This is a genomic window from Lysinibacillus sp., from assembly GCF_032093475.1.
Lineage (GTDB): Bacteria > Bacillota > Bacilli > Bacillales_A > Planococcaceae > Lysinibacillus > Lysinibacillus irui.
Genome location: NZ_DAMDAY010000020.1, coordinates 1 through 43,508 on the forward strand (window position 1 = coordinate 1; position 43,508 = coordinate 43,508).

Annotated in this window: 41 protein-coding genes and 1 pseudogene; 7 read left to right on the forward strand and 35 right to left on the reverse strand. The window is 35.4% G+C overall.

Features of this window, described 5'->3' with window-relative positions; translation table 11 throughout:
• Positions 1-318: 318 nt before the first annotated feature.
• The 32 genes from fliS to RT445_RS06885 form a co-directional block, all read right to left on the reverse strand.
• Positions 319-729 carry a flagellar export chaperone FliS gene (gene fliS, locus RT445_RS06730; RefSeq protein ID WP_312504873.1) on the reverse strand — a complete coding sequence of 137 codons (411 nt, stop codon included), beginning with the start codon at positions 727-729 and terminating at the stop codon, positions 319-321.
• Positions 730-940: 211 nt separating this feature from the next.
• Entirely contained in the window at positions 941-1,300 is a 360-nt protein-coding gene (gene fliT / locus RT445_RS06735; RefSeq protein ID WP_312504874.1) for a flagellar protein FliT, read from the reverse strand.
• Positions 1,301-1,342: 42 nt separating this feature from the next.
• Positions 1,343-3,604: a flagellar filament capping protein FliD gene (fliD, locus tag RT445_RS06740; RefSeq protein WP_312504875.1), complete on the reverse strand. Its 2,262-nt coding sequence runs from the start codon at positions 3,602-3,604 to the stop codon at positions 1,343-1,345.
• A gap of 21 nt (positions 3,605-3,625) precedes the next feature.
• On the reverse strand, positions 3,626-4,000 hold the full coding sequence (locus RT445_RS06745; protein ID WP_312504877.1) for a flagellar protein FlaG: 375 nt from the start codon (positions 3,998-4,000) through the stop codon (positions 3,626-3,628).
• Between the two features lie 911 nt (positions 4,001-4,911).
• Positions 4,912-5,907: a motility associated factor glycosyltransferase family protein gene (locus tag RT445_RS06750; protein ID WP_312504878.1), complete on the reverse strand. Its 996-nt coding sequence runs from the start codon at positions 5,905-5,907 to the stop codon at positions 4,912-4,914.
• A gap of 262 nt (positions 5,908-6,169) precedes the next feature.
• Complete coding sequence (locus tag RT445_RS06755; protein WP_312504880.1) at positions 6,170-6,988, reverse strand: SDR family oxidoreductase; 819 nt, start codon at positions 6,986-6,988, stop codon at positions 6,170-6,172.
• A complete protein-coding gene (locus RT445_RS06760; protein ID WP_312504881.1) occupies positions 6,985-7,692 on the reverse strand; it encodes an acylneuraminate cytidylyltransferase family protein in 708 nt (235 codons plus the stop codon). Before RT445_RS06760 ends, RT445_RS06755 begins: the two co-directional genes overlap by 4 nt.
• Positions 7,685-8,596 (reverse strand): Gfo/Idh/MocA family protein, encoded by a 912-nt coding sequence (locus tag RT445_RS06765; RefSeq protein ID WP_312504883.1) that lies wholly within the window; start codon positions 8,594-8,596, stop codon positions 7,685-7,687. Before RT445_RS06765 ends, RT445_RS06760 begins: the two co-directional genes overlap by 8 nt.
• Positions 8,593-9,657 carry a nucleotidyltransferase family protein gene (locus RT445_RS06770; RefSeq protein ID WP_312504884.1) on the reverse strand — a complete coding sequence of 355 codons (1,065 nt, stop codon included), beginning with the start codon at positions 9,655-9,657 and terminating at the stop codon, positions 8,593-8,595. Before RT445_RS06770 ends, RT445_RS06765 begins: the two co-directional genes overlap by 4 nt.
• A gap of 5 nt (positions 9,658-9,662) precedes the next feature.
• Positions 9,663-10,286: an acetyltransferase gene (locus RT445_RS06775; RefSeq protein ID WP_312504885.1), complete on the reverse strand. Its 624-nt coding sequence runs from the start codon at positions 10,284-10,286 to the stop codon at positions 9,663-9,665.
• Positions 10,279-11,355 (reverse strand): N-acetylneuraminate synthase, encoded by a 1,077-nt coding sequence (gene neuB / locus RT445_RS06780; RefSeq protein WP_312504886.1) that lies wholly within the window; start codon positions 11,353-11,355, stop codon positions 10,279-10,281. The genes RT445_RS06775 and neuB overlap by 8 nt, the downstream gene beginning before the upstream one ends.
• Complete coding sequence (gene neuC, locus RT445_RS06785; RefSeq protein ID WP_312504888.1) at positions 11,352-12,479, reverse strand: UDP-N-acetylglucosamine 2-epimerase; 1,128 nt, start codon at positions 12,477-12,479, stop codon at positions 11,352-11,354. Before neuC ends, neuB begins: the two co-directional genes overlap by 4 nt.
• 3 nt (positions 12,480-12,482) lie before the next feature.
• On the reverse strand, positions 12,483-13,637 hold the full coding sequence (locus tag RT445_RS06790; protein ID WP_312504889.1) for a LegC family aminotransferase: 1,155 nt from the start codon (positions 13,635-13,637) through the stop codon (positions 12,483-12,485).
• On the reverse strand, positions 13,634-14,629 hold the full coding sequence (locus RT445_RS06795; RefSeq protein ID WP_312504890.1) for an NAD-dependent 4,6-dehydratase LegB: 996 nt from the start codon (positions 14,627-14,629) through the stop codon (positions 13,634-13,636). Before RT445_RS06795 ends, RT445_RS06790 begins: the two co-directional genes overlap by 4 nt.
• Positions 14,630-14,644: 15 nt before the next feature.
• On the reverse strand, positions 14,645-16,444 hold the full coding sequence (locus RT445_RS06800) for a motility associated factor glycosyltransferase family protein (RefSeq protein ID WP_312504891.1): 1,800 nt from the start codon (positions 16,442-16,444) through the stop codon (positions 14,645-14,647).
• Positions 16,445-16,659: 215 nt separating this feature from the next.
• On the reverse strand, positions 16,660-16,998 hold the full coding sequence (locus tag RT445_RS06805; protein ID WP_312504892.1) for a DUF8042 domain-containing protein: 339 nt from the start codon (positions 16,996-16,998) through the stop codon (positions 16,660-16,662).
• Positions 16,979-18,712, reverse strand: a complete 1,734-nt coding sequence (locus RT445_RS06810) for a motility associated factor glycosyltransferase family protein (RefSeq protein ID WP_312504893.1) — start codon at positions 18,710-18,712, stop codon at positions 16,979-16,981. The genes RT445_RS06805 and RT445_RS06810 overlap by 20 nt, the downstream gene beginning before the upstream one ends.
• 175 nt (positions 18,713-18,887) lie before the next feature.
• Entirely contained in the window at positions 18,888-19,802 is a 915-nt protein-coding gene (gene hag / locus RT445_RS06815) for a flagellin Hag (RefSeq protein WP_312504895.1), read from the reverse strand.
• Between the two features lie 194 nt (positions 19,803-19,996).
• On the reverse strand, positions 19,997-20,215 hold the full coding sequence (csrA, locus tag RT445_RS06820) for a carbon storage regulator CsrA (protein ID WP_312504897.1): 219 nt from the start codon (positions 20,213-20,215) through the stop codon (positions 19,997-19,999).
• Complete coding sequence (gene fliW, locus RT445_RS06825; RefSeq protein WP_312504900.1) at positions 20,215-20,658, reverse strand: flagellar assembly protein FliW; 444 nt, start codon at positions 20,656-20,658, stop codon at positions 20,215-20,217. The genes csrA and fliW overlap by 1 nt, the downstream gene beginning before the upstream one ends.
• Positions 20,659-20,672: 14 nt before the next feature.
• Positions 20,673-21,236, reverse strand: a complete 564-nt coding sequence (locus RT445_RS06830; RefSeq protein WP_312504901.1) for a DUF6470 family protein — start codon at positions 21,234-21,236, stop codon at positions 20,673-20,675.
• An 85-nt stretch (positions 21,237-21,321) separates the two neighbouring features.
• On the reverse strand, positions 21,322-22,239 hold the full coding sequence (flgL, locus tag RT445_RS06835) for a flagellar hook-associated protein FlgL (RefSeq protein WP_312504902.1): 918 nt from the start codon (positions 22,237-22,239) through the stop codon (positions 21,322-21,324).
• Between the two features lie 27 nt (positions 22,240-22,266).
• A complete protein-coding gene (gene flgK, locus RT445_RS06840; RefSeq protein ID WP_312504903.1) occupies positions 22,267-23,844 on the reverse strand; it encodes a flagellar hook-associated protein FlgK in 1,578 nt (525 codons plus the stop codon).
• A 16-nt stretch (positions 23,845-23,860) separates the two neighbouring features.
• Positions 23,861-24,361: a flagellar protein FlgN gene (locus tag RT445_RS06845; RefSeq protein ID WP_312504905.1), complete on the reverse strand. Its 501-nt coding sequence runs from the start codon at positions 24,359-24,361 to the stop codon at positions 23,861-23,863.
• 27 nt (positions 24,362-24,388) lie between these two features.
• Entirely contained in the window at positions 24,389-24,649 is a 261-nt protein-coding gene (flgM, locus tag RT445_RS06850) for a flagellar biosynthesis anti-sigma factor FlgM (protein ID WP_274795619.1), read from the reverse strand.
• A gap of 123 nt (positions 24,650-24,772) precedes the next feature.
• Entirely contained in the window at positions 24,773-25,186 is a 414-nt protein-coding gene (locus tag RT445_RS06855) for a TIGR03826 family flagellar region protein (RefSeq protein ID WP_274795618.1), read from the reverse strand.
• Between the two features lie 69 nt (positions 25,187-25,255).
• On the reverse strand, positions 25,256-25,678 hold the full coding sequence (locus RT445_RS06860; RefSeq protein WP_312504908.1) for a ComF family protein: 423 nt from the start codon (positions 25,676-25,678) through the stop codon (positions 25,256-25,258).
• A gap of 160 nt (positions 25,679-25,838) precedes the next feature.
• Positions 25,839-27,227: an ATP-dependent helicase ComFA gene (locus RT445_RS06865; RefSeq protein WP_312504910.1), complete on the reverse strand. Its 1,389-nt coding sequence runs from the start codon at positions 27,225-27,227 to the stop codon at positions 25,839-25,841.
• Positions 27,228-27,272: 45 nt separating this feature from the next.
• Positions 27,273-28,115 carry a DegV family protein gene (locus tag RT445_RS06870; protein ID WP_312504912.1) on the reverse strand — a complete coding sequence of 281 codons (843 nt, stop codon included), beginning with the start codon at positions 28,113-28,115 and terminating at the stop codon, positions 27,273-27,275.
• Between the two features lie 228 nt (positions 28,116-28,343).
• A complete protein-coding gene (locus RT445_RS06875) occupies positions 28,344-28,889 on the reverse strand; it encodes a nuclear transport factor 2 family protein (RefSeq protein WP_312504913.1) in 546 nt (181 codons plus the stop codon).
• 284 nt (positions 28,890-29,173) lie between these two features.
• On the reverse strand, positions 29,174-29,848 hold the full coding sequence (locus RT445_RS06880) for a response regulator transcription factor (protein ID WP_274795611.1): 675 nt from the start codon (positions 29,846-29,848) through the stop codon (positions 29,174-29,176).
• A 35-nt stretch (positions 29,849-29,883) separates the two neighbouring features.
• Positions 29,884-31,032, reverse strand: coding sequence for a sensor histidine kinase (locus RT445_RS06885; RefSeq protein WP_274795610.1), 1,149 nt, complete (start codon positions 31,030-31,032; stop codon positions 29,884-29,886).
• A 165-nt stretch (positions 31,033-31,197) separates the two neighbouring features.
• Between RT445_RS06885 and RT445_RS06890 the strand changes: the two genes are divergently transcribed.
• Together RT445_RS06890 and RT445_RS06895 are read left to right on the forward strand one after the other, a co-directional pair.
• A complete protein-coding gene (locus RT445_RS06890; RefSeq protein ID WP_274795609.1) occupies positions 31,198-31,833 on the forward strand; it encodes a YigZ family protein in 636 nt (211 codons plus the stop codon).
• 148 nt (positions 31,834-31,981) lie between these two features.
• Positions 31,982-33,034: an LCP family protein gene (locus RT445_RS06895; protein WP_312504914.1), complete on the forward strand. Its 1,053-nt coding sequence runs from the start codon at positions 31,982-31,984 to the stop codon at positions 33,032-33,034.
• A gap of 416 nt (positions 33,035-33,450) precedes the next feature.
• On the opposite strand, the gene RT445_RS06900 is transcribed toward RT445_RS06895, so the two are convergent.
• A complete protein-coding gene (locus tag RT445_RS06900; protein ID WP_312504916.1) occupies positions 33,451-34,518 on the reverse strand; it encodes a glycosyltransferase family 4 protein in 1,068 nt (355 codons plus the stop codon).
• A gap of 227 nt (positions 34,519-34,745) precedes the next feature.
• Here RT445_RS06900 and secA2 point away from each other — a divergent pair, with 227 nt between their 5' ends.
• Together secA2 and RT445_RS06910 are read left to right on the forward strand one after the other, a co-directional pair.
• Positions 34,746-37,109, forward strand: coding sequence for an accessory Sec system translocase SecA2 (secA2, locus tag RT445_RS06905; RefSeq protein ID WP_313470199.1), 2,364 nt, complete (start codon positions 34,746-34,748; stop codon positions 37,107-37,109).
• Positions 37,109-38,005 carry an accessory Sec system S-layer assembly protein gene (locus RT445_RS06910; RefSeq protein WP_274795605.1) on the forward strand — a complete coding sequence of 299 codons (897 nt, stop codon included), beginning with the start codon at positions 37,109-37,111 and terminating at the stop codon, positions 38,003-38,005. The genes secA2 and RT445_RS06910 overlap by 1 nt, the downstream gene beginning before the upstream one ends.
• Positions 38,006-38,101: 96 nt before the next feature.
• Here RT445_RS06910 and RT445_RS06915 read toward each other — a convergent pair whose 3' ends face one another.
• Positions 38,102-38,995 (reverse strand): C40 family peptidase, encoded by an 894-nt coding sequence (locus RT445_RS06915; protein ID WP_274795604.1) that lies wholly within the window; start codon positions 38,993-38,995, stop codon positions 38,102-38,104.
• A gap of 250 nt (positions 38,996-39,245) precedes the next feature.
• Between RT445_RS06915 and brnQ the strand changes: the two genes are divergently transcribed.
• Together brnQ and RT445_RS06925 are read left to right on the forward strand one after the other, a co-directional pair.
• Positions 39,246-40,565, forward strand: coding sequence for a branched-chain amino acid transport system II carrier protein (brnQ, locus tag RT445_RS06920; RefSeq protein ID WP_313470202.1), 1,320 nt, complete (start codon positions 39,246-39,248; stop codon positions 40,563-40,565).
• 179 nt (positions 40,566-40,744) lie between these two features.
• Positions 40,745-42,118 (forward strand): S41 family peptidase, encoded by a 1,374-nt coding sequence (locus RT445_RS06925; RefSeq protein WP_274795602.1) that lies wholly within the window; start codon positions 40,745-40,747, stop codon positions 42,116-42,118.
• 42 nt (positions 42,119-42,160) lie between these two features.
• On the opposite strand, the gene RT445_RS06930 is transcribed toward RT445_RS06925, so the two are convergent.
• The gene (locus RT445_RS06930) at positions 42,161-42,760 is read right to left on the reverse strand and encodes a TetR/AcrR family transcriptional regulator (protein WP_313470204.1); all 600 of its coding nucleotides are present in this window, start codon (positions 42,758-42,760) and stop codon (positions 42,161-42,163) included.
• Positions 42,761-43,308: 548 nt separating this feature from the next.
• Here RT445_RS06930 and RT445_RS06935 point away from each other — a divergent pair.
• Positions 43,309-43,508: pseudogene (locus tag RT445_RS06935) on the forward strand (proline dehydrogenase family protein); the annotation flags it as partial.

The following is a 43,508-nucleotide window of genomic DNA, read 5'->3' on the forward strand; positions in this document are numbered from 1 at the left end:
TATCCAGCAAGTCTGCCATGGCTGTCTGTCCATGATTGACCTTTCCATTCTCATACATAGCAAAAGTTATTTGAATAGGCTCCTCGAATTTAAAGCGGAAGCCTTCTTGACGCTTAAAGATCATATTCCCACCCCAGTACTATATTAAACATTGATATTGCTTTGATTATGACACGCTGCCCTACTTACAACCAGAGGGAATAAGTAACATATTTTACCGTTGAATAGCCTAATTTATGACTATTTAGTGATAATTTTTAGTTGATGATTCTTGCCATAAAAAAGAGACCACCCATTGAAGATGGCCACTCGTTGTGTCTAAATTTGTCCGCTGTTTCCTTGACCAAACTGCTGTTGTCGATTAATGCGAATAACTTCCTTCCACGTATCGCGGAATTCCGTCACCAATCCTTCTACTTCTTCAATAATGGCTACATCATTTTGAATGTTCGCTTCGACTAAACGATGATTCATATATTCATAAAGAGGAAGCATTTGTTTCGAAATTTCAATATCCATATTGAGTGTAGACATTAGCTCGGCAATAATTGCCTGGGCCTTTACAAGATTTGTATTTTTTTCTTCTATTTCTTTCTCTTGTATTGCTAGTTTAGCCTTGTGCATAAACTTCAAGCATCCATTATAAAGCATTAACGTCAGTTCACCAGGGGAAGCAGTGGTTACACTATTTTGTTTGTACGCATTTTGTGCTGTTAAATTTGCTGCCAATAAAGGACAACTCCTTTGAAAGGTTACTTATTTACTAGTTTAAACCATTTTCCGAAGAAAAGCTATTTGATCAATTACGCCTCGGCGTAATTGTGTCTGGATTTTGAATTACGCGATCACAATTCACTCCTTTTAAAATCCATGACATCCGCCGGGGCTTTATCTTCCATTCAGCGGGCGACTTCCACCACGCTGAATTTAAGGTATAATATTAATTCTTTTTGTCATAATACATGCCATCCATCACACGAACATTCGAATAAGGATTGAAATATTGCTCTTCGCTTTTTTTCGATTTTTGTAGATTTGCCATGTCTTGCTTCACAGCGCTCATGATAGCAGACAATCTTTCTTTAATTCCATTATCTAATTCGAGCAATGTACTATGAATGCGGTTTTGTTCATCGAAATGAAAGCCCTCTTTCATTAAGTCTTCAATAATCGTCCCACGCTTGTCCAGCATGTTGTTAATTGTATCGATATATTCATCGCGGTCTTCGCCTTTAGGAATTTCACCCAAATGCTTAAATAAATTAGCTGACGCCTGCAATAGTTGATCTATTAGCTGCATTTTATTCCCCTACCTTGCTATGTTAGAAGCCACTCCGAAACTTTAGCCCTGCATGAACATACTAGACTGTGAATTTGCCTTGTTAATTGCTTGTTCCATAGCGGTAAATTGTTGCCAATAACGTTGTTCTACACTTACCAATCGTTTTTGCATTCTACCGATACGAGTTTCTATGTCAATCATATTTTTACCAATATTATATTGACTGTCAGTCATTGTAGATCGCCCAGCTTTTTTCTCAATTTGTAATTTAAAACTGTCAATTGAATCTCTCAAACGTTTTGCTATTCCACGTGTATCAACAGTTTTGGATTGTCCAGTCACGGGATCAATGACCGTATCTTCTGCTTTCCCCATTTGGGTAAACATCTTCGCGACTTGATCAGGATCTTTTTCTAAAGCTGCACGTAATTTAGCCTCATTAATTTCTAATGTACCTCCATCACTAACTTTAGAGGATGTTGTTATCCCAATTTCGGATAATGAGTCTATTGTTCTATCACTTAATCCTCCTATCTCTCCAGAAAAGTTTGCTCGCATTTTAGATAATCCATCTCTTAAAATAGAATCATTTCTTAATAGACCACTTCTAGCTTTCTCTTCCCATAACTTGATATCACTTTCCGACATTCCTTCCCTTTGCTCACCTGTTAGGGGGGCATAATCACGATATTTAGTTTCTTTTAAAGAGTTATTAAGATCAGTAACTAACCCATTGTAAGTTGTCACAAACTCTTTGATTTTTGTCATCATCGCATCAGTATCCTGAGAAGCCGAAACCGAAACCCCGTCTGTAAGAGAGCTATAATCAGTATTAAAAGTACCAGTTAACTTTATAGAATATCCTTGGATATTTATTGTGTTGGTTTGACTTTCCATCTCTAAATCATTAATTTTATATTTTGCATTTGTTCCTTTACCAGAGATGTTAACTGTTGCTTCTCCAGATGGGTTAGCATCTGTGTTACTAACAAATCCAAGTTTATTAAATAAGTCAAACCCAGAATTATCAATCGTTTCAGATTGATCTTCATTTACTGTTTTAACACTTTTCAATTGAATATCAGCAGATACATTCTCTTTATTAGTTCCTGTATTATTTGCTGAGATAGACATTTGGCCATTAGAAAATAAAGCTGTTACACCTGCACCAGAAGAATTAATTCGTTTAATAAGTGAATCCACCGTATCTGTTGCCTTAAATTCAATAATAGTATCTTTCATTTTACCATCAGCTTGCACTGCGCTTATTTTAAATTTACCATCATTTAATAACCCTAAATGTTGTAGTGAAGTACTTGCTGAAGGAATCTCAGAAGTTCCCCCATGTGTAGCAATCTCTACTTGAGAAAAGGCTTTTGAAGAGCCCCCTATAGTTTGTAACACACCAAGTTTAGCAAGATCCCCTTGGTTCCCATCATCAAATTGTAATGTTTTCCCTTCTTTTGTCTTAATATTTAATTTCCCTGTCTTGGCATCAAATGAAGCATCCAAGCCTTCGGCTTTTAAATCAGTAACCAATTCCCCTATTGTTTTATTAGGATCTAAGTTTACTGTTTTGGATGCCTCACCACCAATAGAAAAAGTTAAACTAGATCCTAATATCCCCAATTCGCCGAGGGTAGTAGAAGTTTTTGCTAAAATTTCCTTATTCGCATCATTAGGATCCTGTATTTTTATTGCAGTGGACGCATAAGATGTTGTAAAACCTAACTGGTCTCTTAAAAATGTTGCACTACTCTCATCAGCTATTTCTACCTTTTTTCCACCGAAAGAAAACCTACCTGTATTCTTATCATATGTAAAGCCCTCAGAAACAAGGTCAGATACTTTAGTATTTGGACCAATAGTTATGGTTTTATCTATCCCATCTATATTAAGGTTAATACTCCCTTGAGCTATTCCTAAATCTACAACATTATCAGTGTCTGTAGCGTTTCTAAATGTAGTCTGTTCTACTGTTTTTGCACCTGATGTCGCTGCAGTAGCAAGTTCTTTGACTCCTTGAATATTTAAAGAACTTGATGCACCTGTTCCAGCAGTAATCGATACTTTATCCGCATTTGCACCAGATATCGTAGTAGATTTTTTCACAAAGTTACTAGACAATAAAAAATTATCAAATAAATATTTACTAAATGTATCTATTTTTGTATTTACGCTACGATAAGCATCTCGTTGCCATTCATATTTTGTCTTTTGTTGTTGTAATTTGTATAGTGGTGCTCGTTCAGCAGACATTAACTTTGCAACAATACTATCAATGTCCATCCCCGAAGCTAAACCGCCAATTCTAGTTACCATTTTATTTCCTCCTATATTTTTTTATATTTTTTCGTCTACTATCATTCCTACCATTTTCTGCATTTCATAGAAAGCATCAAGCAATTTTTTTGGTGGAATCTCTTTAACTATTTCATCAGTATCTTGATTCACTACAGTTACATAATACTGTCCTAGGTCTTCATGATAAACAAACTTGGAAGAACTATAATTAACATTTAGAAAATCATTAATCGCATCAACTGCTTGTTGCAGCTTTTCTGGTGAAATATCTCTTTCTTCTCCAACAGTAGTTCCGATTTGTGGTATAGATTCAGTTGTACGAATAAGCTCTGTATTCTCCTGTATAGTCACTGTTTTTGCATTATTTGTAGCACTCACTGTATCAATTGATTGCCCTTGAGTAACAATACGCATTATCTATAACCTCCTAAACATTTGAATTTCTTATATGTATTATCGGAAGTATTTTATGAAGTTTCACGTTTTTGGTTAAACAAAAATGGGCATCTATTTTTTCTATATATTAGTATGTTTTTCCGCTCTAAAAGACGTTAAATTATTTTAGTTGCATTAACCTTCAAAAAAATGGCTATTCGATGCTTGTTCAAAGTCAGAAAAGAATTCATCTAGTAGAAAATTGAAAAGTAATGATTTTCCACTATTATTGATTATCTACTTCACTCAATGGAAATTTAAATAAAAAGAAAGATCCCGATGTAAAATGTTGGTCACTATACAAACAATTACAAAATAAGGAATCCCTCTTAAACCAGAATAACAAGTTATTAAAGTTAGTTTCGCTCACTCAAAACTTTCTTACTAAGGTAAAATGGCAATTGGTCTTATGTGAGCTCGATAATATCCACGAAAAGGTACGGTTCCAACGCTCATCCCTATTTTGGTTGGTAGCTGCCACGATGCGGATGTGGGTCCGATTAACTACCTTGTATCGTTGAATCATTCTTCGCTTTCTAATTTGGGAAGCCATGCAACTCGTCGTTAGTTGAACATGCCAAAAACGTTATTAGCCATTAATTCAATCACAATTATAGTGGGCAAAAAATATTTACCTTAGGAGTCCGTCACGGCGAACGTTCTAAAATCAAATTACATGTTAGTATGTTAGTTTTACTTATGAAACCGCGATGCACTTGTAGAAACTATCAACTTAAACATAATGGTCCCATTTGCGAATCCCTTGTAGATAACTGGTTTATCCGCGATTGTGACAGACATACTTTTTTCACTTGAACATTTCCGAATTTAGTACCTCATTTTATTCAAAAACTCTATGTTATCTTTTGTTTTTATAAATTAATTGGTTCTTACTTGCTCTCTTTAACAAGCATATCAAATTCATATTCACTAATAAATGGAACACCTTCTATTTTAGCTCCGTCAAAAGCGGTATTATAAAACTGTAAATTTGAATGTTTGGCTTTATGTACAAACCACTTTAAATACATATATAAATTCCTTTGTGTATAAATGTCCTTGCCGCTATTAGAACGAATTGTTAACAAATTTTTCGTTTTATTATATACAATTCCCGAGGTTGAACCAGAAACATGTGATTGATTCCCTTTAAACCCAAAATCTTGTCCAAATAAGACGATTCGTTTATATGTAAGCACTTCCAACAAGCTGATTGCTGTAGTAGCCACTGAACCACCTGTATCTAGTAATGGATGTTGTAATTTATTAGCTATCCGTTCCGCTTCATGATATCCTTTTTGAAATAATATATAACGCTTTCCATCTAGCATCCTTGTCGTGTCCTTATAGGCAGTACTTAGATAAAATAAAGGACCGTTATAATTAACATTTTGAAATTGCCGCATAGTTATTCTATTGGAATCTGTTACAATCACTGCATCAGGAATAACGCCAAAGTTTAGTAGAGCATTCAAAGCAGATCCTACACAAAGAATATATAACTTGTTTCGATGTTTTACTAAATAAGGATAGGTTTTTTGTAAAGAAGGGCCACTTGATACTAAACAGGCTATTTTTGAGGAATCAATAGATGTCTTATACAAAAGCATATCAAATTCCTCATGTGCTACGTTAGCTTTGAAATTATCGTACATAATTTCTTGAAGCTCTTTAAAGCTTCTTTGTTTCATTTTAATGTCTACTAAAAATAAATAAAGTGGGTGATTACGATCCATTGCATTAACCCATGCTTGAGGAAGAATCAATTGAGTATCCTCATCTATGTACAAATCCTCAATACGCCATACAATTTGAATGCGGGAATCATTTTGTAGATCCATATATATAGGGGAGTTTTCATAAAGGCTAACTTCATATTCATCCAATGCATACACCGTAATTAATGTATCATTCGACGATTTTATACATTCAGTTAATGCCTTTAAATGATACCCGAATCCTAGCCCTAATAAAAAATATTTCCTAATTGGTTTATCTACCTCTTTATAGATTAGCTTTTTAGCATCTTCATATGGTCTATACATACCATATATACTATATCCGTTTATCTTTAAAGTTGGGCTCCCGTCTTTTGCAATTAGTGTTTCGTATTTAATGATTATCCCTCGTCTTTCATATTAAATGATTTTACCAAGCACTTAACCCGCCATCAATTAAAATATTTTGCCCTGTCACATAACTGGAAGCATCTGAAGCTAAATAAATTAATGCGCCGACCATTTCCTCTGCTTGTGCCATTCTTCCTAATGGGACACGATTTCCGTAATTTTGCTTAAACATTTCATTTTGCCCACTTTCTACTCCTCCTGGGGTAATTGTATTTACACGAATACCATCTTTTGCCCAGTAAGTAGCTAGATACTTTGTAAGTGCCACAACACCACCTTTAGAAGCTGAGTAAATCGCTGGTGTGTTGATTTGACGCTCTAGATAATATGAGCCATCATAAATCCGATTATCTGGACCCATAACACCATATATAGAAGCAGTTTGAATGATTGCCCCTCCTGTACATTGCTGTTTCATTACTTTTCCAACATGCTTTGCCACAAGGAACATACTATCTAAATTTGTACTCATAATTTCTTTCCATTGATCTAACTCATATTCTTCAAAAGGGGCAAAAAAATCATTCAAGTTGCTAGATTTTCCAGCTGCATTGTTATGAAGAATGTCTATTGAACCAAACTTAGCAACAACAGCCTCAACCATCTTTTTTACAGATTGCTCAGAAGTTAAATCACAATATACTGAGCTTGCTATGACATCATAGTTTTGCTCTATTTCTCTTGCGACTATTGTTGCATTTTCAATATTCATATCTACTATTGCTACATTGGCACCTGCATCAGCTAATCCCTTGCAAAAGTGACTGCCTAAAATACCTGCTCCTCCTGTTACGATTGCTGTTTTTCCTCTCAAAGAGAACTTATCAACATATGTCATATTAAACTTCCTCTTTTCTCTGCAAGAAATTGAACAATATCAAAATCTAATTCTGAATCAATATCATAAGAACGCTCTTCTGGCATAACATACAAAATTGTATTATTTGAAAATATAGATTGTCCTTCAAAAAAAGCTTCCCGTTTCCAAATATAGATTGAGGCATTCATATCGTATGTTTTTGGTGCATCTTGACGACGTACAATGGATGTTTCTAGTGACTTTGACAGTCGAACATAACCATCATCATGTTCCTCAACTAAGTTAAAGTAAGGATTTCTTCGTGCTAGTGCTCCCGTAATTAGATTTGAAGCACTGTTATGATTCTCAAGCATTACAACAGCATTTTTCAAATCTTCAACTGTACGCAGTGGTGAAGTAGCATCAATATCAACCAGTGTGTCAAATTTCAAACCACTAAGTTGTTCTGTTTGTTCAACACAATGCTGAATTACAGGTAGTTTTGCAGCTGTATCTGTTGCTAATTCTTCTGGACGTTTAATGGTATAATCTGCTCCATATTGCTTTGCTACTTTTAAAATTTCATCACTATCGCTACTAACAGTGATTATGTCAAAAAGATTACTTTTTTTTGCCTGTAAAATACTATGAGCAATTAGGGGTTTACCTAATAGCTCACGCAAATTTTTGTTTTTCACACCTTTTGAACCACCACGTGCACAAATTGTACAAATTCTAGTCATTATACACCCACTCCTTCAAAAGCGACGATTTTTCCACTGCTTCAATCATTTTTACAACATTAAGTCCCTCACTAAAAGTGCAACAACCTTCCGAATTATTCAATATAGCTTCATGTTGTTTAATATATGTATAATCTCTATCAATTTTGGTCAGTCGCTGAATCTCGCCATTACAGTTTATAGTATTTTCAATAAAATCAATTTTAATTGTCTTCTCATTTGTTTGTACAATAACAAACCGTTGGGTAATACGATCTAAATAATTCAATTCTAATGCTATATGCACTTGCTGATTTGTCTTATAAGAAATATGTACATAATCTTCTGATTGAATATTCAACTTGCTTATCTTGTTAGTTTTAGCAATTAGTAAATGCCATTCACCAAATAGTTCCATTAAATAATCTAATTCATGACTTAAATCTCTCAGAACGCCACCGCCTTGTTCAGAAGAGGCAGAATATCCTTTTGTATAATCTTCATTCGGTCTCCAACTAGGTAAATATTGACCTGCGTAGGTATTTACACTAACAACTTCCTCATCCTTTAAGAGCTCTTTCAATCTCTGAATTAATGGATGAAATCTCAAGTTATATGCAACAAATGTGTTACTATTATCAAAATAAACAGGTTCCATTTTTGCAAATAGTGGTTTCTCAATAAGAATTTTCCCTTTAAATTGATTATCTATAATTTCTCTCAAAGTTTTGAGATGAGCTACAGTTTCATTTGCAATTACTATGTACTCAAAATGATTTGTTTTAAAGGCACATTCTATTCTTTGATAAAAATCTAAATCTTGTTTAGCTCTTCTAGAAACAATTGAAACATCTATGCCCATCTCTCTTAAAATTCGTACATGTCTTTGTCCAATCGAGCCATATCCAATTACTAAAGCTTTCATTTTAAAATTTCTTCTTTCATAAATATTTTTGTATATTCATTATCTGCTCGTTTAAATTCATCGACTTGTCCAATATCTAACCAATACTCGTGGATAGGAAAAGCAGATGTTTTCTTTCCTTGTTCTATAAATTGATTGAAAAGTGTCGGCATATCATAAAACCTATCTACAGGTATATAATCAAAAGCTTCTGGACTCAGTACATAAATACCAGCATTAATAAAGCTACGATTAATTGGTTTTTCTTTTATCTTGATTAAATCCGTACTACTTGTTTCAATAACACCATAAGGAATTTGGTATTCATACTCTCTTACACACATTGTCGCAATTGACTGATGCTCTATATGAAATTGCATAAGCTGGTCAAAATTGATTTGTGTAAGCAAATCCCCATTCATCACAAAAAATGGCTCTTTTGGCCTTTGCTTTAGTAAGGAAAGAGCACCTGCCGTTCCCATTCGTTTATCTTCTTCCACATACTCAATCGTTACATCAAAGTCTTCACCATTCTGAAAATATTCTTGAATGACTTCTTTTTTATAATTGACTGAAAAAATGAAGTTCGTATATCCGTATTGCTTAAACCCTTCAATGATTGTTTCTAAAATAGGTTTATTTCCTACTTTCAACATTGGTTTCGGTATATCATTTGTAAGAGGTCGAAGTCTTGTACCTAATCCACCAAGCATTAAAACAACGGTATTTTTATTTGTAGAGTGGTCAAATTTATCCATAAACAAAATATTAACAATTCTATTCGCTCCATCTACTATCGGCAGTTGTTTTAACTGTTTAGAATGCATCAATTGTTTATATTTGTAATGCTTTTGTCCACTTTTAGCACTTGTTGGCGTAGAGTTCATAATGGCTGCAATAGGTACATCTAAACCTTCTCCTCGCAAAATACCTCTACGAATATCACCATCAGTAACAGTACCAAGTAAATGTCGGTCTTCATCTACAACAACTGCAAATTGCAAAGAGGATTCATCTATAATTCTCATAGTATCTAATAGCGTTTGCTTACTAGTCACCAAAATTTTTTCCCATTGCTTCACTTTATTTACACTTCCTTTGCAGGTACACCAAATGCTGTCATACCATCAGCAATATTTTTCACAACAACAGATCCTGCCCCAATTAAACAATTTGAACCAATTTCCATTCCTTGTATAATCGTTGCCCCAGTTCCAATATGGGCTCCTTGTCGTACATAGACAGTGCCTGATAACTTTGTTCCTGGAGCAATATGTACATGTTGTTCAATTTGACAGTCATGATCAATTAGTGCACCTGTATTTATAATATTATTATCGGCAATTGTCGTATTCGTTTGAATAATAACCCCAGCCATGATTTGAACACCTTGTCCTAACTTAACTGAAGGGGCAATAATAGCTGAAGGATGTATAATTGATTTGAAGTGATAGCCTTTATTATAGAAATTATGAAATATTTTTTCACGTAATGATGAAGGCCGTGTCATTCCTATACCAAGAACTAGCTCAACATCTGATGCTGAATAATTAAATATCACTTCATCATTTCCCAAGTAAGGTATCGAAAAACTATTTTTCTCTATTGTAGGAGCAGTAAAACCTAATATTCTCTCCCTCTGAGATACTAATATTTCTGTCAATACTGATGCATGCCCACCGTTTCCAATAATTATAATCGGCTTACTCATCTATAAGTTCATCCTCTTCATATGATTTTGAAGCAACTTTTCCGATGTAAGACCAATACTTTGAAGGTTCAACACCGTTTCCAGGTCTTTTTACAGTTAAATTGCTAGGTGAAAATACTTCACCAAGCCGAATTGCTTTTTTAGCAACTAGGCTTTTCCGTACTGGAATTCGATTTTGAAGCTCCGTAAATGTCGGTTTTTTAATTCCATCTCCCAATGCCTGCTCTATTTCTCTTATGCCAAAAATCATTGCTTTTAACTCATCAGGATTTAAAGAGGCTATATGATCAGGTCCTTCTAATGCCTTATCCAATGTAAAATGTTTTTCTATCACTGTTGCTCCCATACTAACGGCCGTAATTGGTATATGTATTCCCTCAGAATGATCAGATAAGCCTATCGGTAATCGGAAAATCCTATTCATTTCTTCCATTGCACTTAAATTGATTGAAGAGGCTGGAGCTGGGTATTGCGTTGTACAATGTAGAAGTGTTACGTATTGTTGTAATACCTGCTTTGCTTCTTTTGTACCGTAAAATTCTTGAACAGATTCTACTGTAACTGTTTCTAAGGGCTTTACTAAACCATATGCGATAAACGCTAATGCCTCGTGAATTTCCTCAATCGTCGCCATACCTGTTGATAAAATAATTGGTTTACGCTTTGTAGCCATATAATGAATAAAAGGTGCATTAGTTAACTCACCAGAGGGGATCTTCACTGTTTCAATGCTTAGTTTGTCTATTAAAAAATCGACACTTTCAAAATCGAAAGGCGTCGATAAAAATTCAATTTGCTCTATTTGACAAAATACTTGTAACTCTACAAACTCCTCATATGTTAACTCTAACTTTTTTAACATTACCAACTGAGAAGTAGCTTCACCTAAATTTTCGACTTGGTATTCTGCCTGCTTAGCTTGTTTTGTAACTAAATTTTCTGCTTTAAAGGTTTGAAACTTGACTGCATCAGCACCCGCCTCTTTCGCAACCTTTACAAGCTCCTTCGCCATTTTAAGTGAACCATTATGATTAACTCCTGCTTCTGCGATGATATAAGTCTTGTTCATAGGTCATAGAACTCCTTTTTTATAGAAAATGACGGTAACCCTTGTAAAAAGGTAATAATTTTTTCTGATACTTGACCATCTCCAAAAATCCGGTCATATTCATGGTTAAACTTTTTAGCTTTTTCAATAGTTCGACAAATCGCTTCTGTATCAAGTACTGTATTAAACACAGAGTTTGGTTGTTCACGCCCCTCTTGTCTCATTCCACAATTAACTGTCGGGGTTGCTAAATAAGGAACTTCAATCAATCCACTTGATGAATTACCTATTACAACTTCTGCATGTTTTACTGCACTTAAATATTTTAGCTGCCCTAATGAATCATATATTTTTGCATTGCGATATTGTAATGTGAATTGTTGGATTGCTTCATTAATCCTACGTCCACCATTATCCGCATTTGACTTCGTAAAGAGCAGGTTGACATTTGAATAATTTTCTAGAGCTTTCAATAATTTAAAAATGCCATCTGTTTCACCATTTGTTTCGGGATGATATGTAATTAAAAACATTGGTAATTGTTTATCTAGTTGGAGTTGCTCAAATAGTATATCCTTCGTCATCAACTTCAAATTCATAATATTTTCTATCCCGATAGCACCGACATTAAATACACGCTCTGGAGATTCGCCTAATTGTATAACACGTTTACGATGTGATTCAGTACTAGTAAAATGCCACGTAGCCATTTTACTAATAGAGTGGCGAATTGCATCATCGTATGCACCAAAAGTGCATTCGCCACCATGAATATGAGCGATTGGAATTTGCATAATAAGAGCAGCTTGAGCAGCAGCTAACATTTCAAAACGATCGCCTAAAAGAATAATTAAATCTGGCTGCAAACGGGCAAGTGCATCAGCAAACCCAATGGTAGCAAGTCCCATAGATTTTACTACACTTGTAGCAGTGTCTGCTGATAATAATATCTCTACTTTTTCATCTATTATAAATCCATCATACTCAATTTGTTTAAAGGTATTGCCGAACTCAGGTGATAAATGCATACCTGTAGCAAGTATCTGCAACTGAAATAACTCTTCTTGTCGAATTTTTTTTAAGAGAGGAAATAATAACCCATACTCTGCCCGTGTCCCTGTAACAGCACAAATCTTCCGTTTCACTCTTTATACCTCGCTTATAGGTGTACTTGGGATATTAATAATATTTTTTTTTAACTTTTCAGTTACTAACAAATCCATCTTTGGACATTGTTGAAACATCTTAAGTTCATGCATTGGTGTCCAAATAGGGCGACTCATTACACCCTGCTTATTAAAAAAATCTAATACTTCATCCCGATTATAACTCTCATCTAACAAAACTGTTTGTAACCAGTAATTACTTTGTGTATATGCAGGTTCCTTAAATAATTGTACCCCTTCTATATTTTCAAACATTTTCTCATAAGATCTCACTAAATTACGCTTTCGGGTAATAAACTCCTGCATTTTATCAAGCTGAGCACATCCTAAAGCGGCATTAATATTTGGCATACGATAATTAAAGCCAATTTCATCATGTATAAATTCCCATCGGTGAGGAACTTTTGCTGTAGTTGTTAAATGTTTAACATTATCAGCAAGTGTCTCATCATCTGTTAAAATTGCACCACCACCACCCGTAGTAACAATTTTATTACCATTAAAACTCATTGCACTAACTTTACCAAATGTTCCAGTATGCTTACCTTTATAAAAGCTACCTAATGATTCTGCTGCATCTTCCACAAGTACAAGCTTATATTTATCACATAAAACAACAAGCTCATCCATCATGCAAGGATGACCAAATGTGTGCATTGGAACTAATGCCTTGATACGACGATTCGTCTGCTTATTGTATAACTCACCTTGTCGTAGTTCTGCTACTTCTTCCAAATATGTTTCAAGTTCCATTGGATTAACACCTAATGTTTCCATATTTACATCAATGAAATGTGGGATTGCTTGTAAATAAGAAACCGCATTAGCTGTAGCAATAAAGGTCAGCGATGGCATAAGCACCTCGTCATTTGCTTCTACCCCTGCAACCTTTAAAGCAATATGTAGAGCAGCTGTGCCATTAACAACCGCCACAGCACGTTTCACACCCACAAATTTTGCTAAACTCTCTTCAAAACGGGTAACATATGAGCCTACTGAAGATACCCAACCAGTTTTTACACAATCAGTTACGTACTCCACTTCTTTTTCATTAAACGTTGGCTCGTGTAAAGCTACGAAATCTTTGCCATATAGCTGCTTAATACTTTCTACAAGTTCCATCCATTGTTTATTCATATATTATAAACATCTGCCTTATATTGAGATAAATTATTAGGATTTGTGAACCATTCAATCGTTTCTTCTAAACCTTTTCGGAAACCATCTTTTCCGCCATAACGTGGTTCCCAACCAAGTAGCTCTCTTGCTTTTTTATTCTCTGCCCATAAACGCTCTACTTCACTCTTTTCTGGGCGAATACGTTGTTCATCTGTCTCAATCGTTAAATTAACACCCATAATATCTGCAATCATTTCAGCCGTTTCACCAATTGAAACCTCATAATTAGATCCAATATTAATTACTTCACCAATTGATTTTTCTGAATTCATAACGGAAATAAAACCTTGAACGGTATCTTTTACATAGTTAAAATCACGTGTTGGACTTACAGCACCTAGCTTTATTGTTGTTCGACCACTTGCAAGCTGACTAATAATCGTTGGTATAACAGCACGTGCTGATTGACGCGGCCCATATGTATTAAATGGTCGAATAATTGATACTGGTGTATCAAAAGAGCGATAAAATGATAATGCCATCTGGTCTGCACCAATTTTTGACGCAGAGTACGGTGATTGTCCTTGCAATGGATGTTCTTCATTAATTGGTACATATAATGCCGTACCGTATACTTCGCTTGTAGATGTATGTACAACTTTTTCTACCCCTAGTTCTTTCGCAGCCTGTATAATATTCAATGTTCCAGTAACATTTGTATCTACATATGTTGCTGGCGAGTGATATGAATATGGAATCGCAATTAATGCAGCTAAATTTAATACATGTGTGCAGCCTTTCATTGCTTCTTTTACACCATATGGATCACGAATATCTCCTGAAAAAACATCTAGTTGTGATTTAACCTCTAAAGTAGATTGGTCAAGCCATCCCCACGAATTAAATGAATTATAATAGACAAAGGCACGTACATCAAAGCCTTGTCGAACTAACGATTCTGTTAAATGAGAGCCGATGAAACCATCAGCTCCTGTAACTAAAATTTTCATTTTGCACCTTCTTACTTAAATATTAACCTTTTTTATTTTTTGAGTTTTTAAAATAGCCAAAATTCTATTAATCACTTCAATAATTGTTGTGAGTAATTTTTGCTGTTCAAATATCTCCTGTTTCACATATTCTTGATCCATTATTTGTAGTCGACCATTATAAGCCCAATAGTATTGAAGAACAACACTTTGCAAATTATGTAAAAGCAAGGGTTGACTCACTACGCCATTGAGAAAAATTTGGAAATCCTCACTTAACTTCAATAAATTATTTACATCTTTACTCGGTTTTATTGCATTTAATATTTTTTGATAATGGATACTTTTATTTTTAATTTCTTCGTATAAATTTATTTCTTCTATTAAGTTAGCAAAATATTGTTCTTTACTTATACTATACATTGGGACTTTTTTCATTTTACTGTGAATATCCGGGATATCTTTTTGGCAGTAGTTAGCTGTAGCTTCTTTTAAGGAAAGTTGTTTTGCAAAGTTAATTTTTGCTCCACCTTCAGTTGCATTAATTACTGTCGTTGACAAACTATTGATTTCACTTTCAAGCCAATGCTTAAATTGAAGCCAAATCTTGGTTGTTTTAACAGGCTTCCCATAATAACCAAGGGTTAATTCAAATTCGTCTATTTTCTTGTTGCTCTCATTTAATTCATCATATTTTGTACCACTAGCATGTGTTTCCTTTTCACTTTCTCCGTAGGCTAAATCTTGCCCTACCAATATTACTGGATTACATCCTAAATAACACCCTAAACTAAAAGCAATATTAGCACAAGAATACCCCATTGAAATAGCAGTTTCATTTGAAAGCCCTAATAATTTTTGGAGCCAATTTGTTTCAGATACGCCTTTTCTGAATGGTATTAATATAGCATTATTAGTATTTTCAAATATACGATTATCTAACACTGGTGGCCCTACGATAATTGACTTTTCGGGCAACTGTACATCTGCATAAAAATAATCATATACTTGGTGTACTCGCTCTATGGAACAAATAAAATGAGGTTCTATACCTTCTGTAATTAATTTTTGAGCAATTGTGTCAACTGCAATCACAATAACCTTATCTTTATTTTTTTTTAAGTCCTCTATATTATTATTAAGAGACGGACCAGCTGCTACGACTACTGCTGGTACTCCTTTGAATATATCTTTCACTGCTAAAATATCTTTAGAGCGAATGATATTATCAATATTATTAAAATTTCTCTCCAGACCAATTAAATTATCTTCTAAATCATTTCCTAGACTAAATAATAACGTTGAAATGATTTGTCTAATATTACTTAACATTTCTTTAGCTGTTTGAAGTCCTTTCACACGATAATAATGTGTTAAGTATACATTTGTGTTTTTTAAGTATTTGAGATAATTAAAGTCATAAAATACTTTTTGTAAAAATATATTCAAATTCCCTATATTATTATCTACAAAAAGCAATACATTGGACTCCTTGAATACTTCCCCTAAATCTTTTTGTTGTACTACATAGGAAAAAAAACTTGGATTAGGTTCTATTATTATAATAATTGACTCGCAATGTTTATTTTGCTGAATCCATTGAATTTCTTCAACTGCATTAATACCAAAAACAAAAATAACTTCTTTCTTTAGGTTCGAGATTTCAACACTTTGATCCATTTCAATTTTAGAAAGGTACACTTCCCCATCTGCTAATTGAAATGTTTCTCGAGAATATTTCTTAGAAATAAACTTTGGGTATTCGAAGATGTTCTGTAAATCTGCAACATAATGTTTATCGTTATACTTTAAAACCTCTATATTTTTTTCAAACATAAGTGTCAAATCCTTCATAAATAAATTGAATCACAATGAGCAAAAATCAGTACTAAAAATTTCAATAATCAGCAGAGCTACTATCAGTAGGCGAAAAAGCTCTATTATTCGAAATATCGTTTCAAATATGAATTACATAAAGCAAGGAACACACACTACATTTAATAATGAGGATTCAATTGATATCTTTATTGTTAGTACTATTAATTTTCACTTTAGACCGTTATCGGCTTTATATTTCCAAAATATGGTTTAATTTCATAAAGAAATAAATCTGCAACTAAATACATATCTTCATTAATTAATGCTTCATTAATTTCATTTAAAAAATCAATGATATCATTTATATTAAACTCAACCTTTACATTATTTTGTTGTAATAACTCAGTTGCTTCCACTAACCAAAGCATGCCTTCACTAAAATCTTTAATCGCATCGAGCCCTTCTTTAATATTATCTATACGAAACTTTTCTTCAATATAATTACAGCCATTTGGAATCTTCTCTAGATACTCATTAAAACTTTCAATTACATCATTTACGATAGAACTCATCTAATTTCTCCTTATCGGTTACTATTTCTAATGTTTCTTTAATATTTTCGATAGATTTATCAACAATATCTAATATTTCCTTATAAAAGAATAAACTTTGATTATAAGACCTAATAAACGCTTCTTCGGGAGTTTCGTCTTTCTTCTCTAAAAATGCACCATCCAGCTTTAATAATATAGGTTGTAATAAGAAATCCATTTGAACTTCTTTAATTAAATCCATAAGTTCTACATCAATTTTGTCTAATTCTTCTAATATATTTTGTGAAAAATAAGTATTAGAAGAATTTAAATTTAGTGTTTCTATGCCTTTTTCAGCAACTTTTATCACTAAATCAGATAACTCTAGCTCCTTTTGAAGTTGGCTATTAATTAACTCATAATTTGGAATGTTATATATTGAATTACTTACAATAACAGTAATATCCTCTTTCACAAATTGATTAATGAACTTCTGAAACGCTAATTGCTTAAAGCCTTGTATTTTCGCTCCTCCTTCTGTACAATTATAAAATTCAATACCATTTGCTGAAAATAATCTACCCATTTCTTCAAATGTTTGCTTCATGCTTAAAAACGGACCATCTGTAATCACTTTTTCTTCGTTATAACCATCTATTTCAAAAAGCGTTCTTTTATCAGATGCTACCTCTTCTAATGTTCTTTTACCTTGATTGGCATCTGCATGTGACACATTATTAGTAAATGCTAAATCTTGCCCAATAAATGCAATCGGACCTGACGTAATAACCTGTGCTATGCTAAAAGCAAAATGAGCTACAGTACCTCCACCAATTATTTGTGGCATATCTTTGTCTATCGTTTTGTATATATAACTTGCAATAGAGTTATAAATCGTAGATGTAAAACTATATCCATGTTTAAATAGCGGACGAATTGCCCAATGATTAAATGGTGAATACAGTAGCGTAGTATTGCCTAACTCTAAATTTTTAAAGCTAGTATAATTAATCTCTGAACCATCAATAGAAACAACATAATGAGGTTCAATACCGAATTTTAACAAAGAGTTAATTGTTGTACCTGCTGCAATGATGATAACCTTATCCCTTATTTTTTTTAGTAGCGGTAACTGCTTATTAAGAGAAGGTCCTCCTGAAGCAATAATAACAGGGCAATTATATACTTTTTCTAAATTCGCAAGTGTAGAATCACCTAGAATATTTAATAAATTCAACGATAAATTTTTTTGCCAGCGCTCCGCACAAACACTTATTGTGTTAATGTTTACAGTAGTCCTTACTAAATAATTACGAACATCATTCAATACTTCTTTGTATGTTTCAATGAATAGTTTATTATAGTTTGGTGTTACTATTGTTTTAACCATTGTTTTAATACCTAAAGAAACTCGATCTATTAAGTACAATAATGTTTGACCGTCTTCTTTACTCCAAAAATAAACCCGATCGTGTTTTAAATGCCTCTCCTCCGCCTTAAGTTGCCCATTCTTTAATAGAGGATCTATTACAATAATGGACTCTTTTGTAGTTAAGTTTAATAATTCATCAACTATATAGCCTAACCCATATCCAAATACTATAAATGTATAATGTTTTTCAAAGGTAGACATTGCTATTTTTTGGGCTTCTTCAATTGGTCTATACTTACTATGTATGTAAAGATTATTAATTTTTAGTGTAGGGGTATTTTGTTTACCTTCGATAAACTCAACCACATATTGCGCTTCCATATAAATCACTCCCCCTTATATATCGACATTACATACTAATTATTTACACGATAACATCAATGAACATATAAAAATACAAATTGAAACAAATTTATTTTACGTTCCCTATGAATCGCTAGTATATTAAACGTAAAAAAACGCAAAGGAGTACTCCTTTGCGTTTTTTTAGGCTCTATTAACGTAATAGTTGTAGTACGCCTTGTGGTTGTTGGTTAGCTTGCGCTAGCATAGATTGTGCAGCTTGCATTAAGATGTTGTTCTTCGTGAAGCCCATCATCTCTTTTGCCATATCTGTATCACGGATACGTGATTCAGCAGCAGTTAAGTTTTCAGATGTAGCACCTAAGTTGTTAATTGTGTGCTCTAAACGGTTTTGAACAGCACCTAAAGATGCGCGAGTTTCAGAAACACGTTTTAATGCAGAGTCAATAATAGAAATCGAATTATCCGCACCAGTTTGTGTAGTGATATTAATACCAGCACCAATTGAACCTGCAGCAGTTAACGATGTTATCGCAGCACCATTAGTTAATGCGTTTACACCTAAAGCTGTTGCAGTCATTGTCATGATGCTTAAGTTAATTGATTGACCTGAGTTCGCACCAATATGGAATACTTTACCAGTAGAAGCCGTTGCAGAAGCTGGGTTTGTAATAGCTGTACCAGCATTAAATGAACCGTTTAATAATTTTTGCGTATTGAACTCTGTGTTATTTGCAATACGAGAAATTTCTTCTGATAAAGAGTTAATTTCTAATTGTAATGCTTCACGGTCAGAAGTTACGTTTGTATCGTTTGAAGATTGTACTGCTAATTCACGCATACGTTGTAGGATAGCGTGAGTTTCGTTTAAAGCACCCTCAGCAGTTTGGATTAAAGATACTGAGTCTTGAGCGTTTTTAGACGCCATGTCAAGACCACGGATTTGTCCGCGCATTTTTTCAGAGATTGCTAAACCAGCAGCATCATCGCCAGCACGGTTGATTTTGTAACCTGAAGATAACTTCTCAAGATTTTTAGAAGCTTCAGTGTTGTTGAAAGAAAGGTTACGGTGTGTGTTTAAAGCTGAAATGTTGTGTTGAATTCTCATTTGGAATTCCTCCTTGAATGTTTGTTTTGTCATTCCACATCCGTGTGGAATATCGGATTAGGTAGTATGTACTTCCTGACCCTTACAATCTATATATCGTAATTAGTTGAAAATGTTTAATAGTTTTTTAAAAGTTTTTTTATTTTTTATGTAATAGATTATTGATTGAAAATACTAGCTAAAGTGTGTATTTTTTATTTTTTCTTAAGTTGCTCTAAAAAACTTGAAGATGCTGTTAAAGCTTCTCGATTCTGTGCCTGGATAGCTTTAAAAACTTCGGAGCGATGTACTTTCACTGTTTTTGGGGCAACAATGCCAATTTTAATTTGTTCCCCTTCCACTGCTAATATTTTTATTTCTATTTGGTCTCCTATCATAATAGACTCATCTTTTTTACGTGAGAGCACTAACATTATTTCGCACTTCCTTCCAATGTTTGCATTGGGTAGCGTAGTGGATAGGTCTTATTATCTTGGAGGATAATTTGTTTCCCTAGTTTTTTATCCAAATTAATAATTAATGGAGCTAACAAATTAATGGTAGAGTCCTGCAACGTTTCCTTCATTGTCACAATTGTATATGTAAGCGCATCCTCTTCTTTTTCAATTTGTAACTGTTTTCGATCCTCGTCACTAATATCAAAGCTATAATCTTTTTTGAAGGCAAAAGGATAAGCTACTACAAAGCCTACTTCCATTTGATCAACTGATTGAAGTAATACTAATGGGAGACTTTCATCGATAGGTAGTAACACAAATTTTTTGTAATCCTCCAAGCCTAATAAACCTTGTTCAAATGTTAGAATATCTTGTTCTACAATTTCAATTTCTCCTAAAAATTTAGTAGCTATTCTCATTCTTTTTTACTCCTTTAAATAATGACGTCGATATTAACATCTGGTCTTTGTACCATTGTACTAATTACTTTGCCAGGTGTGTAGTCATGAATAGGTTTGTTCACCTTTGCGTCAATTATAGGTTCTCTTTTTTCAATATTAATGTCCGTAGTACCAGGTGTATAGTCGATTTTAACAGAACCTACAGAAGGAACAAATTTAATATTGAATGGCACACGATGAGGACCGTGGTTTTGTTTTGCGATATTTTGAATTGTAGCACGTCCTTGCCCTTTTCCCGCATTCTCCATTAATTGACGTCCCTCTCTTGCTCTACGTGCCATTCCTTCAAGCGCTCCTTGCTTACCTTCTTCTGCATAGTTTGCACTCGATTCCAAAGGACCAATCATTCCTATATCTCGTCTTGCTTGAGAGGAGTCGATTTGCAATATGCCTCTAGATGTACGAATCTCCAATATAGCTGCTGGCTGTTCAATCGTTTGGGTAGCTTTTGGCTGTTCAATATGCTGTCGCGGTTTGCTAATTTCAAGTTCTAGTTTTGCATCTGTTGTATGAATTTGAATTTGTGGAAGTCTCATCTATATCTCTCCTTTCAAGAAAAGCGTCTGAACAAATTGTCCAAACGCCTTTAAAAATTGGATATTTTCACATATAGCTACTCTACTATCTAATAAAATCTACTAATGTTTGTTGAATGATTTTAGCACCTACTGATAATGCAGCTTGATGAATAGATTCACTTGTAACCATCTCTGTAATTGCCTTTGCATAATCAACATCCTCGTTATTGGATAGTTGCTTAGTAACACTTATTTCACGGATTGAGAGACGATTTTCCATGAGCTCGACTCGATTTTGACGAGCTCCAACATCTGCTTGAGCCTCTAAAATGCGATTATGCATTGCCGTAATATCGTCCCCTGTACTTTGATCAGCTACGCCTCCTAGGGCATTACCGATTTCTTCCCCTGTAGCAGGACCACCAGCACGATTTGGATCTAATAAACCTGAAATTTTCTCCATCATTTTATCAACATCTTGGAAGAGACCAACACCTGGAGTATTTACATTCATTTGAATCCCATCATAGACCTCAATAACAACTGATTCTGAATTTACTTTTGTTGGGTCAATAACCCCATTTTCAAATAAAGGTTGTTGCGTATTTGTACCACTAAAAATAAAGCGATCTGCTATTTTTGTATTGCCTACATCCTGAATTTGTTTACGAATTTGATCAATCTCCATTTTAACTTTTTCGCGTTCTTCTGGAGTATTTGTATCATTCGCTGCCTGAATTACAAGTTCTCGAACACGCTTCATTTGTTCACCAACTTGGTTAAGTGACTCATCAGTCGTATCCAACCAGTTATTCACTTCATTCATATTACGTGTATATTGTTCTACTTGACCTAAGTCTCGACGATAGCCCATTCCTTTTACTGCAATTACCGGGTCATCTGAAGGTCTAGTAATTTTCGATCCAGAGTTAATTTGGTCTTGAAGCTTGGACATTTTGCCATAGCTACGGTTTAAGTTTAGAAGCATGTTATTGGATAACATAGATTGCGTTACGCGCATTTTTGTAAAAACTCCTTTCTAGTTTTTTTATAATCCTACTCGACCCATTCCATTGATGATTTTATCTAATGTTTCATCAACAACTGTAATCATACGTGCATTCGCATTGTATGCTTGTTGAAATGTAATCATATTTGTCATTTCTTCATCTAAAGAAACCGAGCTTACTGACGCACGATTGTTAGAAATTGATATTAACAAAGTTTCTGAAGTTTTATTTAAACGATAAGCCTCTTCACCATCTGTTCCTAATTTTCCTATCATTCCTTGATAGAACGAGTTAAATGTTGCCCCATCTAGGTCACTTGTTGTTATCGTTTTCCCCAATATTGTAACTGTTCCGCCATTTTGAACCATGGATTGAAGATTCGCTAGTTCAATTGCCCATTTACCGTTACCTTCCTCATTTGCTTGGGAGGAAGCTGCCAGCTTGGAGGAATCTGCAATAAGGTCATCATTTACTTTTATATTTCCTGCCGTTATTGGACCGCTAGAATCTGTTGTAAAGAAATCAGGGATACCGGCAGCACCTGATAAATCAAATCCTTCTGCATGCATAGCATTAAATACTTTGGCAAATTCTGCTGCTAATTTATCTAATTTAGCGATTGTTTCAGGATAATAACCTTTATTTGCATCATGTCCATAGGAATCAATAAGCGAAAGTAGGCTGCCTTTGCCTGGCTCCAATTGGTCATATGTAACAACCCCTGAATCCGTCATTCCTGATCCCGTTATTGTCATGTTATCGAATAAATTTGTTAAGTTATTGCCATCAATTTGAGTTGTACCACTATTGACTGCAATGCTCGCAAAGTCTTTTCCATCGACTAGCTTAATTTCAGTAGTCGTACCAAATGGTTTAAATATTATTGTGACGCTTCCTTCAGCAACATCACTTGCCAAACCGCCTGATTTCACATTTTTAATTGATACAGGGATGTACTCATTTAATTCGTCAATTAATGTATCACGCTGATCATATAAATCATTTGGAACGAGTCCATTCGGCTCTACTTCTTGTACTTGCTTATTAATCGCTGCAATTTGCTTCAAAATGGAATTAATACGTTCTGTTGCTACTTTTATTTCATTTCCCAAGTTCCCTTGAATCCGCTTCAATTGTGTATCTATGTAATTAAAGGATTCTGCTAAATGACTAGCACGTTCAATTGCTACTGTTCGAGACGAACTCTGTTCTGGGTTTGTGCTAACATCTTGAAGCCCCTTCCAAAATTGTTCCAATGCTGCATTTAAGCCAAATTGAGAAGGTTCGTCCATTATATCTTCCATTTGTGTAATTGCATTTGAACGAGACTCCCAATAGCCTAACTTATTCGTTTCCTGACGGTATTGTCTGTCAACAAATTCGTCGCGAATACGTTGAATTGAACCTGCTTCCACACCTGTCCCAAGATGACCAGGAAAATAAGGCGAATTCAAACCTGGCGTTGGAAAACCTTGAGTTGCTTGCATATTTACTCGTTGGCGAGAGTAACCTAGCGTGTTAGCGTTCGAGATATTGTGTCCTGTTGTGTATAAAGCTGTTTGTTGTACGAAGAGGCCGCGTTTGCTTGCTTCTAGGCCCATAAATGTTGAGCGCATGTTTCTTCCTCCCTTGTTATGCTTGTGAATCGAAATATGATTTTTTAGCTATATTGTTTGTGCCGCGGACCTCATTGCTAGAGTAATTCATTTGCTCTGTGCGAGGTCTTACGGCGTCTAGTGTTAGGTTGACGACTTGTAGAGATTGGAAAACGAGTTTTTGATTTAGATCATTTTGTTTTCGTAGGTCTTTGATGATTTGTATTAAGCGTTCGCGAACTGCTGATAGTGTTGCTTTGTCAGCTTGTTGTTCAGCAGCCTCGATGACATCTGCTACAGTTGTTTTGTCAGTTGAAGCAAGTCCCTTTGCTTCAAGGTAGTCCGTTACCTGTTTCTGACGCTGTTGCTCGAGCTTATCGATGGCTGCTACGTGTGCCTGCTCATCCTTGAGCAATTGGTCTAGAGCTTCGATATCGCCAGCTTTGATGATTTCTGTTTTTTTATAGGCTAGTTCAAGTAAGCTTTTATGCATTCTCTCTAGCATCGTTAGTGTAGAACTAATCGCTTCTACAGACATATCGCTATACACCCTTTCTGCTATTCCCTAGAAACGATAATATTTCAGCATATCCTCCGCTACTTTACGAGCATCTACTTTGTATTCACCAGATTCAATGTCTTTTTTCAATTGCTGTACGCGGTCAGCTCGTTCTGTACTGTAGGTTGAAACTCCTTGCAATTCCTGCGCTGCCTTTGAAATTTCAATTTTATCTGCAAAAGAAGCTTTGTTTGTATCTGATTTTACATTGCGCACTTGGTTTTTATAGGCGTTCACCGCATTAATTCCATAAGATGTAATTTTCATATCGAAACCTCCTATCTAAAAATCTTATCTTACTATTATTTCGGATTGTCTCACATAATGTTAAGTTTTCACATATAAAAAAGTGTGCTAATTTTGTTTAAAATTAACACACAATTCCAGTTATTAACGTTTTCGCTCTGAGTGATACGTGACACGATCACGTTGCTCTACACTTTCACGGAATTCCTTTGCCGCTTCAAATGTACGCAAATCGGCCTTTAATTCATCCTGACATTTCGTACAAAGCTTGCCTTTCGTTGTCAGGTGACCACAGTTATCACATGGATAGCCAAGGTTAGGGAACATGGCTGGCTGCAAACGACCTTTGCGAACCCATCTGTATAATAGCTCTTCTTCTGCTCCTGTTGCTTCCACAATGCGTTCAACTGTTGCTGCACGGTTTTCTCGTTTACGTAAGAAGCGGTAGACGATTTGATACAGTTCTTCCTCTGATTGTGCACATTTATGACAAACCTCTCGGACCCCTGTATAATTGAAAAATTCATTACATTTTGGACAATTACGAACCTCTGCCATCTATTTTCCTCCTCTTACAACATTTCTTATCTATGAATGTTATTTATTATACATTACACTTTGGTATTTTTAACCTTCAATTAATGTGAAGTATTGGACATTTTTAGCACCTGCTTGTTTTAACACATCTGCAGCATGCTGTAAAGTCGTTCCTGTAGTTTTTATATCGTCAAATAGAAGATAATCTTTATGCTCCACGTGTACATCCGTCATCAAGCGAAAAAGTGGTGCCGCATGTAACCGTTGTTCTCTATTTTTAGAGCTTTGTGTCTCGGTAGTAGTCTTTTCTAGTAGCTGAATATATGGGACATGAGCAGCCTTCAATAGTTCCTCTGTATGCGAAAAGGTGCGTTCCTGTTGTTTGAGGGGATGCACGGGAATTGGAATAAAAGTCGCCTTTTCTTTCTTAAAGCGAGTATATAGCTCCTGACGAAATACTTTTGCGAGGGCTACATCTTGTAGAAATTTAAACTGGTGTAAGAAATCTTTCATGTGATCATTGTATTGGTAGAGTGCGGTAGAGGAGTTTGAGCGTTGAAAGTGAGAGTTACACCTTTCACATATTGTCGGTAAAAATTGCTTTATTAAAAGTGTTTTCCAGGAAATAATGGTGTTTAACGATTGAGAGCATATTAAACAACGCGTTTCTATTTTATTCATTGAAAAATCCTTTCTTATTATAAAAAAGAATTTTTGCACGCGCCTCGTCCATCTCTGTCGTAATACCGTGATGAAAGTATAGGACGTCCCCATCAGGAAATTGAATATTTCGTCCGACACGGCCTGCGATTTGAATAAGTGCACTAGCTGTAAAAACGGGGGTTTCAGCCCCAATAACAGCCACCTGGACATTGCTGATCGTAATGCCTCTTTCTAAAATAGTTGTCGTTAATAATCCTGGCACTTCTTTATTTCGCAGTTTCACCACTTTCTCTTTACGCTCCGAATCCTCTGCATGCACAGCAAGTATATGTTCATTTATTAATTGAAAAAGTGGTGCTGCTATCTTCATTAAACTAATTGTCGGGAAAAATATTAAAAATGGTTCATTTCGACTCAAACGCTCCTCTGTCCATTGTTTAAGCTTCTTAGGAATCTTACCTCTATTAAAGCTTTTTTCATAGCCCCACAAAGCATGAAATTGAGGGACTGGTAATGGGTAATTGTGATAGCGCTTTGGGATAAAAGAGTAGCTTTCTTTGTGAAAAGACTGAAGTAACTTTTGTGCAGGGGTTGCAGTGACATATACAATGGGAGCATCATTTCTTTTCGCTTTTTCAACCGCTCTTTGCAATGTTTCATCAAATGTATAAGGAAAAGCATCTGCCTCATCTACAATCATGACATCAAATGCTTGTTCAAATCGGTAGAGCTGATGGGTCGTCGCAATGACAAGCTGAGCATAACCAGCTTGCTTGGATGCACCTCCATATAATGCATGAATGATAGTTTTAGGAAAAACTTGCTGAAAGCGTGGATAGAGCTCTAGTACAACATCTGTGCGTGGTGTTGCAATACAAACACGCAAACCACGCTTTAAGGCATCATGAACCATAGGAAATAGCAGCTCCGTTTTACCAGCGCCGCAAACCGCATGGATTAGATGCGAGCGTTGTGCTTGCACACTTGCTAATGCTTCATTTGCAGCCTGTTCTTGTAATGTAGTAAATTGTCCTGTCCATTGTAAGATATGGTTGCTCGTCTTTATCGCCTTAGGACCTGTCCAAACCATTAATTGTGTACAGCTACTTACCCTCCCCATCTTGATACAATGCCGACAATAAATACATGGTTGCTGACACTTTGAACAATCAAATATCGTGAATAATTGTCGATTTGTATTATGGCAACGATTGCATTTTATAACTGGCTTCATTTGAATTCCTTCTATTAAACAGAAGTATTTATGATTGATTGCTTTATCCATATCATCTTTTGAAAATGGAGCATGATTCTTCAGCCAAATGCGACCTTCATGGAAATCACGCATTGCGGGCGGTACTATCCAGCCTTTATATCTCATTAATCTTTCTCCCTTCATAGAAAAAAGCCTCTACTTTTGCAGTAGAGACTCATTCAATTCAAATTATTTTTTTGTCCAGCCTAAGCCTAAAGATCCTTCACCTAAATGTGTTCCGATGACCGGACCGAAATAGCTTAGTTTAAAGTTTACATGTGGGTACGTTTTCGCTAATTGTTCAAGCCATTCTTGTGCCTCTGCTTGGCAATTACCGTGAATGACCACCGCATCCAGTGCATCATACTTTTTCGCATCCTCTGCTAGCAGTTCTTCAACTCGCTTTAATGCCTTTTTACGCGTTCGAATTTTTTCGAAAGGTACAATGACCTTGTCCACAAAATGCAAGACTGGCTTCACTTGTAAAAGACCTCCGATTAAAGCTGCTGCTGCAGATAAACGTCCACCACGTTGTAAATGCGCTAAGTCGTCTACAATGAAGTAAGCACGAATATATTGCTGCATGTCCGCTAATGCTGCAAGGATATCTTTTGCTGAATAGCCCTCTTTCGCCATTTCAGCTGCTTTTAAAACATAGAAGCCTTGAACCGCACAGGATATTTCACTGTCAAAGGCATGAACCTTAATACCTTCTACCATTTCACCTGCTTGTATTGCACCTTGATATGTTCCACTAATACCGCTCGATAAATGAATGGAAATAACCTCGTCATATTCTTTCGCCAGCTCATCAAAGAGAGCGACAAATTCTCCGATTGGAGGCTGTGTTGTTTTCGGAAATTCCTTTGCACCACGCACCTTATCATAAAATTCAGATGCTGTGATATCTACTTCTTCTGCAAATAATTGACCTGAGATATTAACGCTTAAAGGAATCATATGAATGTTTAAGCATGCACGTTCCTCAGCCGTAATATATGCAGTACTATCTGTTACGATTGCCGTCCTCATCTAAGTCCACTCTCCTATGATTCTTAGTTTACAATCTATTCCTTCTCGCTGCAATTGTTGTTGTGTCGTTACACTAAATGAAAACAAAAAGAAATGAATGTGAAATGAATGACGTTCACGTTTTTTGCCATTCAGAATGGTGCTAGTAAGCAGCTTCCATTTCACATTCATTTTTTATGTATAGTAGGCTTATCTTCACTCAATTAGGTTGAATGAAGATAGCTCCTGTTAATTGCCTGTACTTGATTGTGAGTCATCACCAATATAAAAGACACTTGTTACTTTCCAATCGTTGTCTTCTTTCACAAAGACGGTTACTTGACGTCCTGCACTTTCATGCTCGACATTTGTCTCAAGTTGAAGAGAGTGCATTTTCATATTGGCAAACACTTGAGCCTCTTCTGGTTCATATTTAGCAATCGTTACGTTTTCTACATCACGCTTAATATCAAATTGCTCAAATACTTCTGATGCATATGTTTTTTCTTCATCGTATTTAAAACCTTTTGGATTTTTCGAAATGGTCTTCATATAACGATCAATTTCTTCAGCGTTCAACGCTGCAATATACTCATCAAAAGATGCTAATATAGCTTTTTCATCTGCTGCTGGTACGTTTTCAGCTTTTTCTACGTTACCACCCATCATCTCAAAGCCTACTGTACCATCATCTATTACTTTTTCTCGTTCTTCGTCACTCATTTTCTCATCTTTATTACCACAGGCAGTTAACACTAATAAGATTAAAACTGCTAGAAAACTTTTCTTTAACATCAAAAAACCTCCCGCGCATATTGTAGCATATAAATGCTGTCGTAGGAATTTTGTTGTGCATTTTCAACATTTAGGTGCTACATCTTCCTTATGACGCATTAGGCTGTAAAATGTTGCATGGTCTGTTAGTTTTCTTGTTAAATGCACCTTTTACGATGTTACAAAATTGTGAATGACTCGCTATTCCAAGAGTAACTGCTATACAAATAATTACCATAAAACAATAAAAAACTGTTTTAAAAACTACTTCATAATAAAGTAGCTTTTAAAAACAGTTTTTGCAATTATCGTACTTCAACCCAACCATTTTTAATGGCTGTTACAACAGCTTGTGTACGGTCATTCACATTCATTTTTTGTAGAATACTTGATACGTGGTTTTTAACTGTTTTTTCAGAGATAAATAATGTCTCACCAATTGTACGGTTAGATTGTCCATCTGTTAACAGCTGTAAAACTTCACATTCACGTTTCGTTAGTAAATGGAATGGACGACGAATTTCTGTTTGGTGGAAGTTTCCTTTATTTTCGTGCTCTGATAGTCGTTTAAATTCTGCTACTAGGTTTTTCGTTACTTTTGGATGTAAGTAAGAGCCACCATTGGCAACGACTTTAATCGCCTCAACGATTTCATCTGCATCCATCTCTTTTAACATATAACCAAGTGCACCTGATTTTAAAGCATGTGTCACATATGTTTCATCATCGTGAATGGACAGCATAATCACTTTTGCATCTGGGAATTCACTGATTAACTCCGATGTTGCTTCTACACCATTTTTGCCTGGCATGTTAATATCCATAAGTACAACATCTGGTTCGTTTTCAGCATATAACGTAACCACGTCTGTACCATCGTCACCTTCAGCTACTACATCAAACGTATCTTCAAAGTCTAAAATACGTTTTACTCCTTCGCGGAATAGCTGGTGATCGTCTACAATAATAATCTTTGTCATTTGTCTTTACCCCCTAAATTTCTGCAACAGTTACATCATTCTACTTCTAACGGTATTTTAAATAACACCGTTGTCCCTCGATTGATTTCACTCGTAATGGTAATTGTACCATTTAAAATTTCAATACGTTCTTTCATTCCTAAAATCCCAAAGGAATGATCTTTCACTACTTGTGGGTCAAAGCCTATGCCGTCATCTTTTACAACAACATTGACTGCATCCTTTAACCATTCAAGCTTTACCCAAATGTCTTTACACTTTCCATGCTTCATGGCATTTGTTACACATTCTTGTACTAATCGGAAAATGGATACTTCATAATTTGAAGGTATACGTTTTTCTGTACTTCTCGATTGGAAATGAATTTCAACACCAGGATTGTATTCAGTCACTGTCGATAAATACTTCTTTAATGTCGGAACAATTCCCAAATCATCAAGTGCCATTGGTCGTAGATCATAAATAATACGTCGCACCTCTGATAAAGCATTCCGCACCGTTTTCTTTAAATCGGCCATTTCAGCCAATGCATTTTCAATACCTTTTTCACGGTACGTTCTATCTATTAAATCAGTGCGCATTAGTACATTTGCAAGCATTTGAGCAGGTCCATCGTGAATTTCTCGCGATAAACGCTTACGCTCCTCTTCTTGAGCTGCAATAATTCGTATGCCAAAATCTTGCTTCATTTTTGCTTGTTCAAGCGCTAAACCAACATTTTTTAAATCAGAAGTTAAGTAATTCAAAACGACATTTACCTGATTGACAATATGATCAGCTCGTTCAATCGTATCGAGTAACCCTCTTAATCTTCTCTCTAGATCATCTCTTTTATCGCGTAGCTGCTTTTCTTGTGTTCTCATAACGGAGAGCTTTACTTGAAAATCATGTGCAGTTTCATATGCTTCTCTAACTTGTTCTTCGGTATAATTATCAAAAGCTTTACTCACTAATACAAGTCGTTGCTTAGCAAGCTGCGTACTTTTTTCCAAAGCATCGCCTTCATCAATGACGATTGATATTTGTTTTCGAACAATTTCTAGCTCTTTTTGCATATCTTCAAAGCTTCTTCGGCTCTGTTCACTTATAATAAAGATATCGTCCTTCGAGCTCATTATTGTATCTAACATTCGATTAAAAATGTCATCAAGCGACTTTAAATCGAAGGTATCATTTGAAAACATAGTATACTCCCCAGTCTAATGTCTTATGATTACTTACTATTTTAATAGACCAAATTCATATATTCCATAGTCTACACCTATTATAGCATTACCATGCTAAAATTTAATGCTTTTTCTTCACGAAAATTATAGAATAGAACTCTAGTTAAAAGGAGATTGATACGGATGAGAGAAAACTATTTAACAGTAAAAGGTTATGGTGAAAGCGAAATTGTCATTTCAAAATCCCGCTTTCTCACTTATATAGAACGTGCAGAAACGGAAGAGGATGCAATTTCTTTTATAGATCGTATAAAAAAATTGCATCATAATGCAACTCATAATTGCTCAGCCTATATTATTGGAGAGCATGATCATATTCAAAAAGCGAATGATGACGGGGAACCTAGTGGTACGGCTGGCGTCCCTATGTTAGAGGTCTTAAAAAAACAAGGCTTAAAAGATACTGTCGTCGTCGTGACTCGCTATTTTGGAGGAATTAAATTAGGTGGCGGTGGCCTTATTCGCGCTTATGGAAAAGCAACAACTGAAGGTCTTATAGCTGCCCAGGTGGTTGAACGCAAACTTCATCATTTCCTGAATGTTGGCATTGATTACACTTGGCTCGGAAAAGTAGAAAATGAAATAAGAGGTTCGTCCTATACGTTAGAGGAAATTCGCTATTTAGAGGGTGTAGAAATCATAGTTTCTGTCCTAAAAGAGGAAGAAGAACAGTTCCGAAGTTGGATAACAGAAATGACAAATGGACAAGCAGCCATCACATTCGAAGATGCTCAATTTGTAGAATTTATTGTCAAATGATTAGTTTTAATTGTCGAAATTAAATACGCATAGTATAATTTTTTTGTTAGGCTATTTTTATTGACCACATGTTTACTTCTTAGTAATTGAATAAAATTTAGCTTTATCGCATTATTATTCCCAATAATTAGAGGAGAATATATCTATTATGAAAAAAAGATCTGTAAGTCCGAACAAAAAGAGGTCTTCTAAAGCTTCATTAATTATAAAAGTTACACTACTATTAGTTGCCAGCTTGGTAATTTGTGTAACGGCTTATGCTGTTTACCTTACAAAACAGGTAGAGCATGCCGCAGACTCAGCTTATGAGGAATTAGAAGGTCGAGAGGTTTCTAAGCAAAGTGTAGAAAAAGTAGAACCGGTACATGATAATGTATCTATTTTATTTGTCGGGGTTGATGATAGTGATAATCGTGGACAAGGTTCGGATCATTCACGTTCCGATGCACTCGTTTTAGCTACACTAAATAATAAAACCCATACAATTAAAATGTTAAGCATTCCTCGTGATTCTTACGTTTATATTCCTAAAGTAGGCTATAAAGATAAAATTACTCATGCTCATGCAATGGGTGGAACACTTACTACTATTGAAACAGTAGAAGACCTATTTGATATTCCTATCAATTACTATGTACGTATGAATTTCAATGCTTTTATTGATGTAGTTGATGCTTTAGGCGGTATTGAAGCAGAAGTACCTTATGCTTTACATGAATTAGATGAATTCGATAAGTATACAATTAACTTACAACCAGGCTTACAGCATTTAGATGGTAGTCAAGCACTTGCACTCGCAAGAACACGTAAGCAAGATAGCGATATCGAGCGTGGTAAACGTCAACAAGAAATTCTTTCAGCGATTATTAAAAAAGTCGCTTCTATTGATGGCATCACAAAATATGATGATGTGATCAAAGCTCTTGGTAATAATATGAAAACAGATATGACATTCACTGAAATGAAATCCTTCATATCTTATTTATCAAAAGGCGCACCACGTATCGACTCTTTAACATTGGACGGTACAGACGATATGTCTACTGGTATTTATTATTACCAGTTAAATCAGGATTCTGTTGAAGAAGTAAAAGAAATTTTCAAGAACCATCTTGGCATAAATGAACAATCCTCAAGCCTAACAAGTGGCAATACAGGAACAAATAGTGCTGCTAGTGATGATGATTCAATCATTGAATAAACAATAAAACTTTTAGACCGTAGACAAACTTTCTTGTCTATGGTCTTTTTGTATTACAATCCTTTGATAATTAGCTACCCTTTTCTCTTACCCTGTCATAACACAAATAAACTAGCTCACTTAGTTTCTCTCCCCTTTCATTTCCTATACATAAAAACTGCGCAGGATCTTCCCTCTCATGATTGGAGTACCAGTTAATCAATGTTAACATTTCTCCATTGATTTAATTTCGTACTTAATAGAAGGTGTTTATGTAAAAAAATTAGAGCAACAATCCTATAATAGAAAAGCAGGATCCATAAACCCTGGATAAAAACAGTTCGAGCCATGGCTATAAAAAAACCGTAGTCAAACTCTCAAATTTTTGAGTTTGACTACGGTCGGAGCAATCACACAATATGTATGATTGATATATTTTATTTACTAAAGATCCGTACAAAGTTTAATAATGGTTTATAGTTTTTACCAGCAAGCCCTATGATCTCAACGAAGATTTCAATGGCTGTTAGGATGACAGCTACTAGTAAAATTGCGCCCCAAACTTTTGCCATAGAGAAAATGATCGCTGCTAATCCAAACATCATCGCGATACCGTAAATAATTAGTACCGTTTGACGATGTGTGAAGCCCATATCCAATAAACGGTGGTGTAAATGTGATTTGTCTGGATCAGACCATTTTTTCTTCATACGTACGCGACGAACAATCGCAAAGAATGTATCAGAAATCGGTACACCAAGAATAATAATTGGAATGATTAACGAAACGAATGTAACATTTTTAAACCCAAGTAATGCTAGCACGGAAATCATAAATCCAAGGAACAGTGCCCCTGTATCACCCATAAAGATTTTTGCTGGGTGGAAATTATAAAATAAGAAACCAAGTGAAGCTACAGCTAAAATGGCTGCTAACGCTAATACAAATACATTGCTCATAATAAATGCCATGACAGCTAAAGTAATAAGTGCAATCGTAGAAACACCTGCAGCTAAACCGTCTAAGCCATCAATTAAATTTACGGCATTGGTAATACCGATGATCCAAATAATTGTTAATGGGATACTCAGTAAACCAAAGTCTAATGTACCTAAAAACGGTAGATTAACCATATCAATATCAATACCGCCTACAAAAACAACAATTAGTGCAGCAATTAGCTGACCAAGCATTTTTGCTTTAGCGGAAATCTCACGCATATCATCAATAACACCTGTAACAACGATGATACAAGCACCAATAATGATAGCTAATAAAGCTTCATTACTACCATGTTTCGTATCGACTAAAAACGAATATAATATCGTCACACCGATGATAAAGGCAAGAAAAATCGCCAAACCGCCAAGTCTTGGCATAATTCGAGCATGTACTTTTCGATAGTTTGGTGCGTCAACTGCACCTATTCTAAACGCTAAACGTTTCACTAATGGAGTTAACAAAATGGATGCAACAAATGCTGCTATTAAAGACACGTAAAGCATGTCTCTCCTCCTCAAAAAAATATAATCTACATTGAAATCCACATTGATTATAGCATGAACAAGCATTGAAATATACTTTTTCTAAACATTTTCCACGATTTCACAAATATTTTGTACATTTTAGCATTAATAGATTCCTATATAGTCAATTGTAGTCACCATTCGCAAAATTTGATAGAATAATGGAGTGTCTAGCATTTAGACAACTTTAAAGGAGCGTATATTTCATGTTCTCAATTTTCAAAAGTAACAAAGAGCAAACAAGTGCTCGTCAATTAAAACGCTACTATAAAATAGTAGATCAAATTAACAATCTTGAAGAAAAATATGTCAACAAGTCAGATGCCGAATTACGAGAAATGACTTTTATTTTCAAAGATCAATTAGAGCATGGTGAGCCTATTACATCTATCATCCCGGACGCATTTGCTGTTGTACGCGAAGCCTCAAAGCGTGTATTAGGAATGCGTCATTTTGATGTACAGCTGATCGGTGGTCTTGTATTAACAGAAGGTAATATTGCTGAAATGCCAACAGGTGAAGGTAAAACACTAGTTGCCTCCCTTCCCTCCTATGTGCGTGCATTAGAAGGTAAAGGTGTTCATGTCATCACAGTAAATGATTACCTAGCAAAGCGTGACTATGAGCTAGTCGGTCAAATCCATCGTTTTCTTGGCTTAACTGTTGGTTTAAATGTACCGATGATGGAAGCTGATGCGAAAAAAGAAGCTTATAATGCAGATATTACATACGGTGTTGGTACTGAATTTGGTTTCGATTATTTACGTGACAATATGGCCTATAGCCTAGCAGATAAAGTGCAACGTCCTTATCACTTCGCCATTATTGATGAAGTGGATAGTGTATTAATCGATGAAGCAAAAACACCGTTAATTATCGCAGGTAAAATGCCGTCCAACGAAGAATTACACCGCATTGCTGCTATGTTAGCTAAACGTTTCAAGAAAGATGAAGACTACGATTTCGATGAAGAAACGAAAGCTACTTCCCTAACAGATAAAGGTATTGAAAAGGTTGAGGCTGCCTTCAATATTGACAATCTTTATGACTTAGAACATCAAACACTTTTCCATTATGTAATCCAAGCTGTTCGTGCACACGTTATGTTCAAACGCGACGTAGATTACATTGTAAAAGAAGATAAAATTGAACTTGTCGATATGTTTACAGGCCGTATTTTAGAAGGCCGTTCACTTTCTGATGGCTTACATCAAGCGATTGAAGCCAAGGAAGGCGTAACAATTACAGATGAAAATAAATCACAAGCGCAAATTACGATTCAAAACTATTTCCGTATGTATCCGAAGCTTTCCGGGATGACGGGTACAGCGAAAACACAGGAAAAAGAAATCCGAGAAGTGTACGGCATGGAAGTTGTGCAAATCCCAACAAACCGTCCACGACAACGTATCGATCAACCTGATATTATCTTTAGCACACAGGAAGCAAAATATAAATATGTTGCTGCTGAAGTTAAAAAACGTCATGAAAAAGGCCAGCCAATTCTAATTGGTACAACATCGATTTTACAGTCTGAAACAGTGGCTGACTATCTGAAAAAAGAAAAATTAACATTCCAATTACTGAATGCAAAAACGGTAGAGCAAGAAGTTGAGCTTATTTCGCAGGCAGGACAAAAAGGTCGTATTACTGTAGCGACAAATATGGCTGGCCGTGGTACAGATATTATGCTAGGTGAAGAAGTTCATGAACTCGGTGGTTTATATGTAATTGGTACAGAAAAGCATGAAAGCCGTCGTGTGGACAATCAGCTACGAGGCCGTTCTGGTCGTCAAGGTGACGTAGGCGAAAGCCGCTTCATTCTCTCTATTGAAGATGATATGTTCCGTCGTTACGCAAAAGAAGAAGTTGAAAAATTCTCTGCAAAAATGATCGTAGACGAAAATGGAATCATTCAAAATAAAGAGGTTCAAGAGCTTATTGACCGTACACAGCGTATTGTTGAAGGTTCACAATATGGCATGCGAGAGTATAACTTAAAATTAGATGATGTTATAAATGATCAACGTACCGTGCTTTATGGACTACGCGATAAAATTTTAGCTGGTGAAGATTTGATGGGCGAGCTAAAAAAAATGCTGCGTGAAACTGTTGATTTTGCTGTGCATGACGCTGCACCAGAAGATGTATCATCTATGGAGTGGGATTATGATCAAATGGAGCAAGCTCTTAACTCTCTGTTCATTACACCTGTTTCAATCGATCGTGAAGTAGGAAAAGTAAAGCAAATCCTAGCTGATATTCAGCCTTCTGAACAGGAACTACTCGACCATATGGAGAGGTTTGCTGAAAACGAAAGAGTCATGGAAGTATTACCTCAAATCATGCTTAGCTACATCGATAGTGGCTGGGTCAAGCATTTAGAGGCCATGACACATTTAAAAGAAGGTATTGGCTTACGTCATTATCAACAAGAGGATCCAATGCGAATTTACCAACGAGAAGGGCTTGAATTATTCGGGAAGAATTTCCAAGAATTACGCCGTTCTATCATTATAGAAATTACAGGCTTCATGAAAACAGTTGAGGCACAACAGGAGGAACAATAATGGGCTTATTTTCATTCTTTAAAAAATCGGACAAAGTCGTTCAAGAAAACACAATTGACTCTAAGGACTTACTAGGAAATGTTTCAACAAATAAAGGTGATAACCGTGATGTTGAAACAAAGCTGTCCTTCCACCCAGAATGGGACGTACCTCAGGAGCAAAAATATATTTTTAACTTCCTAGCTAATGAGCTAGAACCATTGAAACCAAATCAATTATCGCTTTCTTCTATTAGTATTGAAGAAGCACGTGGTGGAAAATGGCTAGTGCGTGCATTTTTCCGTTCTTCTTTACCACAAGCGATTGAACTAGGTGAAATTGAACTTTTCATCATGGATAAAAATGATGAGCTTGTAGCTTCTAAAAAATTCGATTTTAAAGAACTTGGCACAATCCCTGCTGAAAGTGCTCGTCCTTGGGTTTTTGAATTCGAAAAATCTTCAATTAAAGTAGATGAAGTACCTGAAGATGGCTGGAAAATTGCCTTTAATCTTATTTCCCTTCGTGGTCACCAATTAGAATTAGATCCATCATGGGAAAAACAACTACCAGCAGCTCAAAAAGAAGAGCTTGAAAAAATTGTAAAAACACTACCAAAGCTAGGTGAAACAGAGGTAAACTTCACAGGCTTACAGGCTAAATTAGCTGACAATGGTAATTTAAACGTCTCTATTTTTATCCGTAATGGTCACAATAAAGCGATTAATCTAGAACAATTACCATTAGAAATTATCGATGCTACAGGCAAACAAATTGCCAAGGGTTCATTTAAAATGGATCCAATCTTAACTGTACAACCTAATTCAACAAAGCCTTGGACATTTATTTTCCCAGCCGAGCTTGTTGATGCAAAAGATGCTGACCTTTCTCGTTGGACAGCACGTGTAACACAATAACATGTAACCCCCTTCTAACTTAACTGGAAGGGGGTTTTATGTTTTATTGAACTCACAAAAAAGCGATCTTTGCCTAAGCAAAAATCGCTTCTTTTCTTATTTCACGCCATCAAAACGTTTATAGCCTACTAACTTAGAAGACCAGTACGAATATGTCACATCCGAAATTTCTACCCCATCTGTGCCCGCATGGATGAATTTATTATCGCCAAGATAAATGCCCATATGAGAAATTCCTTCTTTATAGGTATTCTCGAAGAATACTAAATCCCCAGGTACCGGATTTTCTACATGCGTTGTATTGCCATTATAGTATCCTTCACTGCTTGCTCTTGCTATTTTTAAGCCCCCCTGATTAAAGGCATAAAAAATAAAGCCACTACAGTCTAACCCTACTGGTGTATTACCACCGTATAGATATGGAGTGCCAACCAATGTATTGGCAACTTCAACTGTTTTTTTATAAATCGCCTGTCCATTTGCTGTAGGGTCTTTAGCTGTTACGTTGGATGATGTGCCCGCATCTGAAGTTACATTATTATGTATAGGATTGCTGTCGGGTTTCACTGTTGCTGAAGTAATTTTTAACACCTGTCCAATATAGATGATGTCTGACTCAAGCTTGTTCCAATCCCTGATATCCTTAATTGTCACATTATATTGTTTTGCTATTTTTGATAATGTGTCACCTTTCGCTACAGTATGAGAGCTAGCTGTTGGTTTCACAGATGGTGATGGTGCTGAAGGTTTTTTCCCCTCATTCGTTGCTTGCTTTTGAATCTCTAGCTTTTGTGCTACATAAATCGTATCTTTTGATAGATTATTCCACTTCATGATATCCTCAATCGTGACTTGGTGATTATGGGCGATTTTGGATAAAGTATCTCCTTTTTGTACGGTATATGTTGCTGCTTCTGCTGGTTGTAGTGCTAAAAATGAAGTTGCAATAGTGCTTAAAACAAGAATTCTCCATTTTTTCGTATTTTGCATTCCAAAGTGCCTCCGTTCGTGCTAGAATATTTCCTTGTGTGTCTATCATACTAGATAACTACCTGAAGAAAAATCGGAAATACTGACTATTTTTCAAACATTCTAGCAAACCTATAAAATACGACGAAATCCGACTATATTGCGATAATGTATACATTGCAAGATTAGCGTTCCTATGATAACATACACTTCTGTATTTAAAATTTTTAGAAAGTTTTATCTTTTCAATCTTAAAGGAGTTTTTATACTTATGAAAAACATCTTGCATTTCATCAAAGGAAATTTAGCAGTAGGATTACTACTATTTGCCTTGTTCTTGGGTGCTGGTAATATTATTTTTCCACCGTTATTAGGTCAACAAGCCGGCGAGAACATTACGATAGCCATGATCGGCTTTCTAATTACAGGTGTTGGTTTACCATTACTAGCAATTGTTGCTGTCGCAAAAGCAGGGGGCGATTTACAACTGTTAGCCAATCGCGTCAGCCCTGCATTTGGAGTGATCTTTACATCAATTGTCTATTTAGCCATTGGGCCGTTCTTCGCTGTACCACGAACTGGCTCCGTGTCCTATGAAATAGGTATTGTGCCATTTCTTCCTGAGGCTATGAAGGATCATTGGGCACCCCTATTCATCACATCTATTTTGTTTTTTGCTTTAATTCTTTACTTATCTATTAATCCTTCGAAGCTTGTCGACCGAGTAGGAAAAATCCTAACACCCGCATTGCTTCTTGTTATTTTATTACTAGCTGTTAAAAGTTTTATCTCTCCAATGGGCGAGCCAGGAGAAGCTGTAGGAAAATATATTGGGTCTCCTTTTGCAGAAGGCTTTGTACAAGGTTACTTAACAATGGACGTACTAAGTGCACTTGTTTTCGGTATCGTTATTTTACAAGCATTGCGTGATATGGGAATGAAAGATACGAAAAAGCAAGTCAATACGACGATTTTTGCAGGTGTCGTTGCTGCTATCGGCTTATCATTTGTTTATGTCTCACTTAGCCATATCGGTAACACAAGTATTCAGGCAATTGGTTCCTCCACAAATGGTGGAGATATTATTGCAAAATCTGCTGAAGTGCTCTTCGGTAGTTTTGGAAGTATTATTTTGTCTGCGACTATTTTACTAGCATGTATTTCAACAGCAGTCGGTTTACTGACGGCCAATGCACAATATTTTCATAAGCTGTTCCCTAAAATTTCATATAAAACATTTTTAATTGTATTCACTATTTTAAGTGCAGCCATTACAAATGTTGGACTTTCAACAATTATTAGTGCATCTCTACCTGTCCTGTTAATCATTTATCCATTAGCTATGGTATTGATGGTGTTATCGTTAGCTGATCATTTCTTTAAAGGTGGACAAGTTGTTTATATTTTAGCGCTTATTCCAACTTTCTTTGTCAGTCTATACGATGGCTTCAAGCAAATGAAAATTACAATCGAACCATATGAAAATGTGCTTAAAGCATTGCCGCTCTATGAGCAAAATCTAGGATGGTTATTGCCAGCGATTATCGGTGCATTCATTGGTTTTATTATTCATAAGCTTTTCAAAAAGTAGTCCTCTCAATCTGCTTCCTGTTTAGTAGGAAGCAGATTTTTTCTGTTTATTAAAGCCCCCATATCAACTTCGCTTGATGTATAATAAAAATCAGATAGTCAATTGTTAAATGTATCCATCTGCTTACACCTTAGTAGAATGGTGCATTTAAAGATTGAGCTCTAGAAAAGAGGTGTCCTATGAAAAAATTAATATGGTCTTTTGTCTTTGTTTTAAGCTTTTTCCTCTTACCATTCGCGACTACTCACGCTGCTAGTAATGAACCACAGCTAGTCAAAGAAATGAAGGAAATTATTCGTAATACGTATGTGGGGACAATCAATGGAGATTTAGAGAATGCCACATCCATCAAAGAAATCATCGATATGCTCGATCCCTATTCAACTTATTTTACAAAAAAAGAATTTGAAGATTACATGAACAGTATCAATCTATCAACGATTGGGATTGGTGTAGTGATTGAAGAACATGAAGATGGCATTCATATTTTACAAGTCATTGAAGGCAGCGGTGCCTTTGAGGCAGGTGTTCAGGCAGGAGATATCATTATCGGTATAAATGGCGAGACCATAGCGGGGCGCTCTACGCAGGAAGCCTCTTCCCTCTTAATCGGTGATGAAGGTACTAAGGTGAATGTTACTTTGAAACATAGTAATGAAACGACATCGATTAAAACGATTACCCGTAAACAGTTTACATTACCAAATGTACACTCTGAATTACTGTTTGGTAATGTTGGCTATATAGCAATGTCTTCATTCTCTGAAGATGGTGCACAGCTCGTCAAAAAAGCTCTTACTGACCTAAAACAGCTTGGTGCTAAATCGTTCATCTTGGATTTACAAAATAATGGTGGCGGCTACGTGACAACAGCGGAAGAAATGACAGGACTATTCCCATCTGCAAAAGTAGCTTATTTGTTGGAGGAAGCACATGACTCCTATACAATCCCAGCAGTTCAGCAAGATACGAAGTTCCCAGCAAATACACGTATTTTAGTCAACCGTTATAGTGCTAGTGCTTCGGAAATGCTTTCTGCATCATTAAAAGACCAAAAAGCCGCTATTTTATACGGTGAAACAACATATGGTAAAGGTGCTATGCAGGGCTTTTATACGCTTCATGATGGAAGCTACCTAAAGCTAACTGTCGGTAGATTCACAGGACCTGCTCGTCAGACTATTCATGAAGTAGGTGTCAAACCAAATATTCAAACGACAACCGCTCCCATTTTTCAAGCACATTTTGATGCAATAAAGGAGCAATATCCAAAATATAAAAAACTCTCTACTGTGAAGAACGTCGCAAATAAAGAAAAAATAACGGTAAAAGTTTCGTTACCAGTCTCATCGCAAATTGCTAAGGGTCGTGTTCAGCTTGTTGCTTTAGGGGCTAATGAAGTTTCGGCAACTGCTAAAGTTGAGGGGCAAACACTTATTGTTACACCAACAAAGCCGTTATCACCAGACCAAGAATATATGCTACTTATTCATCCAAATACACATAGCAAAGTACAAAAAGGCTACTATCAGCATATAAAAATAAATAAATAAATAAATCCTCTCAGCGATAGCAAATATCGATGAGAGGATTTTTTATACCACTTCTTTTGTTTTCCAAAAATATAATTGGACAATGTCATTCGCTAGTTCAGCAGGTAATCTTTTATGTTCTAATAAATTGGTTACTATTAATCTTTCTATTGAACCTACTAAACTATCAATCATTATTTTGATATCCACATTACACAGCTGCAAATCTTTGTCGCAATCATGAAGATAAATAAGATGGATCAATTGCTGTGTCAATTGGATTTTCACTAAGCTTGATTGCTCCGATTCAATAAAACCTATTTTCGTTAATTTCGGATTTTCAACGATGTAAACAAATAGGTTTACTAACTTTTGCTCTAGCAAAGCGACAAAGCCCTGCAATCCATTTTCAACAATTTCTGCTGACTTATTATTCATCACGTCAAAAAATCCACTTTGAAATTGTGTATTCAAATCGTTATAAAGTGCATCCTTACTTTTAAAATACAAATAAAAGGTTGGCTGTGTTACATTAGCTGCCTTTACAATGTCACTAATTTTTGTATGATGATAACCTTTATCGGAAAAAAGCTCTATCGCTTTTTCAAGTAATAGTTGTTTGCTTCGTTCACCATTTGAATTAAATTTTCTCCCTCTCGGCATACTTTCCACCTTATCTTAGTTTAGAGTAATCATATATCTTCTGTATGATAGACACACTATTCTAAATCAAAAGTAACTATTTTTAACAATTTGTTCATAATTTAACCATAATTATACACTATTTACTAAGAATACACCCTCCTTTTTTTACTATAAACTAATATTTATATGCTGTTTACATCGATAAATACAAAGTGGATATCCAAGAATTTCTTCTAAGATATCCACTATTCTTCTTCACATAAAATTATGTCAAAATAATAGTTAGTGCCAAAAACCAACTTAATTAAATTTCCGAAAATTACAATAATATCATTTTACACATATACTTACCAACATAATGCAAATCTATTATTTTGAAAAGTCCTTTTTTTTGAAAAAAATTTTTTTATTTGTATATTTAGCATATAAAAAGTCAATCACCACAATACTTTTAGCCCATTCTCCTCCCTTTAAAAAAATTTTTTCTAAAGATCAAACCATTTTACTTTTCAGAAAAAGTGTTATAATCGCCAAGAATTTAAAATTTTCAATTTTGGAGGCATATGATGGTATTACGTGATTTTTTCATTTACTTATCAGAGAACAAATTATTAAATAGTGCTGCACAAAAATATGGGCTAAAAATGGGTGCTCAAAGTGTTGTTGCAGGTACAAGCTTACCTGAAGTTGTGCAATCGATTAAAGAATTAAACAAAGCCAATATTTCTTGTACAGTCGATAATCTAGGTGAATTCGTTTACGAAAA

Coding starts and splice junctions, on each gene's coding strand:
- fliT (WP_312504874.1), bottom strand. CDS start 1,300: ATGCAGCTAATAGATCAACTATTGCAGGCGTCAGCTAATTTATTTAAG.
- fliD (WP_312504875.1), bottom strand. CDS start 3,604: ATGGTAACTAGAATTGGCGGTTTAGCTTCGGGGATGGACATTGATAGT.
- RT445_RS06745 (WP_312504877.1), bottom strand. CDS start 4,000: ATGCGTATTGTTACTCAAGGGCAATCAATTGATACAGTGAGTGCTACA.
- RT445_RS06755 (WP_312504880.1), bottom strand. CDS start 6,988: ATGACATATGTTGATAAGTTCTCTTTGAGAGGAAAAACAGCAATCGTA.
- RT445_RS06760 (WP_312504881.1), bottom strand. CDS start 7,692: ATGACTAGAATTTGTACAATTTGTGCACGTGGTGGTTCAAAAGGTGTG.
- RT445_RS06765 (WP_312504883.1), bottom strand. CDS start 8,596: ATGAAAGCTTTAGTAATTGGATATGGCTCGATTGGACAAAGACATGTA.
- RT445_RS06775 (WP_312504885.1), bottom strand. CDS start 10,286: ATGAGTAAGCCGATTATAATTATTGGAAACGGTGGGCATGCATCAGTA.
- neuB (WP_312504886.1), bottom strand. CDS start 11,355: ATGAACAAGACTTATATCATCGCAGAAGCAGGAGTTAATCATAATGGT.
- RT445_RS06790 (WP_312504889.1), bottom strand. CDS start 13,637: ATGAATAAACAATGGATGGAACTTGTAGAAAGTATTAAGCAGCTATAT.
- RT445_RS06795 (WP_312504890.1), bottom strand. CDS start 14,629: ATGAAAATTTTAGTTACAGGAGCTGATGGTTTCATCGGCTCTCATTTA.
- RT445_RS06800 (WP_312504891.1), bottom strand. CDS start 16,444: ATGTTTGAAAAAAATATAGAGGTTTTAAAGTATAACGATAAACATTAT.
- RT445_RS06805 (WP_312504892.1), bottom strand. CDS start 16,998: ATGAGTTCTATCGTAAATGATGTAATTGAAAGTTTTAATGAGTATCTA.
- RT445_RS06810 (WP_312504893.1), bottom strand. CDS start 18,712: ATGGAAGCGCAATATGTGGTTGAGTTTATCGAAGGTAAACAAAATACC.
- hag (WP_312504895.1), bottom strand. CDS start 19,802: ATGAGAATTCAACACAACATTTCAGCTTTAAACACACACCGTAACCTT.
- csrA (WP_312504897.1), bottom strand. CDS start 20,215: ATGTTAGTGCTCTCACGTAAAAAAGATGAGTCTATTATGATAGGAGAC.
- fliW (WP_312504900.1), bottom strand. CDS start 20,658: ATGAGAATAGCTACTAAATTTTTAGGAGAAATTGAAATTGTAGAACAA.
- RT445_RS06830 (WP_312504901.1), bottom strand. CDS start 21,236: ATGAGACTTCCACAAATTCAAATTCATACAACAGATGCAAAACTAGAA.
- flgL (WP_312504902.1), bottom strand. CDS start 22,239: ATGCGCGTAACGCAATCTATGTTATCCAATAACATGCTTCTAAACTTA.
- flgK (WP_312504903.1), bottom strand. CDS start 23,844: ATGCGCTCAACATTTATGGGCCTAGAAGCAAGCAAACGCGGCCTCTTC.
- RT445_RS06845 (WP_312504905.1), bottom strand. CDS start 24,361: ATGTCTGTAGAAGCGATTAGTTCTACACTAACGATGCTAGAGAGAATG.
- flgM (WP_274795619.1), bottom strand. CDS start 24,649: ATGAAAATTACATCTTATGGAATTAATGCGGTGAACGCCTATAAAAAC.
- RT445_RS06855 (WP_274795618.1), bottom strand. CDS start 25,186: ATGGCAGAGGTTCGTAATTGTCCAAAATGTAATGAATTTTTCAATTAT.
- RT445_RS06860 (WP_312504908.1), bottom strand. CDS start 25,678: ATGAAAGATTTCTTACACCAGTTTAAATTTCTACAAGATGTAGCCCTC.
- RT445_RS06865 (WP_312504910.1), bottom strand. CDS start 27,227: ATGAAGGGAGAAAGATTAATGAGATATAAAGGCTGGATAGTACCGCCC.
- RT445_RS06870 (WP_312504912.1), bottom strand. CDS start 28,115: ATGAGGACGGCAATCGTAACAGATAGTACTGCATATATTACGGCTGAG.
- RT445_RS06875 (WP_312504913.1), bottom strand. CDS start 28,889: ATGTTAAAGAAAAGTTTTCTAGCAGTTTTAATCTTATTAGTGTTAACT.
- RT445_RS06880 (WP_274795611.1), bottom strand. CDS start 29,848: ATGACAAAGATTATTATTGTAGACGATCACCAGCTATTCCGCGAAGGA.
- RT445_RS06885 (WP_274795610.1), bottom strand. CDS start 31,032: ATGTTTTCAAATGATACCTTCGATTTAAAGTCGCTTGATGACATTTTT.
- RT445_RS06890 (WP_274795609.1), top strand. CDS start 31,198: ATGAGAGAAAACTATTTAACAGTAAAAGGTTATGGTGAAAGCGAAATT.
- RT445_RS06895 (WP_312504914.1), top strand. CDS start 31,982: ATGAAAAAAAGATCTGTAAGTCCGAACAAAAAGAGGTCTTCTAAAGCT.
- RT445_RS06900 (WP_312504916.1), bottom strand. CDS start 34,518: ATGCTTTACGTGTCTTTAATAGCAGCATTTGTTGCATCCATTTTGTTA.
- secA2 (WP_313470199.1), top strand. CDS start 34,746: ATGTTCTCAATTTTCAAAAGTAACAAAGAGCAAACAAGTGCTCGTCAA.
- RT445_RS06910 (WP_274795605.1), top strand. CDS start 37,109: ATGGGCTTATTTTCATTCTTTAAAAAATCGGACAAAGTCGTTCAAGAA.
- RT445_RS06915 (WP_274795604.1), bottom strand. CDS start 38,995: ATGCAAAATACGAAAAAATGGAGAATTCTTGTTTTAAGCACTATTGCA.
- brnQ (WP_313470202.1), top strand. CDS start 39,246: ATGAAAAACATCTTGCATTTCATCAAAGGAAATTTAGCAGTAGGATTA.
- RT445_RS06925 (WP_274795602.1), top strand. CDS start 40,745: ATGAAAAAATTAATATGGTCTTTTGTCTTTGTTTTAAGCTTTTTCCTC.
- RT445_RS06930 (WP_313470204.1), bottom strand. CDS start 42,760: ATGCCGAGAGGGAGAAAATTTAATTCAAATGGTGAACGAAGCAAACAA.